Genomic DNA, 43,823 nt, shown 5'->3' with positions numbered 1-43,823 from the left:
ATTACGCTTTCCTCTTTCAGAGTCAAGCGTTTATTTTCGCTTTTCATCTGGCTGACGGGCCGGTTTGTAAGCCGTTGTGCCGTGTCAGTGGAGGCGCAGTATAGGGATTTTCTGGGAGCTGACAAGTATAAAATTCAAAAAACTTATCGTTAGCTCAACTTTTAATCATAACGCAATCGAGAGATACAATATCGCCTGGTTTTTACACAAAAACGAGCCCCGGAGGGCTCGTTTTATCTTTTTTGTGACTTACTGCACTGCCACAATATGATTGTCTTTTACTTCCAGATGAACTGCTTTCCCTGGAATCAGCTCACCTGAGAGGATTTGCTGAGCCAGCGGGTTCTCTATTTGCTGCTGGATAGCACGTTTCAATGGTCTTGCACCATATACCGGGTCGTAACCATTCTCGCTAAGCAGCTTCAACGCATCTTCAGAGATAGTGACTTCATAGCCACGCTCTTCAAGGCGTTTATACAAACGCTGCAACTGAATCTGCGCAATAGAAGCAATATGTTTCTCACCCAGCGGATGGAATACCACGACTTCATCTATACGGTTAACAAACTCTGGGCGGAAGTTCTGGCTGACAACACCAAGAATCAGATCCTTCATATGACCGTAGTCCAGCGCACCGAAGCGCTCCTGAATTAAGTCAGAGCCCAGGTTAGACGTCATAATTACAACCGTATTACGGAAGTCGACAGTTCTCCCCTGCCCGTCAGTCAAACGCCCGTCGTCCAGCACCTGCAATAAAATGTTGAACACATCCGGGTGTGCCTTCTCTACTTCATCCAAAAGAATGACAGAGTAAGGGCGACGACGAACCGCTTCAGTCAGGTAGCCACCTTCTTCATAACCGACGTAGCCTGGAGGTGCACCGACTAAACGAGATACGGAGTGTTTTTCCATAAACTCGGACATATCGATACGCACCATTGCGTCATCGCTATCAAACATAAAGTTTGCCAGCGTTTTGCACAGCTCAGTTTTACCCACGCCCGTTGGCCCAAGGAATAAGAACGAACCAATTGGGCGATTCGGGTCAGACAAACCGGCACGGCTACGGCGAATTGCGTTTGAAACGGCTTCAACAGCTTCATTCTGCCCGATAACACGGGTATGAAGTTGTTGTTCCATACGCAGCAGTTTCTCGCGTTCACCTTCAAGCATGCGAGCCACAGGAATCCCCGTCCAACGCGCCAGCACTTCCGCAATTTCTGCATCAGTAACTTTGTTACGCAGCAGACGCATGGTTTTCCCTTCACTCTGACTTGCCGCTGCAAGCTGTTTCTCAAGCTCCGGTATTTTCCCGTATTGCAGCTCAGACATTCGCGCCAGGTCGCCTGCACGGCGCGCCTGCTCAATGGCGATTTTTGCCTGCTCTAACTCAGCCTTAATCGTCTGCGTACCAGAAAGTGACGCTTTTTCAGCTTTCCACTCTTCTTCCAGCACTGAATATTCACGCTCTTTCTGCCCTAATTCGTCTTCAAGCATACTCAAACGTTTCTGGCTGGCTTCGTCAGACTCTTTCTTCAATGCCTGCTGTTCCAGTTTGAGCTGGATGATACGGCGGTCAAGACGGTCGAGCTCTTCTGGTTTCGAGTCAATCTGCATACGGATGCTGGAAGCCGCTTCGTCAATCAAGTCGATGGCTTTATCCGGCAACTGACGATCGGCAATGTAGCGATGCGACAGCATTGCCGCCGCCACAATAGCCGGGTCAGTAATCTGTACATGGTGATGCAGTTCGTAACGCTCTTTCAGCCCACGCAAAATAGCGATAGTGTCTTCGACAGAAGGCTCGGCAACGAACACTTTCTGGAAGCGACGCTCAAGCGCGGCATCCTTTTCTATATACTGGCGATATTCATCCAGCGTTGTCGCCCCGACGCAGTGCAGTTCACCTCGAGCCAAGGCTGGCTTGAGCATGTTACCCGCATCCATAGCGCCATCCGCTTTACCCGCGCCAACCATGGTGTGCAATTCATCGATAAACAGAATGACATTACCTTCCTGCTTAGAAAGATCATTCAGTACACCTTTAAGACGCTCTTCAAATTCACCACGATATTTCGCACCGGCTACCAGCGAACCCATATCCAGCGCTAATACCCGACGGCCTTTTAGCCCCTCAGGCACTTCACCATTAATGATACGCTGCGCCAAACCTTCAACAATGGCCGTTTTACCAACGCCTGGTTCACCAATAAGTACGGGATTGTTTTTGGTACGGCGCTGCAATACCTGAATAGTGCGACGAATTTCTTCATCACGACCGATAACGGGATCAAGCTTGCCCTGTTCCGCACGCTCGGTCAGATCGACAGTATATTTTTTCAATGCCTGACGTTGATCTTCGGCACCCTGGTCGTTCACGTTTTCGCCTCCACGCATTTGCTCAATTGCTGCTGTCACATTTGCCGTGGTAGCACCCGCTGATTTCAGTAAATCAGTTAATGTTCCGCGAGATTCAAGTGCTGCCAGAACAAATAACTCTGACGAAATGAAGTTGTCATTTCGTTTTTGCGCCAGTTTGTCACATAGATTCAATACACGAACTAAATCCTGCGAAGGCTGAACATCACCGCCCGTGCCTTCAACTTGTGGTAAACGGCTTAAAGCTTGCTCAATATCGGTACGCAACTTGCCAGCGTTGACGCCAGCTAAAGTCAGTAAAGGACGTACGGATCCACCTTCCTGATTGAGCAGTGCGCTCATCAAGTGAAGAGGTTCGATAAATTGGTTGTCGTGCCCGAGAGCTAAGGATTGGGCATCGGCGAGAGCAAGCTGGAATTTATTAGTAAGACGATCCAGACGCATAACTCCTCCCATATACAGGTCAAATTTGCTACTGGAGATTAAATGAGGTCATCCCTCAATTATTCAAGGTTAATGACCTGAAATATTTGAAGCGTTAATTACCCGCACTGGATCGTCTTGATTCAATAGGTTATATCAGCCAAATGAAACTTGCCATACGGCCTGTGGTTCTGTCGCGTCGATATGAGAAAAAATCACCCGCTTCGCTGTAGGTACAACGATCGCCGCCATAAACATGGTTAATGCCTACTGCAGACAAACGCTGACGAGCCAGGGTGTAGATGTCAGCAATGTATTTTTCCCCTGACGGGCGAAAAGCACTATCAGCATGAATGTCTTTAGCCATAAACGCTTCACGCACTTCAGGGCCAACTTCAAATGCATTAGGACCAATAGCCGGGCCAAGCCACGCCATAATGTTTTCTGGCGCATCTTTAAAACAAGCCACAGTTTCTTCAATAACGCCTTCGCACAAGCCACGCCATCCAGCATGAGCAGCCGCAACTTCGGTTCCAGCCTTATTACAGAATAGCACTGGCAGACAATCTGCTGTCATTACCGCACAAACCGTACCCGCTGTTGCGCTATAAGAAGCGTCTGCACGTTTTGACAAATAAGGTTCGCCAGTAAGTTTTAACACGTCTGTACCGTGCACTTGCTCTAGCCAAACCGGTTTTGAAGGCAAGCCGGCAGTGCTATAAAACATGCGACGGTTTTCTTCGACATCATCCAGGTTATCACCGCAGTGAGCCCCCAGATTAAGCGAGTCGTAAGGCGGTTGACTTACACCGCCAATACGTGTCGAACTGCACGCGGCAACCCCTTCAGGAAGCGGCCAATGCGGGACGATCAGTTTGCTCATAGCCAGTCCAGTTGATCCTTATGGATTTCCGTATCAGCACGCAGCGCTTCAATCAGCTCAACCATATCCTGAGGGATTGGCGCATGCCATTCCATCAACATACCGCTGATTGGATGATGAAGACGCAACATGGTTGCATGCAGAGCCTGGCGGTCAAACTTACGCAGCACGCTGACAAACTCTTCTGACGCACCTTTTGGTGGACGCGGGCGGCCACCGTACAGCTGATCGCCAACCAATGGATGAGTGATATGCGCCATGTGAACACGAATCTGGTGAGTACGGCCCGTTTCCAGACGCAGACGCAGACGCGTATGCACACGGAAATGTTCCATGATTCGATAATGCGTCACCGCAGGTTTCCCCATCGGATGCACAGCCATATGAGTACGCTTAGTCGAATGTCGACTGATAGGTTCTTCAACCGTGCCACCTGCCGTCATATGACCAATGGCAACCGCTTCATATTCACGCGTGATTTCACGTAATTGCAAAGCCTCAACCAGGTGAGTTTGCGCAGGAACGGTTTTCGCCACGACCATCAAACCCGTCGTGTCTTTATCCAGACGATGCACAATGCCCGCACGTGGAACATCAACAATCGGCGGATAGTAATGCAGAAGCGCATTCAGTACGGTCCCGTCAGGATTACCCGCACCAGGATGCACAACGAAATCACGCGGCTTGTTAATCACCAAAATATCGTCATCTTCATAAACGATATTGAGCGGGATATCTTGTGGTTCCCAGCGCACATCCTCTTCGATTTCAGCATTGATAGTGACAGCTTCGCCACCCAATACTTTTTCTTTCGGTTTGTCGCTAATATTGCCATTGACCAGCACGCGCCGGTCAAGAATCCATTCTTTTATACGCGAACGTGAATAATCAGGGAACAATTCGGCCAAAGCTTGATCTAAGCGTTGACCGAGTTGCGATTCGGATACTGTTGCGTTGAGTTGTACTAGTTGTGCCATAGACAGCTTCTTCGTTAACGTTGGGTTTTACGGCAATGCCGTTTAATATAGTGTGCTATTGTAGCTGGTCTTTATCGGGAGCTGGTATTGAGAGCCTCCCGGATAACATTCTGAGGAAAGTCAAAACGTCATGACGCGTATGAAATATCTGGTGGCAGCAGCCACGTTGAGCCTGGCTTTGGCTGGTTGCTCCAGTTCCAAGGATGAGGTTCCTGATAGTCCACCTTCCGAGATTTATGCGACTGCCCAACAAAAGTTGCAGGACGGTAACTTTAAAGCGGCGATAACGCAACTGGAAGCGCTGGATAACCGTTATCCGTTCGGGCCATACTCGCAGCAAGTGCAGTTAGATCTTATTTACGCTTACTACAAGAATGCTGACTTGCCACTGGCTCAGGCAGCTATTGACCGCTTTATGCGCCTAAATCCTACCCATCCAAACATCGACTACGTACTTTACATGCGCGGTCTGACGGACATGGCACTGGATGATAGCGCATTACAAGGGTTCTTTGGCGTAGATCGTTCAGACCGAGATCCTGCACACGCGCGTGATGCTTTCAAAGATTTCTCTAAGCTGGTTCGAGGTTACCCGAACAGCCAGTATGTCACCGATGCCAGCAAGCGCCTGGTGTTCCTGAAAGATCGTTTAGCGAAATATGAGCTTTCCGTCGCGCAATACTACACTAAACGCGGCGCGTGGGTTGCAGTAGTTAACCGTGTTGAAGGAATGCTGCGTGATTTCCCTGATACCCAGGCTACACGTGATGGTCTGAAGTTGATGGAAAATGCCTACCGTGAAATGCAAATGCCGGCTCAAGCCGAAAAAGTTGCAAAAATTATCGCGGCCAACGGCAATACCAACTGATTACCCGAGATGAAAAACAAAATGGCAGCCAACTGGCTGCCATTTTTATTGCCTGAAAACACAAAACTGAAACGGTTTAGCGTCAGGTCATCCAATCAAATATGGACGCTATTCTTAAGTTCCACAAGCTTTAAAAACAGAGATCCTGTCCTGCCTCACAAAAAGGGTTTACTGACAAAAAGTGACAAAATAGTGTGATTCACATCACACATTTTGACATTCAGAAAGGTATGCTGGAGTTACCAAGACGGGAAAGACAAGAGGTAACTTTATGACAATGAACATTACCAGCAAGCAAATGGAAATCACCCCAGCTATTCGTCAGCACGTCGCAGACCGTCTCACTAAACTGGACAAGTGGCAAACTCATCTAATTAACCCACACATTGTTTTGTCCAAAGAACCGAAAGGTTTCGTGGCTGATGCCACCATTAATACGCCAAACGGCCAGCTCGTAGCGAGCGCCAAACACGATGATATGTATACGGCTATCAACGATTTGATTAACAAACTGGAGCGGCAGTTGAATAAAGTGCAACACAAAGGTGAAGCGCGTCGCACAGCAGGCTCAGTGAAAGACGTTGCTATCGCGGAAATTGAAGAAGAGTAAATTTTAGCTTTATCAATCACACCAACGCGCCTCCGGGCGCGTTTTTTATTGACAGAGCGAAAACAGAGCGAGTACCTTACTTGTCTGACTTATCAGGAACCAACCATGAAATTAATTCCGTTTTTCTTCGCATTCTTTTTTACCTTCCCCTGAATGGGAGGCAATTCGTCGTGTGATAAAGAATGCGAAGACGAACAAACAGGCCTCCCCAAGCGGGAGGCCTTTTTTATGGACTTCGAAAAGGTAGCGTTATGAGTGAGACAAACCCGTTGCTGGCACTGCGCGATAAAATCAGCGCCCTGGATGTAAAATTGCTGGCATTGCTGGCAGAGCGTCGCTTGCTGGCTGTTGAAGTCGGAAAAGCCAAGCTCGCGACTCACCGCCCGGTTCGAGATATCGACCGCGAGCGTGATTTGCTGGAGCGTCTGATTACTTTGGGTAAAACACATAATCTGGACGCCCATTACATTACGCGCTTGTTCCAACTCATCATTGAAGATTCAGTTCTGACGCAGCAAACACTTTTACAGCAGCATCTTAATAAAACCAATCCGCAGTCAGCGAGAATCGCGTTTTTAGGCCCGAAGGGTTCGTACTCACACCTGGCTGCACGTCAGTATGCTGCTCGCCACTTTGAGCAATTCATTGAAAGTGGCTGTGCCAAATTCCAGGATATCTTTAACCAGGTTGAAACGGGCCAGGCTGACTACGCCGTAGTTCCGCTTGAAAACACCAGTTCCGGTGCGATAAACGATGTCTACGATTTGTTGCAGCATACGAGCTTGTCCATCGTTGCCGAAATGACCGTACCAATCGATCACTGTGTGTTGGTCAAGGGTACAACAACTTTAGACTCTATCCATACCGTATACAGCCATCCACAGCCTTTCCAGCAATGCAGCCAATTCATTAACCGGTATCCAAACTGGAAAATCGAATATTGCGAAAGTACCTCGGCGGCAATGGAAAAAGTGGCGCAGGCAAACTCACCGCATGTCGCGGCGCTGGGTAGCGAGGCTGGTGGGGCGTTATATGGTTTGCAAGTTCTGGAACGTAATCTGGCAAACCAGACGCAAAACATCACCCGTTTCATCGTTCTCGCTCGCAAATCGGTCGAAGTCACCGACCAGGTCCCAGCCAAAACAACACTACTCATGGCGACAGGTCAGCAAGCCGGTGCGTTGGTTGAAGCCCTTCTGGTGTTGCGTAATCACAATTTGATCATGACAAAACTGGAGTCTCGACCAATTAACGGCAACCCGTGGGAAGAGATGTTTTATCTGGATGTTCAGGCAAACCTGAACGATGAAGCAATGCGCAAAGCACTTCGCGAACTCGGTGAAATTACCCGTTCTATGAAAGTGCTTGGCTGTTATCCAAGTGAGAATGTAGTGCCTGTTGATCCGGCTTAAAATTGGCAGTAAGCCAGCTCGAAGCTGGCTTACTCATTCACTTTAAATTTCAGTTTCGGCATTCCTGCAACGGCGACTTTAAGCGTAAAAATCGCGCCTGACAGTGGCCTTTCTGCAACTTCGACGTTATCCATATTTTCTCGCGTCGTCGTGATGAACAACGTTTTCATATCATCGCCACCGAAGCACACCATCGTTGGACAGCGCACCGGCAATTGATATTCTTCCAGCACATCGCCATCAGGCGATAATCGCGCGATACGGTAGCCATCAAACAATGCCGTCCAGTAGCAACCTTCTTCGTCAATCGCCGCACCATCAGGTATTCCCAGCCCCGGTTCAAAGCGTTTAAACACTTCACGCTTGCCAGGCTCACCTTGCTTGTCTAACGGAGTTCGGTAAATCACACGGTTCGGCGTGTCTGATGTAAACATCCATTTTTTATCTGCACTAAACGCCAGACCATTGGCACCATGGATATCATGCTGAATGACATGCGGTGTCAGGTCGTTATCCACGCGGCACAGCAAGGCTCCGTTGTAATCACCAGGCCCCCAAAATGTTCCAGCATAAAAACGCCCATCCCTGTCAGTTCCACCATCATTAAAACGAGCTAATGTCGGGTTATTGGGGTTATCACAGACTTTGCGAGTAATAAGCCCGGTGCGATTGGTCAGATAAATTCCACTTCGCAGCGCGACAATAAAACCACCCGTTTCGCACAATGCAAAACAGCCAACCTCTTCGGAAAACTGAATCACATCATGCTTTTTGCTGGCGATGTTATAGCGATGAATTTCGTTTTCGAGAATATCCGTCCAGTAAAGGCAATTTTCTTGAGCATTCCAGGTTGGGCATTCAGGTAAGTGACCGGTGTAATTGAACAGAACTTGCGGCTGAGCCATTTTTCTATCCTTAATTGCCAATAAAAAAAGCCATTAGGTTTCCCTGATGGCTTTAGATTATAAGACTATTTCACGACTACGGTCGGCTATCATTCGCCTGGCGTAACAAAGTTCGGCTTTCACTCTGGAAGCGCTGCGCGTAGTCGCCGAACCAGTGTTCAACTTTACGGAAGCTATCGATGAACGCTTGCTTATCACCATGTTCAAGCAGGCCAATAGCCTCCCCAAACCTTTTGTAATAACGCTTAATCAGCTCCAGATTGCTTTCTGACGACATAATAATATCAGCGTAAAGTTGCGGATCTTGTGCAAACAAGCGACCTACCATCGCCAACTCCAGGCGATAAATCGGTGATGAAAGCGCGAGTAGCTGCTCTAACTGAACATTTTCCTCTGCCAGATGCAGACCATATGCAAAGGTTGCAAAGTGGCGCAGCGCCTGAATAAACGCCATGTTCTGATCGTGTTCAACGGCTGTAGAACGGTGCAAACGCGCGCCCCAAACCTGAATTTGCTCAAGGAACCACTGATACGCTTCTGGCTGGCGACCGTCGCAATACACCACGACCTGCTTCGCAAGGCTTCCACTATCTGGCCCAAACATTGGATGCAAGCCAAGAACCGGCCCCTGGTGAGCTGCCAACATAGCTTGTAGAGGGCCATTCTTCACCGACGCCAGATCAACCAGAATACAGTCATCAGGTAAGCGCGGTAACTGAGCGATTACTTGTTCAGTGATGTGAATCGGCACGCTAACAATGACCATGCCAGCATCAGCCATCAATTCTGCTGCGTTAGCCCAGTCTTCTTTTTCAAGAATACGCACCTGATAACCAGACAGTGTGAGCATCTTTTCAAACAAGCGCCCCATTTGGCCACCGCCACCGACGATAACTACCGGGCGAAGTGCAGGAAACAGGGTTTTAAAGCCTTTGTCATTCTCGCTTGAGTATGACTCACGCATAACCCGACGCAGTACGTCTTCAATCAGATCCGGTGGAACGCCCAGCGTTTCGGCTTCTTTGCGACGTGAAGCCAACATTGCTGCTTCACGTTCCGGGACATAAATCGGTAAACCATACTGGCTTTTGACTTCGCCAACTTCCGCTACCAGTTCAAGGCGGCGTGCCAGTAGCCCCAGCAACGCCTTATCCACTTCGTCAATTTGATCGCGCAACGCGGTCAATTCAGCCACCATAGTAAAACCTCTTATGCCTTACGCGCCGCAAGCGTACCGTTCAGATCTTGATGAATCTCACGCAGTAAAGTCTCGGTAGTTTCCCAGTCGATGCAAGCATCGGTGACAGAAACGCCGTACTTCATTTCACTGCGTGGCTGCTCTGAAGATTGATTACCTTCGTGGATATTACTTTCAATCATCAGGCCAATAATCGAACGATTACCATCTTTAATTTGGGCGACGGCTGATTCAGCCACGCCCGGCTGACGGCGGTAGTCTTTATTTGAGTTGCCATGGCTGCAATCTATCATCAAGGCTGGGCGGAGTCCTGCCTGTTCCATCTCTTTTTCACACTGCGCAACGTCTGCCGGGCTGTAGTTTGGTGCTTTTCCGCCACGTAAAATCACATGACCATCTGGGTTACCCTGAGTTTGCAGCAAGCAGACCTGGCCTGCCTGGTTGATACCAACGAAACGATGCGGCATAGATGCGGCACGCATCGCATTAATCGCCGTACCCAGGCTGCCATCAGTACCATTTTTAAAACCAACTGGCATAGACAAACCAGATGCCATTTCACGGTGGGTCTGGGATTCAGTAGTACGGGCACCAATTGCGGACCAGCTAAACAGATCACCCAGGTATTGTGGGCTATTCGGATCAAGCGCTTCCGTCGCCAGCGGCAGACCCATGCTGACCAATTCAACCAGCAAATGACGAGCAATTTTCAAACCAGCTTCAACATCAAACGAGCCATCCATGTGTGGATCGTTGATTAGCCCTTTCCAGCCAACGGTGGTACGTGGCTTTTCAAAATAGACGCGCATCACGAGGTACAGACTATCGCTAACTTGTTCAGACAAAATTTTAAAACGACGAGCATATTCAATCGCGGTATCAGGGTCGTGGATCGAGCAAGGTCCACAGACTACCAACAGACGAGGATCGCGCCCTGCGATAATGTCGGAAATCGTCTGACGGGAGTGTTCGATCTGCGCTTCTTGAGAGGCAGTAAGCGGGAATTCCGCTTTCAGTTGATCCGGAGTGATTAATACCTGTTCGTCAGAAATATGAACGTTGTTCAGCGCGTCTTTTTGCATGATGGCTTTCCTGTTAGCTCGTTTGCGATAGTCGTTTCCTCAGTGAGGATGGCACTACCTTACCAGCTTTAGTAAAGATTGCAATCCAAAATACGTAAACAATACATTACACCAATCAAATAATTGCCGCTTAAAGCACACTTAACATCACTTATTGTAAACTAAATTATACACGACTGCATAAGCACGCTATTTATCTGCTCAAGCATGCAGTCTGTGAAAATAGCGTAATGCAAAGCCATAAGCGCTCTATGCTCAGTTAATACAGTTTGAAATGGATATCCTCACTATGCGCTGTTTAGCCTTGATTCCAATCTTATTGCTGTCTGCTTGTTATGTTGACCCATACACCCATGCCCCAACTCCGGCCCCCACCGACTGGTATCAGGCTGGCTGGGATGATGCGATGTCTGGACAACCCATAAGAAGTAATCCCGTCATTGCGCATTTGCATAACGATGAAAATGTCGATCGAGAAGAATGGTTAAAAGGATATGCAGATGGCCAGCAACGGATTTGTGATCCCAATTTCTTAACCGTTCAGGGGCAAAATGGGAAATCATTTCCTGCCAGTTGTGAAACCTTACCTGATGTTACGGAGCGTCGCGCGGTATGGGAAAAGGCCAGCCGAGAAGGATTGCAGCAATCGCTCATGCGTTAAATAAAAAAGGGCTGCCAGATGGCAGCCCTTGATATGGATGTCGCGTTAGCGAAATCTTACTTGGTAAGACGCTCTTTGATACGAGCAGATTTACCAGTACGCTCACGCAGGTAGTACAGTTTAGCTTTACGAACGGCACCACGACGTTTAACAGTAATGCTGTCGATTACTGGGGAGTGAGTCTGGAATACACGCTCAACACCTTCGCCGTTGGAAATTTTACGAACAGTGAATGCAGAGTGCAGACCGCGGTTACGGATAGCGATAACCACGCCCTCAAATGCCTGCAGACGTTTTTTAGAACCTTCAACGACCCATACTTTCACTTCCACGGAATCACCCGGACGGAATGAAGGTACATCCTGTTTCATCTGTTCTTGTTCAATTTGCTTAATAATGTTGCTCATAATTTTGTCTCTTATCCTGGGTAAACTGATAATCGGGGGCTTACGCCATCCCATCATGTTTATGTTGCTGTATTTGCGTGTTCACGTTGGAACTCCGCCAGCAACCTTGCTTGCTCTTCAGTCAGAGCCAGGTTTTCCAGAAGTTCAGGTCTTCTAAGCCAGGTACGGCCCAGCGACTGCTTCAGGCGCCACCGGCGAATCTGCGCATGGTTTCCCGACAGCAAAACTGGCGGAACCTCCATGCCTTCTAACACTTCAGGACGGGTATAGTGTGGGCAGTCCAACAATCCATCGACAAACGAATCTTCGATTGCAGATGACTGATGCCCCAGAACTCCCGGAATAAACCGTGAAACTGAGTCAATCAGCACCATTGCTGGTAATTCACCACCGCTGAGAACGTAATCGCCGATTGACCATTCTTCATCAATTTCGGTTTGGATAACGCGCTCATCTATCCCTTCGTACCGACCACAAACCAGAATTAACTTCTCATTTGTTGCCAGTTCGCTGACGCCTTCTTGATCAAGCTTGCGTCCCTGAGGTGAAAGATAGATAACCTTAGCACCTTCCCCCGCCGCTGCTTTCGCTGCGTGGATGGCTTCCCGCAAAGGATTTACCATCATGAGCATACCCGGTCCGCCGCCGTAAGGACGATCGTCCACGGTACGGTGTCGGTCATAAGTGAAGTCACGCGGACTCCAGCTCTGGATGCTCAGCAGGCCATTTTTTACTGCCCGGCCAGTTACCCCGAAGTCGGTAATTGCACGGAACATCTCTGGAAACAGGCTAACTACACCAATAAACACAAGCCAATCCCCATTACGCCGTCTTTTACCGTTAATCCGGAGGTTTTAAAAACCAGGATCCCAATCTACTTCAATGGTTTGAGTAGCGAGATCGACTTTCTTGATAACCTGCCCATCGAGGAACGGAACCAGCCGCTCCTTGATGCCGAACGCATCTTTCAGGTTTGCCTTAATGACCAGAACGTCATTTGAGCCGGTTTCCATCATGTCGATGACTTTACCGAGCTGATATCCTTCAGTAGTGACAACCTGGCAACCCATAAGGTCTTTCCAGTAGTAGTCACCCTCTTCGAGATGAGGCAATTGCGTTGAATCGACGACAATTTCGCAATTGGTCAGAAGATTCGCTGCATCCCGATCGTCAATACCTTTCAGCTTGATGACCAGATCCTGATTGTGGTGCTTCCAGCTTTCCAGCTGTACTTGCTGCCACTGACCCGCCTTCTGGATAAACCAGGGCTGATAGTCAAAAATGCTATCGGCGTCTTCGGTGGAGGAAAACACTCTGAGCCAACCACGGATCCCATAGCAGGAGCCCATTTTGCCCAATACTATTGGGTTAACAGGAGCCTTTGCAGCGATTTGATTGCTCATCATGACCACCGTGACAGATTAAGCTGCTTTTTTTGCTGCTTTGATCAGCGCAGATACGCGATCAGAAACGGTTGCGCCTTGGCCAACCCAATGCTCGATGCGATCCAGATCCAGGCGAGTTGCCTCGTCTTTTTCACCAGCGATAGGGTTGAAGAAACCAACGCGCTCAATGAAGCGACCGTTACGTGCATTACGGCTGTCAGTAACAACAACCTGGTAGAACGGACGCTTTTTAGCGCCGTGACGTGCTAAACGAATAGTTACCATAACATCCTCTTTAGTGAATAAAACACCAGGCCCCATCGAGGGATGGAGCCTGGTGTCATATTAAAAGCCCGAAAATTGTACTCATTCCTGAGCGGAAATCAATTTTTGTTTTACAAGCAAAACAAAAATTACAGAAATTAACGGCCTGGGAAACCTGGCGGCATCATACCTTTCATGCCGCGCATCATTTTCGCCATTCCGCCTTTCTTCATCTTTTTCATCATGCGCTGCATGTCGTCGAACTGCTTAAGCAGACGGTTGACGTCCTGCACCTGCATACCCGCACCCATCGCGATACGACGTTTACGTGAACCTTTGATAATCTCTGGCTGCGCGCGCTCTTTGAGCGTCATGGAATTAATAATGGCTTCCATACGCACCAGGACTTTGTCATCCATTTGCGACTTAACGTTATCTGGCAATTGCCCCATACCCGGCAATTTGCTCATCATGCTCGCCATGCCGCCCATGTTTTTCATTTGCTTAAGCTGGTCAAGGAAATCGTTGAGATCAAACCCATCGCCTTTCTTCAGCTTGTTAGCCAGCTTCTCTGCCTGAGCACGGTCAACTTTGCTCTCAATATCTTCGATAAGTGAGAGAACATCGCCCATCCCCAGAATACGCGAAGCAATACGATCCGGGTGGAACGGCTCCAGCGCTTCAGTCTTTTCACCGACACCGAGGAATTTAATCGGCTTGCCAGTGATATGACGAATAGAAAGCGCTGCACCACCACGCGCATCACCGTCGACTTTCGTCAGCACGACGCCCGTCAGTGGTAATGCTTCGTTGAAAGCTTTTGCGGTATTCGCCGCATCCTGGCCCGTCATGGCGTCAACAACAAACAGCGTTTCAACTGGGTTAATCGCAGCATGAACCTGCTTGATTTCGTCCATCATTGCTTCGTCAACGTGCAAACGACCGGCGGTATCCACCAGCAGCACGTCAAAGAATTTCAGCTTCGCTTCTTTCAGCGCCGCAGTAACGATATCGACCGGCTTTTGACCCACATCAGACGGGAAGAAATCGACACCGACTTGTTCAGCCAGCGTTTCCAACTGTTTGATCGCCGCCGGGCGATAAACGTCGGCAGACACCACCAGCACTTTCTTCTTGTGCTTCTCACGCAGGAACTTACCTAATTTACCTACGCTTGTGGTTTTACCCGCACCTTGCAAACCTGCCATCAGCACAACGGCTGGCGGCTGTGCAGCAAGATTCAGGCTGGCATTCTCTTCGCCCATCGCAGCAACCAATTCGGCGCGAACGATTTTGACAAACTCCTGGCCTGGGGTCAGACTTTTGTTAACTTCATGACCAACCGCTTTTTCTTTTACGCGGCTGATAAAGTCACGCACCACCGGCAGCGCAACGTCCGCTTCCAGCAATGCCATGCGCACTTCGCGCAATGTTTCTTTCACATTCTCTTCAGTCAGCCGCCCGCGGCCGCTGATATTGCGCAGTGTGCGCGACAGACGGTCAGTTAAATTATCAAACATTGTCTTTTGCCTAACGTGGTAACTTAGGGCCGCAGCTTGCGACACAAAACAGAATTTAGCGGATTATACCCTAAATCGTTCAAGTTGTGGGTAGGCGGCAAGGGAGCTTATCCTCAGGAGCTTACTAAAGTAAGTGACTGGGGTAAGTGAGTGCAGCCAACCCCCCCATAACTTGAAGTATGACGGGTATATAACATGAAGCCGCCTTCGGTGTGATGTAACGGTTAGAGTTGGAGCAGGCGGCAGGTAACGTTATACTGTTTTTTTTCATCTCTGGCTAATTGACCGACACTTTATATGCCTGTTTTCGCAATCCTTGCGCTTGTAGCCTATTCCAGCAGCCTCGCGCTGATCATCCCAAGCCTGCTGACAAAAAACAGCGGATGGCGCCGTTTCGCTATTATATCGGCCATTATCGCGCTTGTATGCCACGGTCTGGCGCTTGAAGCTCGTATTTTTGCCGCCGACGGCGGTCAAAACCTGAGCCTGCTCAACGTCGGCTCATTAGTCAGTTTGATGATCTGCACCGTGATGACGATTGTGGCATCGCGAAATCGCGGCTGGCTGCTGTTACCGATTGTTTACGCTTTCGCCTTAATCAATCTGGCGCTGGCAACCTTTATGCCCAACGAGTTCATCACGCATCTGGAAACAACTCCGGGGATGATGGTGCATATCGGTTTGTCGCTCTTTGCCTATGCCACGCTGATTATTGCCGCACTTTACGCGCTGCAACTGGCCTGGATTGACTATCAGCTCAAAAATAAAAAACTCGCCTTCCGTGCTGAAATGCCGCCGTTGATGAGCATTGAGCGCAAAATGTTTCACATCACTCAAGTCGGCGTAGTACTGCTGACGTTAACCCTTTGCACCGGCCTGTTTTATCTGAAAAATCTTTTCAGCCTGGAAAATGTCGACAAAGCGGTCTTGTCGATTCTCGCATGGTTTGTCTACATCGTTTTACTGTGGGGACACTATCATGAGGGGTGGCGCGGCCGCCGTGTGGTGTGGTTTAACGTCGCGGGTGCAGCGATTCTGACCCTCGCCTATTTTGGTAGCCGCGTCCTGCAACAATTCGTCGGCTAATGTTGTCTTTATAAAGGAAATCCTTTTGGAACAGATCTCAACGACTACGTTGATTGTCACATTGATCATCATGGTAGTCGTTTCAGCGTACTTCTCCGGCTCTGAAACCGGCATGATGACGCTTAACCGTTACAAGCTGCGCCACCTCGCCAAACAGGGCAACCGCGCCGCTAAACGGGTCGAAAAACTGCTTCGCAAACCAGACCGCCTGATAAGTCTGGTCCTCATCGGTAATAACCTGGTCAATATTCTGGCCTCAGCCATCGGCACCATCGTCGGCATGCGTTTGTACGGTGATGCGGGTGTTGCCATCGCCACCGGTATCCTCACTTTCGTGGTACTGGTGTTCGCTGAAGTGCTGCCAAAAACCATTGCCGCGCTGTATCCGGAAAAGGTTGCCTTCCCGAGCAGCTTCCTGCTCGGCCCGTTGCAAATACTGATGATGCCCCTGGTGTGGTTACTGAACATCATCACGCGTATGTTGATGCGTCTGATGGGTATCAAAAACGTCAGCACCGTGAGTAGCGCGTTAAACAAAGACGAATTGCGTACCCTGGTGCATGAGTCACACACGAAAATTTCCCGCCGCAACCAGGATATGTTGCTCTCGGTTCTGGATCTCGAAAAAATGAGCGTCGACGACATCATGGTGCCGAGAAATGAAATCGTCGGTATCGATATCAATGACGACTGGAAATCTATCGTCCGCCAACTCACCCACTCGCCGCATGGCCGCATTGTGTTGTATCGCGATACTCTGGACAATGCCATGAGTATGCTGCGCGTGCGTGAAGCCTATCGCTTGATGACCGAAAAGCAAGAGTTCACCAAAGAAACGCTGCTTCGTGCCGCTGATGAAATTTACTTCGTGCCGGAAGGAACGCCGCTTAGCGTTCAACTGGTAAAATTCCAGCGTAACAAGAAGAAAGTCGGCCTGGTCGTAGATGAATACGGTGATATTCAAGGGCTGGTAACGGTGGAAGATATTCTTGAAGAGATTGTCGGTGACTTCACGACATCGATGTCTCCAACACTGGCTGAAGAAGTGATGCCACAAAACGATGGCTCAGTGATTATTGAAGGCAGCGCCAACGTGCGCGAAATCAACAAAGCTTTCAACTGGACATTGCCAGAAGACGAAGCCCGTACCGTAAACGGTATGCTGCTTGAAGAACTGCAAGAGATCCCAGCTATCGATACGCGAGTGCGTCTAAGCCACTACGACATTGATATTCTCGATGTACAAGACAACATGATTAAGCAAGTGCGCGTCACCCCTGTCACTCCGCTTCGCGAGAGTGTTCAAGAGTAAATCGCCTTTCTAGCAGGCACAAAAAAGCCAGCCGCAAAGGCTGGCTTTTTATTTCAAGCGATTAAAACAAATTACGCTTTTGCTTTAGCCACAGAAACCATCGCTGCACGCAGTGTGCGACCATTCAGGGTGTAACCCTTTTGCATCACCATCAGCACGTGGTTTGGCGCCACATCTTCAGACTCAACCATGGCAATGGCCTGGTGCACATCCGGGTTGAACGGCACGTTAGTTTCGCCAACCACTTCCACACCAAATTTACGCACCACATCCAGCATCGATTTCTGAGTTAATTCGATGCCTTCAATCATGGCGGCTAAATCGGTGTTGGACTTGTCTACCACTTCCAAAGCACGGTCAAGGCTGTCGATAACCGGCAGCAGCTCGTTGACAAATTTGTCCAGAGCAAACTTGTGCGCTTTCTCAATATCAAGCTCAGTACGGCGACGGAGGTTTTCCATATCCGCTTTATTGCGTAACGCCAGTTCACGCTCGCGCTGCTGAATTTCTTCCAGTTGCGCAGTCAAATCGGCAATTTTTTCATCGCGCGGATCAACCACTTCGGCACCCTCTACGGCCTCGACTTCTTCGTGGCTTTCCATTGCAATTTCGTCCGAGACTTGCTCGTCTGGTGTTTTCTGATCTTTACTACTCATGAATTTCTCCGCGTTTTTAGCATTCATCTCGCTGGTTCGCTTATTATGGGGATCAGTTTCCGGGATTCAAGGGAACGTGACATATTGTCATAAACGACTGCATCACTGCGCATAAGGACCATCAGCATAATGAACAAACATTTCAACTGCATTGGTATCGTCGGGCACCCACGTCACCCTACAGCCCTAACCACGCATGAAATGCTGTATCGCTGGCTCTGCACCAAAGGCTACGACGTTATTGTCGAGCAGCAAATTGCCCAAGAACTTAACCTCAAAAACGTAAAAACCGGTACCCTGGCGGAAATAGGCCAACAGGCCGATCTCGCGGTGGTGGTCGGTGGTGACGGCAATATGCTAGGCGCTGCCCGCGTTCTTGCTCGTTATGATATCAAAGTCATCGGCATCAACCGCGGTAATCTCGGTTTTCTTACCGACCTTGACCCAGACAACGCGCAGCAACAACTCGCCGATGTGCTCGAAGGGCACTACATTGCCGAGCGCCGTTTCTTGCTCGAAGCCCAGGTTTGCCAGCAAGATACGCCGACTCGCCTGAGTACCGCGATTAACGAGGTGGTGCTGCACCCCGGCAAAGTCGCGCACATGATTGAATTCGAAGTCTATATCGATGAAATTTTTGCGTTCTCGCAACGTTCCGATGGGCTGATTATTTCAACACCAACGGGTTCTACCGCCTATTCCCTCTCGGCTGGCGGCCCCATTCTTACCCCATCGCTTGATGCCATTACGCTGGTGCCAATGTTCCCGCACACGCTTTCTGCACGCCCATTGGTCATCAACAGCAGCAGCACAATACGCCTGCGTTTTTCACATATGCGTAGCGACCTGGAAATCAGTTGTGATAGCCAAATAGCGCTACCTATTCAGGAAGGCGAAGACGTGCTGATCCGCCGTTGTGACTATCATCTCAATCTCATTCACCCCAAAGATTACAGCTATTTCAATACATTGAGCTCTAAACTCGGCTGGTCGAAAAAATTGTTCTAAAAAGTGCCCCAGGCTCTTTACTGTATATAAAACCAGTTTATACTGTATGAAAACACAGTCATGTCTTTTCATACAGGAAAGCAATTATGCTGGCACAACTCACCATCAGTAACTTCGCTATCGTTCGTGAACTGGAAATTGATTTTCACCACGGTATGACCGCCATTACCGGTGAGACAGGGGCCGGTAAATCTATCGCGATTGATGCCTTAGGTCTGTGTCTCGGTGGCCGTGCTGAAGCCGACATGGTGCGTCAGGGTGCCAGCCGGGCTGACCTCTGCGCCCGCTTCTCCCTGAAAGACACGCCTGCCGCCCTGCGCTGGCTGGAAGAAAATCAACTTGATGACGGACGTGAATGTTTACTGCGTCGCGTCATTAGCAGCGATGGCCGTTCACGAGGCTTCATCAACGGCACGGCGGTTCCTCTTTCTCAGTTGCGTGACCTCGGCCAGATGCTGATTCAAATTCACGGCCAGCATGCCCACCAGCTTTTGTTAAAACCAGAACATCAAAAATACCTGCTTGACGGTTATGCGGGTGAATCTGCACTTCTCGCCAAAATGGCAACAAGCTACCGCGAATGGCATCAAAGCTGCCGAACTCTTGCGCAGCATCAGCAACAGGCTCAAGAACGTGCCGCGCGTACTGAATTGCTTCAGTACCAACTGAAAGAGCTCAATGAATTTTCTCCAATTGCGGGCGAGTTTGAACAAATTGATGAAGAGTACAAACGGCTGGCAAACAGCGGGCAACTGATCTCTGTTAGCCAGCAAGCACTGGCGATCCTCGCGGATGGTGAAGACAACAACCTGCAAAGCCAGCTGTATAGCGCACGTCATTTAATGGAAGAACTGGCCGGGATGGATAGCAAACTGTCTGGTGTGTTAACGATGCTGGAAGAGGCAACTATTCAAGTTTCTGAAGCCAGCGATGAACTGCGCCATTATTGCGACCGTCTGGATCTTGACCCTAACCGTTTGTATGAACTGGAACAACGTATCTCCAGGCAAATATCACTGGCGCGTAAACATCATATTTCGCCGGAAGAACTGCCATTGTTCCATCAACAGCTGCTCGAAGAGCTGCAACAGCTTGATGAGCAGGCCAGCTCCCAGGATGAACTGATGCAGGCAGTGGCTGTCCATCACCAGCAAGCGCTGAACATTGCGCAAGAATTGCATCAGCGTCGTGCACATTATGCGGCGGAACTTTGCGAGTTGATTACCGCAAGCATGCATTCGTTATCAATGCCTCACGGCAAGCTAGCTATTGACGTCGAATTTAATGAAAACCATCTGACCGCTGAAGGTGCAGACCGTATTGATTTCCGCGTCAGTACCAACCCAGGCCAACCCTTGCAGCCGCTGGCAAAAGTGGCCTCCGGCGGCGAGCTTTCACGTATTGCACTGGCGATTCAGGTCATCACCGCACGTAAAATGGAAACCCCGGCTCTCATCTTCGATGAAGTGGATGTCGGGATCAGCGGCCCAACAGCGGCGGTGGTCGGCAAATTATTACGTCAGTTAGGCGAGTCCACTCAGGTTATGTGTGTCACGCACCTGCCACAGGTCGCAGGTTGTGGGCATCATCACTTCTTTGTCAGCAAAGAAACCGATGGCGAAATGACAGAAACACATATGCAACCGCTGGATAAACGCTCACGCCTGCAAGAATTGGCTCGTTTGCTTGGTGGCAGCGAAGTCACACGCAACACATTAGCCAACGCAAAAGAGTTGCTGGCGGCTTAACGGCAACGATTTGATATACACAACCCGGTAGTTGTTGTGCGTGCTGTTCAAAAAACAACCACTCAGCTAGCATATTGTTAATTGAACAGGTTTTAAGCCAACTTTTTTGCTGTACCAGGGTCAGAGTTAAGCGCCTTAATGTTTTAAACTGCGTAAAGGTTTATTATCATCGGCATATTATGAATGAGCCATGTGCTGCTCGGGCCCGAAAAGGAATCAAATCACTATGCGCTGTAAAACGCTGACTGCTGCCGCAGCGGTTCTTCTTATGCTGACCGCAGGCTGTTCCACTCTGGAGCGAGTGGTTTACCGCCCCGACATTAACCAGGGGAACTACCTGACACAAAACGACGTGTCAAAGATTCGTACTGGCATGACTCAACAGCAAGTTGCGTATGCTCTGGGTACGCCAATGATGACTGATCCATTTGGTACAAGTACCTGGTTCTATGTCTTCCGTCAGCAACCAGGCCATGAGAAAGTGACTCAGCAAACGCTGACGCTGACTTTCAACAGCAGCGGTGTGTTGACCAACATCGACAACAAGCCGAAGCTGGTAAACGAATAACCAATAAAAAAGGTGCCGATATGGGCACCTCAGATTGCTGACAAGGTCACTAAACAGGTGTTGTAGGGTGGATAAGCGATAGCGTCATCCACCATTTTCGCCAGTTTTGTCATCAGTCTCAGGTGCCTGATTGGCACCTTTTTTTGGCTACTTCTGAGCGGATTTCTCAGCTCGCTGGCGTCGAAGCTCTTTCGGGTCAGCAATCAGAGGCCGATAAATTTCTACCCGATCCCCCTCATTAACCGTATCGGTCAATTTCACCGGGCGGCTAAAAATCCCTACCTTATTCTTCGCAAGATCAATATCCGTGCGCAGTTCAAGAATACCTGACGCGTAAATCACCTGCTCAACAGTCGCACCTTCTGCAACTCTAACCTTGAGCAAGTACTGCTTTTCAGGCAATGCGTAAACGACTTCAACAGCGATATCAGGCGACACTGTAGACCTCTTTGGCTCGTACGGTAAACGCCTGAACCATATTCCCGGCCAACTCTTTGAAGATACGGCCAAACGCCAGCTCGATAAGCTTATTGGTAAACTCAAAATCGAGCTGGAACTCAATACGGCAAGCTTCTGCACTCAGCGGCGTAAACTTCCAGCCGCCCATCAATGACTTGAATGGCCCATCGACCAGATGCATCAAAATACTTTGATTATCGGTAAGGGAGTTACGCGTGGTAAACGTTTTGCTGATCCCCGCTTTGGAAACATCTACCGCCGCCGTCATCTGATTATGCGACGCGTCAAGAATCCGGCTGCCAGTGCAACCCGGTAAAAAATCAGGGTAGGATTTCACATCGTTAACTAATTGATACATCTGCTCCGCGCTGTAAGGCACTAGCGCAGTACGGGTAATCTGAGGCATAGCATTTCCTGAGAGTCACAAAACGGGCAAATAATAACATTTATCACTCTGCAAAGAAAAACTCTTAGCCCAGAGCCGTGCTAAGATATGCCTTCATCCTCGCAGCGAAGCGGGGTGTATTTGAACTCCTGGATTACTTATACTGAGCAGCACTATGACAAAGAAAAAAGCATACAAACCAGGTTCAGCCACCATTGCGCAAAACAAACGCGCCCGCCATGAATACTTTATCGAAGATGAGTTTGAAGCGGGACTCGTGCTGCAAGGCTGGGAAGTAAAATCTCTGCGTGCCGGGAAGGCCAACATCGGTGACAGCTACGTCATACTGGTAGATGGCGAAGCATTTTTGTTTGGCGCCAACTTTACTCCGTTAAACGTGGCCTCAAGCCATGTGGTCTGCGACCCAACACGTACCCGTAAACTCCTGCTTAACCAACGTGAGCTTGATAACCTTTACGGGCGTATTAACCGTGATGGTTACACCGTTGTCGCCCTGTCGATGTACTGGAAAAATGCCTGGTGCAAAGTGAAAATCGGCGTGGCGAAAGGTAAGAAGCAGCACGACAAGCGCAACGATTTAAAAGACAAAGAGTGGGCGGTAGATAAAGCACGTATTATGAAGCACGCGGGTCGTTAATACGGTTTTAAAAAACAGTATTAGTCCTTCTTCCGGGGGGCTAATACTGAGAAGTTATCTTCCCCCTACCCTAAATATTATTTATTACCAAAACCAAATTTATTAATCTGCATAACTCATTCCATCAAGTCATCTTCTATAAAATATAATCCCCCAATTGATTAAAACTGTGCTAGTCGACTGACAAGCGGAAAGGATAAATTATCCTTTATATTCACCGCGTGAATACATACTAACAAAAGTTAAATTTTTAGTGTCCACCCTGGCTTCACCGCAGTAAGGCAGATGATTATCACGACGGTTTTTTGTTAACACTGAATTAAGTTTAAAGTGAACCAATCGATAATAACTTAAATAAAACCGCCATCAATCACAAAACAAAGCAAATAAATATCAATGCATTACCAATAAAAATACCACTTTATAGTCATAACTAAAACTCATGGAATGCGCACATAACTCCTGAAAAAAACTTACGCTCCTCTCTTATGCACTTCATTTGCGCTTTTATCCAATCCTGTCTATATCTTCAATACCCCCTTATGAAAATGATAAGAAAGTATGAATCTTATATTCATATAAATTAATGCTTCAGTAACCAACAAATTTTCATCAATAACATTAGCCATCATTATTTTGATGCCTGGATTCGTTCGTCTTAAATTTTATAAATAGTTGAGATCGTTTTAACACTTTATTCAGGGGAATGATTTGCGTGCGCAAGCGCGACTGAAGACTACACCCACGTTCACACAGAATGGAGTGATAACAATGCGTTCAATATCAATCATCTCAAAGCTGACTGGCGTAACGAATAAAGTAGAAGCGTCTGAAATTACGCTGAACTCCCCTTCCATTGTTGAACTCAAAGCTGAACGCTCTGATATCGCCAGTATCGTGCGCTCCAGCCACGATATGATCATTACCCTGCACGATGGCGAAGTGATTACCGTAAAAAACTTTTACGCCTTCGCCGACCAGGGTGGCAACCAATTAGTGCTCGAAGACGACCAGGGCGCATTGTGGTGGGTACAAGATACCGACTCCGCATTTCACTTCGAGCATATCAATAATATTGATGAGCTGATGGCGGCTACAGGTGCAGAATCACATGATGGGGGAGCCATTTGGCCGTGGATTTTGGGTGGCGTCGCCGTCGCTGGCGGTATTGCTCTGGCCGCCGGTGGTGGCGGAGGTGGAGGCGGCGGAGGTGACGATAATAACTCGAACAACGGTGGCGGCAATCCCAACTCGCCGAACCAGCCCTCTAACGGTAATGACACCACGCCGCCCGCAGCCCCAACAAATCTGAGCGTCTCGGCAGATGGTAAAACCATAACCGGAAACGCAGAAGCTGGCAGCACCGTGACAATTACCGATGCCAACGGCCAGGTGATCGGAACCGGCACTGCCGACAGTAATGGCAATTTTTCGATTCCGCTCACAAATCCGCAAATTAGTGGCGAAGAGTTAACGGCACATGCCACCGACCCCGCCGGGAATACTGGCCCTGATAGCAGCGTGACCGCGCCTAATATTCCGTTACCGGACGCACCGACACTCACCAACGTGGTGGATGACGTCACTCCGGGATTCGGCACCATTGCCAATAATAGCCCTACTACGCCAACCAATGACAACACCCCAACACTTCTGGGCGCGGGTCAGCCAGGAACCACCGTTCATATTTATGACAATGGAACCGAAATTGGCACCGCAGTGGTTGATGCCAACGGAGGCTGGAACTTTACCCCCGCCAACGCGTTAACCGATGGTTCTCACAGTTTTACCGTCACTACCATTAATGCCAAAGGTGAAAGTGCGCATTCGGATACCTATACCGTCACTATCGACACGGTTGCCCCTGACGCGCCTGAATTAGAGCAGTTGCAGGATAATGTCGGCAAGCTGACCGGCATTATCAGCAGCGGTACCTACACCGATGAAACCAGACCGGGATTAAACGGAACCGGCGAAGTGGGCGACACCGTTACCATTTATGATAACGGCATCCAGGTTGGGCAAGCCACCGTTGGCGAAGACGGAAAATGGAGCTTTACCCCTGACCAACCGCTGGCCGACGGTAGCCACCAAATCATCGTGGTACAAACCGATGCTGCGGGGAACGTCAGTTCCGCCACCACCAGCCCAATATTTATTGTCGACCATACGCCACCTGCCGCTGCCGTCATTGAGAATGTCAGCCTCGACGGCACCACCGTTTCTGGCACCGCCGAACCCGGAACCACCATTACCATCACGGCTGCCGATGGGTCTGAACTCGGCCATGCCGATGTCGACAGCGACGGTAATTTTACTGTTGGGATCACCCCTGCGCAGACTCACGGTGAAACGCTGACAGCACACATTGAGGATCAAGCCGGTAACGTTGGCCCGGATACACCGTTTACGGCATCGACCTCCCAGTACCCAACCGTGCCAGTGCTGGATTCTGTGGACGACAATGCCGGCGCCACTATGGGTCTTCTAAGCAACGGCCAGGCCACCGACGACACCACACCAACCCTGAGCGGCACGGCTGAAGCGGGAAGTACCGTTAAAATCTTCAGCAACGGTTTGCTGCTTGATAGCGTTGTCGCTGACGGCACCGGCCACTGGACCTATACCCCATCCGCGCTGGCAGACGGTCCGCAAGAATTCACCTTTACCGCCACCAACCTGTACGGCACTAGCGGCACCTCGGCAGTCTTTACCGTCAATGTCGATACCACCCCGCCCGCAGCACCGGGTGATTTACTGGTTTCACAAGACGGCCTGCATGTCACCGGCAGCGCGGAAGCGGGCAGTGAAATCATCGTCACCGACAGTAGCGGCAACGTTCTGGGAACGGGCGTCACAGGCGCTGACGGGAGGTTTGATATTTCACCGTTAACCTCAGCACAAACCAACGGCGAACCCTTACTGGTTTCAGCGACAGACAGCGCAGACAACAAAAGTGACAACAGCACCGTCTTTGCACAAGACAGCACCCCTCCTGGGGCACCGACCAATGTGGACATCAACGATGAGGGGTCAGTGGTGACCGGTGACGCCGAGCCAGGCAGCACGGTTAATGTCACTGACAGCGACGGCACCCCACTGGGGACTGGAACAGCAGGTTCAGACGGTAGTTTTAGTATTCCGATATTCCCGCCGCAAACGGCTGGCGAAAAACTGGAAGTTTCTGCGACAGATAACGCTGGAAACACCGGGCCAGAAACACCGATTACTGCACCTGACACCACCGCGCCGGATGCTCCGGTGATTAGCGCCGTGGTGGATGATGTCCCCCTTTACACGATCGATCATCTCAGCGACGGGCAAACCACCAACGACGATAAGCCACAACTCAAAGGCACCGCCGAAGCTGGCGCAACGGTGAAAATTTATGACAACGCTACGCTGTTAAATAGCGTCACTGCCGATGAGCACGGAAACTGGAGTTATACCCCAACCACCGCACTCGCACAGGGCCTGCATAACCTGACCGTCACCGCCACCGATGCCAAAGGCAACGTCAGCCCTGAAGCGGCATTTTCGCTCACCGTTGATTCCATTGCTCCGCAAGCGCCAACCATTACGCTGGTCAGCGATGACTTCGCCCCCGTCAGCGGTTCGGTGCCAAACAATGGTTTCACCAACGACAGGACGCCAACGATCAGCGGTACCGGCGAACCCGGATCTGTCGTCACTTTGTTCGATGGCGCCAGCGCGCTGACCACCTTTACGGTCGGTGTATCAGGTACCTGGAGTTACACACCGTCAACGTTGATCGACAGCACCCACCGCTTCACGGTGAGCGCCACAGACACGGCGGGCAACACCACCGCGCCTTCCGCCGAATATGTCATCACCATCGACATTACCGTTCCGTCTGCACCCACCATTGACGGCGCAATGGATAATGTCGGAACGGTTACCGCAACGCTTGCCAACAACTCGGCGACCGACGATATCCTGCCGCAATTTAATGGCTCCGGCCCGGCTGGCAGCACCGTGACGCTGTACGATGGCCCTACCGCTATCGGCTCTATCGTGGTGGGCGGCGATGGTAAATGGAGCATTATCCCGACACAACCACTGAGCGAAGGGCCACATACCATAACGGCTGTGGCGACCGATGCCGCAGGCAACGCCAGCCCAGCCGCCAGTTTTAACCTGACGGTCGATACCACACCGCCTGTTGCGCCATCCATTACCAACGCGCAAGGGGAAGTGGGCGGAATCCCTGCGACAGTCACCAACGGTGGCAGCACGCAAAACGGCACGCCAACCCTTACCGGTTCCGGCGAAGTCGGGGCGACAATCAAAATTTATGATAATGGCGGCAGCACACCGATTGGTTCGGTGACGGTTCCCGCTGGCGGCATATGGACATTTACCCCTTCTCCGGCGCTCGCTGAAGGCTCTCACTCGCTGACTGCCGTGGCGATCGATCCCGCGGGTAACGTTGGCTTACCTTCCGCAGGCTTTACGCTGAACGTCGACTCAACACCACCAGCCGCACCAGGCACACCAACGGTCACCGATGATCATGCTCCGGTGGTTGGCACCGTCAGCAATGGTGGCAGCACCAACGACACCACGCCAACCTTCTCCGGCACTGGCGGCACAGCTGGCGATAAAATTGAAGTGTTCAACGGCAGCACAAAACTCGGCGAAACCACGGTACGGGCAGACGGCAGCTGGAGCTTTACTCCGACCACGCCGCTGACTGAACAGATTTACAACGTGACCGTCAAAGAAACGGATGCGGCAGGGAACGTCAGCCCGCCTTCTGCGGCTATTACCTTTACGGTCGACACCACCGCTTCTGCTGCACCGGTTATCGTCAATGCCGACGATAACGTAGGTGCGGTACAACAACCGCTGTTCAACAACGCGGTCACCGATGACAACACCCCAACCTTCCACGGCACCGGTGCGAATGGCGACATCATCACGCTGTACAACGGCACCACGGTGCTGGGTAGCACAACGGTTGTTGGCACAAACTGGACTATCACCCTAACGAGCCCACTGCCGAACGGCGCACTGGAGATTACCGCCACCGCAACCGATGCAGCGGGCAACCTCAGCCCATTGTCAGCAATCTTTAATCTGACTGTCGATAACACGCCGCTCACCGCTCCGGTCGTGACGGAGATTGCCGATGACGTGGGTGTGATTACCACTTCGCTGGTCAATGGCAGCTATACCGACGATACCTCCCCAGTCTTCAGCGGTACAGGTAAACCAGGTAGCACCATTACTGTTTTAGATAACGGTACACCGGTGGTGACTTCCCCCCCTATTGTTACTGTTGCTCCGGATGGTACATGGAGCTTCACGACAACACTCCCGACGGGTGTAAGCGACCACACATTCACCTTTAGTGCCAGCGATGCCACAGGAAATACCGCCGTATCACCAAATCCAATTACGTTGCATGTTGATACGCTGCCACCTGATGCTCCGCTGGTAAGTTCAGCAGATCCGAATGGCACACTGGTAAACGGGACGGCGGAACCCGGCAGCACGGTGATTATCAGGGATGCCAATACCCATGCAGTATTGGGCAGAGGCCTGGCTGATTCCACAACCGGAACCTTCTCCGTCACAATTTCGCCTGCGCAAACCACCGCTGAAGAACTGGAGGCAATTGCTCAGGATGCCGCTGGCAATCAGAGTGGCCCGACTGGCTTCATTGCCGCAGATACGAATGTTCCGCATCCGCCGACAATTGAAGTTTTGGATGACGTAGCGCCGGTCACTGGCAGAGTCGACAGCGGTGCCAGCACCAACGATAACCTGCCAACACTTAGCGGCGTGGCTGAAGACGGTGCCATGATCACCCTCTATATTGACGGCATTGCCCAGACTCCGTTCGCGGCGGGAACCGGGGGAGCCTGGAGTTACCAGTTCACTACACCGCTGACAGATGGCCCGCATACTTTTGCCGTCAGCCAGAGTGTTGGCGGTGTGTCCAGCGGCCAGACGCCGAATTTCAACATTACCGTTGATACCGTGCTACCCACAGCTCCCGCTATCACCTCCGTCACCGACGATATCGCTCCGGTAACGGGCATCATCACCAGCGGGCAGGCCACGAACGATCAGCGCCCTACCTTTACCGGCACTGGCGAAGTGGGTTCGACGATCACGATTCTTGATGGCACCACGACACTCGGCACCGCAACCGTCACCACTGGCGGTACCTGGACATTCACGCCACCAACCAATCTGGCTGAGGGTCCGCACACCATCACCGTCACCGCAACCGATGCTGTCGGAAACGTCAGCGCTCCACCTGCCAGTTTCTCGCTGATTGTTGATACCAGCGTCGCGGCGGCACCGGTTATTACGTCAGTGGTTGACGACACCAGCACGCCAGGCCCGGTGGTTTCCGGCCAGCCGACTAACGACAACACGCCAACCTTCAACGGCACCGCCGACCCGAACTCGACGCTAACCATCAGCGAAAACGGCACGGTTATCGGCACCGTTCCGGTTAATGGCGCGGGGAACTGGACGTTCACGCCAGCCACGCCGCTGGCCGATGGCAGCCACAATCTGACGCTTGTCACTACCGATGCGGCAGGCAACGTCAGCCCGCCAGCCATCTTTACTGCGGTGGTGGATACCGCTGCTCCTGTAGTGCCAGCCATAACTTTGGTGGTCGATGACCAGACTCAACCGGTGACTAACCTGACCAACGGCCAGCTCACCAGAGACACGCAGCCAACCCTCAGCGGCACCAGTGAAGCCAATGCCACGATCAATGTTTATTCTGGCGACACGCTTCTTGGCACAACAACAGCCACAGGCACCGGTACATGGTCATTCACGCCGGACGCCGGTCATCAGTTACTCCAGGGCAACAATACCCTGACGGTCAAAGCCACCGACGCCGCCGGGAATATCAGTAACTCGTCAGCAGCCTTCAGCGTAGTTGTGGATTCTGTCGCCCCAACCGCGCCAGCCATTTTGACCGTCACCGACAACACCGCGCCAAACATTGGGCCAATCACCAGCGGCCAGCCAACCAACGAAACGCGCCCTGCTATCACCGGTTCCGGCGAAGTCGGTTCGACGATCACGGTGTATGACGGTATAACCCCGCTGGGTACGGCAACCGTGGGGGCTGGCGGCACATGGAGCTTTACACCACCTTCAGCACTGCCAGGCGGTTCGCACAACCTGACCGTTACCGCTACCGATCCGGCAGGTAACGTCAGCGCACCATCCGCAGCGTTTAACGTGGTGATCGACACCACAGCGCCTGTTGCGCCAGCGATTACCACCGTCGCGGACGATGCAGGGACAGTCACCGATAATTTAACCAACGGGCAAGTGACGGACGATACCCGTCCACAAATCAACGGCACGGTAGAAGCCGGATCGACCGTCAATATCTACGACAACGGCACGTTGATTGGCACCGCAATCGTCACTGGTGGTACATGGACCTTCACACCACCACCGCTCACCAACGGCAATCACGCGTTTACGGTGACCGCGACGGACTCCGCGGGCAACGTCAGCCCGGCTTCAGGGGCGTTCAATATTGTCGTGGATACCGCCGTCCCTACCGCACCGATCGTCATCCAGGCAACTGATGATGTCGGCCCTGTGACTGGCGCGCTGGTGAATGGGCAGTCGACCAACGACAACCAACCGTTACTGAGCGGCACCGCAGAAGCCAACTCCACGGTTAAGGTTTACGACGATGGCATCCTGCTCGGCACCACCACCGCCAGCGCGGAAGGGATCTGGAGCCTGGCCCCCCCTAATCCGCTACCCGATCGCACCCATGTTTTCACCGCCACCTCAACCGATGCGGCGGGCAACGTCGGGGCGATTTCGGGAAGCTTTACACTGACTATCGACACGGTGCTGCCAATCACGCCCGTGCTCACCTCCGTGGTGGACGACGTGGCTGGGTTTAACGGCTCACTCAGCAACGGACAAATCACCAACGACGCACGCCCAACGCTGAACGGCACCGGCGAACCAGGCAGCACCCTCGCTATCTTTGATGGAGCGATACAAATTGGCACGGTGACCGTTCCGGCAAGTGGCACCTGGACATTTACCCCAGCCACACCGCTGGCTACCGGCGCGCATACCTTCACCCTCACCGCCACCGACGCGGCGGGTAACGTCACCACCCCAACTCCGGGCTTTACCATCACGGTGGATACCAGCGCGCCAAACGCGCCGCTTATCACCACGGTTGTTGACGATGTCGGCACCGTGACCGGCCCGGTTGCCAACAACCAGACCACCAACGACACGCTGCCAACGCTTAACGGCACAGCCGAAGCAGGTGCTACGGTGGCGATTTACGACAACGGCAACCTGGTCACCAGCGTCACTGCCGACGGTAGCGGCAACTGGACTTACCCACTGACCACCGCGCTGACCGAAGGCAACCACACCTTCACCGTGACGGCCACCGATCTGGCAGGCAATACCAGCGCCAACTCGCTGCCAGCGGTGATTATTGTCGATACCACGCCGCCTGCCGCACCAACGGGCATGGTGGTCAACGCCACCGGGACAATCGTCACCGGGAATGCCGAAGCGGGCAGCACCGTCACCATATCCAGCGGCGGAACGGTTCTCGGCAGCGCTACGGCGGACGGTAACGGTAAGTTCAGCGTGACGATAACGCCCGCGCAAACTAACGGCGAATCCCTACAAGCTGCGGCGACGGATAGCGCGGGTAACCTGGGTGCATCGGCTGGATTTGCTGCGCCAAACACTGCATTACCAGGCGTGCCGGTGATTACCACCGTGTTGGATAATTTCGCTCCCGTTACCGGAACGGTTAACAACGGGCAAAGCACCAACGATGCCACGCCGACCATTAACGGCACGGCAGACATCGGTGCAACCGTCAGTATCTACAACAATGGCGTGTTGATGGGCAGCGTGGTGGCGACGGACGGCACCTGGAGTTACACGCCATCTGCGCTCACCGAAGGTTCACACGCCTTCACCGCTACCGCCACCAACCCGAATGGCACCGGCAGCCCGTCAACGGCGCTCACCGTGATCGTTGATACCATCGCCCCACTGACACCAACCGCGACCATCAGTGCAGACGGCACCACCATCAGCGGTTCGGCGGAAGCCAACAGCACGGTGAACATTACCTTGCCGAGCGGCACCGTTATCACCACCACCGCTAACGGCAGCGGAAGCTACACCCTGACACTGCCAACGCGCGAAATTGGCGGCGAGCAGTTATCCGTCACCGCCACCGATGCGGCAGGCAACACCTCGCCATCGGTCACTGCAACCGCACCGACTCTGCCACTGGCCGCCGATGACAACGTGGTCAACCTGGCGCTGACCAGCAGCGCCGTCGTTTCACCGCCAGAGCATTACAGCGATTACGGCGTGCTGTTGGTCGGGGTGCTGGGCGACACAGTACAGGTGCTCGGCAACGATACCGCGCAAGTAGGCTTTACGGTTAACGCGGGTGGCACTGCCAATATCACGATTGATGCCGCCGCTACAGGTGTGGTACTGACACTGCTCAACACGATGGAAGTGGTGATTCAGCAATTTGTCGGCGGAGCCTGGACTACGGTAATCGATTCGCGACTGCCACAGTTTGCCAACCTGCTAACGCTGGGTGCCAGCGGCGTAACACTGAATGTCACCGGGCTGGAAGAAGGCACTTATCGGGTGCTGAGCTACAACACCAGCCTGCTGGCGACCGGCTCTTTCACCAGCCTTGATGTCAGTATTGAGCAAATCAGTGGCGGGACAGTCAGCGGGGAAACGACCCATCCGGGGAACGTGATCACCGATATTGATCCGAACAGCGGCCAGGACACCGCGCCGACAGGCACTGTTGTGACATCGGTGACCAACTCGCAGGGTGTCACCACCCAGATTGGCGCAGGCGGCGCGGATATCGCAGGTGAATACGGCACGCTGCATATCAACCAGGACGGAAGTTACACCTACACCCTGACGGACACCTCTGCCTCGGTACTGGGTAGCACAGAAAACTTCACTTACATCATCACCCATAATGGCGTCAGTGATTCGGCGCAGTTGGTGGTGACACTCGGCAACCCAACGCCTGCCAGCACAGTGACCGCCACCGATAACACGGCGGCGCTGACCTACAACACCGATGTGGAAGCGGTAGACCACGGGGCTTCACAGCAAAGTGGTTTCTCAGTGCTGAGCGTCGGTGTGGGAAATGTGCTGAGCCTCAGCGCGTTAGCCAATATGGCGAACCCGATACTCTTTGATGTCGATGAAGGTTCAACGCGCACCATGACGTTGCAGGCGAGCGTTGGCGGGGTCGCATTACTCTCCACCTTCGATCTCTATGTCTACAAGTTCAACGATGTGACTCAGCAGTATGAGCAATATCGGGTGGTCAATACCTGGCTTACCGCACCATTGCTGGGCGGCACCTCATCGCAATTAACCCTGACGCTGCCAGGTGGCGAGTATCTGTTCTTGCTCAAAAATGCCAGCGGTGTGGCGGCGCTAACCGGCTATACGCTGAATATTCTGCAAGACCATACTTATGCGGTGGAGAGCGTCACAGCCAGTACCAGCGGCAATGTGATGAATGATGATATTCATCCGGTAGATAGCCACATTACTCAGGTGAATGGCGTCGCCATTGCGGGAACAGGCACCACCACCATTATTGGTGAATACGGCACGCTGACCATTGATGCGGCAGGTAACTACACCTACAAACTGAACAGCGGCCTGGGCGCGGACAGCATCAAAACGCCTGACAGCTTTGTTTACACCATCACCGCACCAAACGGTGATACCGACACCGCCTCGCTGAATGTCACTGCCACGCCGCATACCGTGGATGCGTTTGATGACAGCAGCACTGTGATGGCGGTGAACACCGCGCAAAATACGGCGGTTTATTCGGATACCAGCGTGGGGTCGGCATCGTGGACAACCCTGGTAATCCCGTCATCAGGAAGCGGCAACGGGACTTTTGCGGTTGGCGCTAACGAAGTTCTGCATAACCCAGTTTTACATTTTACGGTGCAATCATTGCTTTCTTTGGGTGGCTTGAACGTTGACTGGAACATCACTAACAGCTCAGGCACCGTGGTAAGAAACGGTTCATTCAGCGGTGGCATATTGTTAGGCGGCGTGGCGAATATTGATTTGGCAGGGCTGGATCTGCAATCGGGTACCTACACGTTAAATTACACTGGGCGAGTCGGTGTTCTTGGTGCCGGACAAATCACCATCACGCCAACTATCACCGGTACCACCATTGATCTGGACAGCTATTCAACGCTTGCCGGTAACACGGTTCACGGCAATATCTACGACGGTACGGAAGCCTCAGGCGCTGCCGATCAGCTCGGTACCGTTCACACCCTGCTGAGTATTACCGGCTTCAACGGCACGACGACCACGCTTGATCCGCTAACCAGTAGCAATTCAACCGCCACGATTCAGGGGCATTACGGAACGCTGGTGATGGGGATTGATGGTGCGTACACCTACACCCTCAATAGCGGGCTTTCTCCGGCGTCGATGACCACCAAAGAGACCTTCACCTACACGCTAAATGACCAGAACGGCCATAGTGACAGCGCCACGTTAACCATCAATATGAGCCCGCAATTCGTCAGCACCGCGCAAAGCGATGTGATTACCGGCTCGGCTTATGGCGACACGCTGATTTATCACCTGTTAACCAGCGCAAGTGCGACCGGCGGCAACAGTGCCGATACCTGGCACAACTTCTCGGCGGCACAAGGCGACACGATCAACGTTCACGACCTGCTGACCGGCTGGAATGGGCAGGCCGCCACACTGGGCAATTACCTCAACGTCACCACCAGCGGCAATAACACCGTTATTTCCATTGATCGCGACGGCACAGGCGGCACCTACAACTCAACCACGCTCGTTACCCTGGAGAACACGCACGTCACGCTCGATGAACTGGTACAGCAGCACCACATTATTACCTAAAAAAGTGGTGGATGACGCTAGCGCTTACCCCCGACATGTAGGTCGGATAAGCGCAGCGTCATCCGACAAAAATCAGACAAAATCAGGCAAGCAATAGCAACACTAATTAGAACGTAGTGACTTTTAAAAGGGACAAACTATGGGAAAATTACAGCCGTTTGCACTGTGGCTGGCATGCAGCCTATGTGTAGCCCAAACGCATGCCGAAGAGACGCCACAGTTCATCACCACTGAGGGGCTTGCTCAACAACACGAACTGCCAAACCTTGACGGCTCGTCATCCCTGCCGCTCAACGCGCCTGCGCCCGGAACGCTCACGCTCAACGACGCCGTTAACCGCGCGGTAAACTGGCACCCGAGCATTCACGAAGCCATCGGCAAACTTTACGGCCAGTCCGAACAGGTCAACGTCGCGAAATCCAAATACTATCCGCAAATCAGCGCGGGCATGAATAACGGCTACAGCAACGGCTACACCGACAGCGGTTTCAGCCCGTCGCTGGTGCTTTCCATCTCACAAATGCTCTACGACTTCGGCAAAGTCTCAAGCCAGGTACGCGCCGAAAGCGCAGGCGTGGCGCAAGAACAGGCCAACGTGCTGGTGAGTATTGATAACGTCGGCCACGACACCGCCGTTTCCCTGGTTCAGGCGCAGATGTGGCAACAAATGGTCGATATCGCCAAAGATCAGCTCGAAGCGCTGAGCGCGATTGGCCGTTTGACCGAACAGCGCAACAACGAAGGTGCCACGTCGATGTCCGATGTGGTGCAAACCAACGCCCGTATTGAATCCGCCCGCTCGCAACTGATTCAATACCAGGCCAACCTCGACAGCGCACAGGCCACATTAATGAGCTGGCTGGGCTGGAATAGCCTCAACGGTATTAGCAACGACTTCCCGGACAAACTCAGCAAGAGCTGCGACGTTGCCAAACCGGATGACCGCTTAGTGCCTGCCGTTCTCGCCTCCTGGGCGCAGGCCAGCGTCGCGCAGGCGAATCTGGATTACGCCAACGCGCAGATGACGCCAACCATTTCACTGGAACCGCAGGTTCAGCACTATCTCAACGACAAATATGCCAGCCACGAAGTGCTGGATCGCACGCAATACTCGGCGTTTATCAAAGTTGAAATGCCGATTTATCAGGGGGGGGGATTAACCGCCCGCCGCAACGCCGCAAGCCATGCTGTTGAAGCCGCGCAATCCGGCGTTCAGCGCACACGCCTGGATATTCGCCAGAAGTTAATGGAATCGCGCAGCCAGGCGCTTGGCCTGATGGGGGCCATTCAAGTCCTGCAACGCCAGGAAGAGTTAAGCGCACAAACGCGCGAACTGTATCAACAGCAATATCTCGGCCTGGGTTCGCGCCCGCTGCTGGATGTGCTTAACGCCGAACAGGAAGTTTTCCAGGCACGCTTCGCTCGACAACAAACCCTGAGCCAACTTCATCAATTGCAGCTCAACTGCCTGTATAACAGCGGCCGGTTGCGCAACGCATTTGGCCTGGAGCATCGCACCATCCAGTCACTGGAGATCCAGCCATGAGCAAAATCCCCCCTGCTGTTGATGAACGGCTGACTGAACAGTCACTGAGCCACTGGGCGCAAGCCATTAGCCACGTTGCCGCCCATTACCGCGTGGTCTGTTCGCCAGGCACCATTCAGGCCAACGCCCCGTGGTTTAAAGACAAAGGCATGCTTGCGGCTCTCACACAGTTATCGCGCCAGGCGGGGCTTTCTTTTCACCTGCTGAACGTGCCGGAACTGGCGATTGCCCAATGGCGGCTGCCGATAGTGGTGGATTTAAAAAACGGCCAACTGGCGGTTATCGAGCATTTTGACGGCGCAGATACCGTGGATATTTGCCTTATCGATGGCGAACACCAGACCAACCGCGTGGCACTCAGCGAACTGCTGCCGGACATCCGTTTTATTGCCGCGCTGCGCCCGCTTTCGGCCCTGAAAGACAGCCGCGTTGATGCGTATATTTCGCGCTTTAGCCCGGACTGGTTAAAAGAGCTGGTGATGCAGGATCTCCGGCCATACGGCCCGGTGATGCTGGCGGCGTTCCTCGTTAACGTGTTGTCGCTTGCCGGGATTATTTTCTCGATGCAGGTCTACGATCGGGTGATTCCGGCGCAATCCTACCCGACGCTGTATGTGCTGGCGTCCGGCGTATTACTGGCGGTGGTGTTTGGCTTCCTGCTGCGCGTGGCGCGTGGCCATATTATGGATGTACTCGGCAAACGGGCCGATATGCGGGTTTCCGACCGCGTGTTTAGCCATGCACTACGCCTGCGTAACAGTGCGGTTCCCCGCTCCACCGGCAGCTTTATTTCGCAGCTTCGCGAGCTGGAGCAAATCCGCGAGATGGTCACCTCATCAACCATCTCAACCCTCGTCGATTTACCGTTCTTCTTTATGTTTATCATCGTGCTGGCGATCATCGCGCCGCAACTGGCATGGATTGCACCCGTCGCCGCCATCCTGATGGTGCTGCCTGGTATTTTGCTGCAAAAGAAGCTGGCGATGCTGGCGAACCAGTCGGCGCACGAAGCCACTTTGCGCAATGCGGTGCTGGTTGAAAGTGTGCAAGGGCTGGAAGACATCAAACTGATGCAGGCAGAAAACCGCTTCCTGCAACAATGGAACAGCTACATCCGCATTACCGCGGAATCCGGCCTGCGGACTCGCCAGATTTCGCAAGGGTTGATCAGCTGGGGGATCACCATTCAAAGCCTGGTTTACGCGGCGGTAATCCTGTTTGGCGCACCGCTGGTGATTGAAGGCGATATGACCACCGGCGCGATGGTGGCCGCGTCAATGCTGGCGTCACGCATGATTGCGCCGATGGCAAACCTGTGCGGCGTGCTGGCGCGCTGGCAACAAGTGAAAGCGGCGAAACAAGGGTTGGACAGCATTATGCAGTTGCCAGTCGAAACCCAACGCGATGAAAGCCTGGTGCATCAGGATATTTTCCACGGCCACTATCTGTTTGAAAACGCACAGTTCCGCTACCACAGCGACGACCAACGCATTCCGCTACGCATCTCACATTTAGAGATCCTGCCTGGTGAAAGAATCGCGGTGCTGGGGCGCAACGGCGCGGGCAAATCCACGTTGCTTCAGGCCTTAGCGGGCGGCATCGATTTGATGAGTGGCGATGCGCGGCTCGACAACCTGAGCATGACGCAAATCGACATGGCTGATTTGCGGCGCAACATTGGCTTCCTGAGCCAGAACGCGCGGCTGTTTTACGGCACATTACGTGAAAACCTGACGCTGGGCGCACCGCACGCCAGCGATGAAGAAATCTTCGAAGTACTGGAAATCAGCGGCGCGGGCAATTTTGTCAAGCACCTGGCCAAAGGCCTCGACCACAGCATTATGGAAGGTGGCACCGGGCTGTCTGGCGGGCAACGCCAGTCCATCTTGCTGGCGCGTATGCTGCTGCGCTCACCGAACATCGTACTGCTCGACGAACCCACCGCCTCTCTTGATGACCACACCGAACGCGAATTTATTCAGCGCCTCGGGCTTTGGCTTGGCAACCGCACCTTGATTGTCGCTACCCATCGGGTGCCGATGCTGGAGCTGGTGGAGCGGGTGCTGGTTCTGAAGGAAGGACAACTGGTGATGGACGCACCGAAAGCCCAGGCGCTGAGTAACAGCCGCGCCGCAGCACAGGCAAACGGAAGGGAGTGGAAAAATGAAAACCAGTCAGCATGATGCCGCAATGGACGACCCGGATATCCAGCGTGAAAACGAGTTTTCCGGCGCGAGCCGCATTATCACTCTTAGCGTTTTACTGTTTATTTTGCTCGGCGTGTGGGCATGGTTTGGCACGCTTGATGAGGTTTCGACCGGCACCGGAAAAGTGGTTCCCAGCTCGCGCGAGCAAATCCTTCAGTCGCTCGACGGCGGCATCGTCACCCAGTTGCTGGTGCACGAAGGCGACAAAGTTGAAGCCGGGCAAATCGTTGCCCAACTCGACCCCACGCGTTCGCAATCGAACGTCGGCGAAAGTGCCGCACGTTACCGCGCATCACTGGCATCCAGCGTGCGGTTGAATGCAGAAGTGAACGACCTGCCGCTGGTCTTCCCCGACTCGCTAAAAGCCTGGCCGGAGCTAACCGCATCCGAAACCCGGCTATATAAAAGCCGCCGCGCACAACTTAACGACTCGGCTGCGGATATTAAAGACGCGCTGGTTTCGGTCAATCAAGAGCTGGGCATAACCCAACGCCTGGCAAAAAGCGGTGCCGCCAGTAACGTGGAAGTGCTGCGCTTGCAGCGGCAAAAAAGCGACCTGCAACTCAAAATCACCGACCTGCGTTCACAATATTACGTACAAGCCCGCGAGGAGCTTTCCAAAGCGAACGCCGAAGTGGATATGCTTTCAGCGGTTATCAAAGGCCGTGAAGATTCGGTATCGCGCATGACGGTACGTTCGCCGATGCGCGGCATCGTCAAAAATATCCAGGTAACGACCATTGGTGGCGTGATCCCGCCAAACGGCGAAATGATGGAAATCGTGCCGCTCGATGACCACTTGCTGATTGAGGCGCGCCTCTCACCGCGTGACATCGCGTTTATCCACCCAGGCCAGCGTGCGCTGGTGAAAGTCACTGCCTACGATTACGCCATTTACGGCGGGCTGGAGGGCATCGTTGAAACCATCTCGCCGGACACCATTCAGGACAAAGTGAAACCAGAAATCGTCTATTACCGGGTGTTTATCCGCACCCAACAGGACTACCTGGTGAACAAAGCCGGACACCATTTTTCAATTTCGCCAGGTATGGTCGCCACCGTCGACATTAAAACCGGGCAAAAAACCATTGTCGACTACCTGATTAAACCGTTTAACCGCGCCCGTGAAGCGCTACGTGAACGTTAACAAACTCAAGGGGTAGTAAGTGACGCTACAACTCTGTTATACTTACAAAACACTTGTGGGGCTGATTCTGGATTCGACGGGATTCGCGAAACCCAAGGTGCATGCCGAGGGGCGGTTTGCCTCGTAAAAAGCCGCAAAAAAATAGTCGCAAACGACGAAAACTACGCACTAGCAGCTTAATACCCTGCTTAGAGCCTTCTCTCCCTAGCTTCCGCTCTTAAGACGGGGATCAAGAGAAGTCAAACCCAAAAGAGATCGTGTGTAAACCTTGCCTGGGGTTGAAGCACTAAAACTAATCAGGATAGTTTGGTAATGGCGTGTCTATCCGCAGTTGCCCGGCGAATGTAAAGATATGACTAAGCATGTAGTACCGACGGCGTAGTAATTTCGGACGGGGGTTCAACTCCCCCCAGCTCCACCAAAATTCTCCCTCAACGATTACCAGAGTCGTCCGAGGAAGTCCTAGAAGCCCGCACGGCGTAAGCCCTGCGGGCTTTTTTGTATCTGTTATTTGTCCGTAACCATCCGAGATGATCCGCCTGAATCCAGAGAGAATTGGTACACGTTTAGGTACACGCTATACTGTAGGCCTAAAAACGTGTACCAATTATGGAAGGAATCCAGCTATGGCGCGGCTAACCCGCCCTCTCACTAACAATGAAATACTCAAAGCAAAACCTCGTGAGAAAGACTTCACCCTTCATGATGGTGACGGTCTTTTCCTGCTCGTAAAAATCTCGGGTAAAAAGTTATGGCGTTTTCGCTACCAGAGACCCGGAACTAGCAGCCGTACCAATTTGAGCTTAGGCTCTTACCCTGCCCTATCTCTCGCAGTCGCACGCCAGATGCGCGACCAAAATCTCACCTTGCTTGCCCAAGGAATAGACCCACAACAACAACAAGAGCAAGCAACTGAGCAGCGCAAAATTGAGCTGGACAGTATTTTCTCAGTTGTCGCTGCAAATTGGTTCCAGCTCAAAAGCAAAAGCGTCACGGAGGATTATGCGAAAGATATTTGGCGTTCTCTTGATAAAGACGTATTCCCTGCAATTGGGGAGATCCCTGTTCAGGAAATCAAAGCCAGAACGTTAGTTGAAGCGCTGGAACCCATCAAAGCACGTGGAGCACTAGAAACAGTTCGCCGCCTGGTACAGCGCGTTAATGAAATAATGATTTATGCAGTTAACACTGGTTTGATTGATTCAAACCCAGCATCCGGTGTTGGTATGGCTTTTGAGAGACCTAAAAAGCAAAACATGCCAACATTGCGACCAGAAGAACTGCCAAAGCTGATGCGCTCGCTAGTAATGTCTAACCTTTCAGTTTCGACTCGTTGCCTAATCGAATGGCAACTCCTGACTCTTGTGCGCCCTTCTGAGGCATCCGGCACTCGATGGGAAGAAATCGATCTCGATGCCAAGCTTTGGACAATTCCAGCAGAACGGATGAAGGGTAAGCGTGAGCACATTGTTCCTTTATCTCCTCAGGCGTTAGATATTCTGGAGGTAATGAAGGCTATCAGCGCTCATCGAGAACATGTGTTCCCAAGTAGAAATGATCCAAAGCAACCAATGAATAGCCAGACAGCTAACGCTGCTATAAAGCGCATCGGATATGGAGGTAGGCTAGTTGCACATGGGTTACGTTCTATAGCTAGTACCGCGATGAATGAAGCTGAATTGAACCCTGATGTCATTGAAGCAGCACTGGCTCATAGCGATAAAAATGAAGTTAGAAAAGCTTATAACCGTTCAACATATTTAACCCAACGTGTTGAGTTAATGGATTGGTGGGGGAGAAAAGTTAAGTCTTAGAGACTGGGACAGTAGTCCCAGCTCCATTTAGCTTAATTAAAAAAACAATGAATCATCACCATATAATGCCAATTTATTGTAAGCAACATAATGGTCATCTAAATTTTTCCCAACAACTAAACAAAGTTGCTTATCTTGTCTACCTATCGACTCGTTAGCACAGCCATCAGAGAAATTCATTGCTTCTTTTTGGTTCTGATTACAATATACAAAATAACAAAAACCATATTTGGCAAAGATACCTGAGGAATAAATAACTGAATTTATATGACCTGGAACTCTCCAGTTCTTTCTTACATTTCTTTTTGTTTCATTAATCATTTTACAAATAACCAACTGCTCATTTGGATGTATTTTATTTAGTAATAATGATAGTTCTAACCATCTATATGTTTTTCTAACTTCCAACTGTGCAAGTATATCCATAAATATTTTTGTAGTTTTAGGCTTAGGCTTATCTATTTGGATACCATTGTCTAATGAAATATAATAATCATCAATTTTCTGAGACATAGCTGTTAAAATAAGATTGGTTTTTTCATCTGATTCCTCCAAACAAAAAAGAGTATCCAAGTAAGTTCCAAGTAAATCTAACTCATCTCCAAAATAATTATACTCCTCCTCTATCCTTTGACGTGAATCTATATAATGCAATATAAATGCAGGTTTTTCTAAGATATCAATAATAGTTTCAAAATCGGCCAGGCACATTGATGGGCATGATTCTAAATCTTCTGGGAACCATCCAGTCTCTTTTATTTTTTGCATATTTGATTGCATGGCTCCAAAAGTTTCCAAGGAAACAGAAACACGAAAAATTCTTTTTATCTTCCTAAGTCCATCTCCTAACTGCTTTGTAAGATCATCTTCAATCTCACTATTTTCATTTAAATAAATTAACCTATTCTTCAATCTTTGTGACTGTAAGCATGGACTGACAATCAACTCATTTATATGTTTTTTAAGACGATCTGGTGCACCACGTAAGGCTGGCTTAGATATTTTACCGGACTTAGCTTCAAAAATAATAGCAAACGAATCTATAAGTGTTAAAACATCCGTTTCATAGACTTGGCCATCTAACGACCATTTAAGACCATTGAAAATCACAGCCTCATTAAACTTGGAAGTTATGATTTCATTAATTTTACTTTCAAGATACAATCCTTTTCTATCTGACAATGCCAAGCCAGAAAAAGAAGAAACCAACTCGTCGAATATAGGGATTATGAAACTAAAAAATACTTGTGGAATAAAACAATAAAACTCAGACTCACTTATTTTAATCAAAGGCTTATGCCAAACTGGATTATCGAGGATTAAGTGCTCCTTATTATAGCCCTCCAACCCTCCTCTCTCGAGAGAGAACTGTTTCTGTATGCTTTTCACTTCATCAATAGAAAGACCTGTATCAGTAGATATTCTTGCATCATTGAAAAAAAACAAACCCTCATCATAAGTCATACATTTAATCAGCAAAGAATCCAATAAAGATTCTTTATTGGCCGCAAAAATATCGACTCCCATAAGCTCTATGAATTCATCTTCATTAATTTTATTTAATACAATATCACGCAAAGCAACTTCATTTAGCTTGTAATAACCATGCAACTTTAAAATACTATCGTTAATATTATTTTCAATAGACCGCATCAGATATTCAAAAAATACAATAGAACTCGTCACGCTGAAACCATAGTTTTCTTTTAATTTTTCATCAAAATGGCTATAAAGTTCTAATGATATTTTTTTTACTTGAGAGTAATACCCCCAGTTTCGTACTGCTGTAGTCTGCCCCTGAATCAAACTACGCATTAAGAAAGCACTTTTTTCCTCATCACTTTCGAGATCCAACCCACCATCAAACCTCGATAGCATATTTGTAGAAAATATATAATCCAAACTATTTTTAACTTCACTAAAATTTTCACTGGTTGTTTTCGCTTTTGAGTCAAGAGCATCATGAGGAAGTGTCAAGAAAAGAGCCTGAACATATTCAATATAAAATTGAGGGATTTCAATTTGACTATCTTTAATAGACACTCCATTTTTTTCATCAACAGGAGACAACGAACTTGTTACAAACCCTGATAATAAATGCAATGGATTTAATTCTTTAATTAACTCTACAAGTTCAACCTTTAATGCTGGTAATTTTTCCTTTGCTTCTGAAAAAGATGCACCAACTAATTCTTTTATTTTATCTTGGCTCATGTTTTTAAAAGGACTTTCAATTTCAGTTAAATCATTGGAGCCATTAATTTTAAAAGGCTTATTAC

Annotated in this window: 30 protein-coding genes, 1 other RNA gene, 1 pseudogene and 1 other annotated feature; of the genes and pseudogenes, 17 read left to right on the top strand and 15 right to left on the bottom strand. The window is 50.9% G+C overall.

Translation table 11 applies throughout. The features are described from left to right. Positions 1-249 precede the first annotated feature (249 nt). The 3 genes from clpB to rluD all read right to left on the bottom strand — a co-directional run bounded on the left by clpB (position 250) and on the right by rluD (position 4,662). A complete protein-coding gene (clpB, locus tag MES37_RS09490) occupies positions 250-2,823 on the bottom strand; it encodes an ATP-dependent chaperone ClpB (protein WP_237931181.1) in 2,574 nt (857 codons plus the stop codon). Positions 2,824-2,953: 130 nt separating this feature from the next. Continuing rightward, positions 2,954-3,685, bottom strand: coding sequence for a purine nucleoside phosphorylase YfiH (gene yfiH / locus MES37_RS09485; protein ID WP_232887397.1), 732 nt, complete (start codon positions 3,683-3,685; stop codon positions 2,954-2,956). After that, positions 3,682-4,662, bottom strand: a complete 981-nt coding sequence (rluD, locus tag MES37_RS09480) for a 23S rRNA pseudouridine(1911/1915/1917) synthase RluD (protein WP_121815079.1) — start codon at positions 4,660-4,662, stop codon at positions 3,682-3,684. The genes yfiH and rluD overlap by 4 nt, the downstream gene beginning before the upstream one ends. 130 nt (positions 4,663-4,792) lie before the next feature. Between rluD and bamD the strand changes: the two genes are divergently transcribed. The 4 genes from bamD to pheA all read left to right on the top strand — a co-directional run bounded on the left by bamD (position 4,793) and on the right by pheA (position 7,552). Beyond that, a complete protein-coding gene (gene bamD, locus MES37_RS09475) occupies positions 4,793-5,530 on the top strand; it encodes an outer membrane protein assembly factor BamD (protein ID WP_064544319.1) in 738 nt (245 codons plus the stop codon). 271 nt (positions 5,531-5,801) lie between these two features. Then, positions 5,802-6,140 (top strand): ribosome-associated translation inhibitor RaiA, encoded by a 339-nt coding sequence (gene raiA, locus MES37_RS09470; protein ID WP_034457302.1) that lies wholly within the window; start codon positions 5,802-5,804, stop codon positions 6,138-6,140. Between the two features lie 104 nt (positions 6,141-6,244). After that, positions 6,245-6,370, top strand: a sequence feature (Phe leader region). Further along, positions 6,246-6,293: a pheA operon leader peptide PheL gene (gene pheL / locus MES37_RS09465; protein WP_101706155.1), complete on the top strand. Its 48-nt coding sequence runs from the start codon at positions 6,246-6,248 to the stop codon at positions 6,291-6,293. (Overlaps the previous feature by 48 nt.) Positions 6,371-6,391: 21 nt before the next feature. Beyond that, positions 6,392-7,552, top strand: a complete 1,161-nt coding sequence (gene pheA / locus MES37_RS09460) for a bifunctional chorismate mutase/prephenate dehydratase (RefSeq protein ID WP_237931180.1) — start codon at positions 6,392-6,394, stop codon at positions 7,550-7,552. 29 nt (positions 7,553-7,581) lie between these two features. On the opposite strand, the gene MES37_RS09455 is transcribed toward pheA, so the two are convergent. The 3 genes from MES37_RS09455 to aroF all read right to left on the bottom strand — a co-directional run bounded on the left by MES37_RS09455 (position 7,582) and on the right by aroF (position 10,737). Then, positions 7,582-8,457, bottom strand: a complete 876-nt coding sequence (locus tag MES37_RS09455; RefSeq protein WP_232887395.1) for an SMP-30/gluconolactonase/LRE family protein — start codon at positions 8,455-8,457, stop codon at positions 7,582-7,584. A 76-nt stretch (positions 8,458-8,533) separates the two neighbouring features. After that, on the bottom strand, positions 8,534-9,655 hold the full coding sequence (tyrA, locus tag MES37_RS09450) for a bifunctional chorismate mutase/prephenate dehydrogenase (RefSeq protein WP_121815075.1): 1,122 nt from the start codon (positions 9,653-9,655) through the stop codon (positions 8,534-8,536). An 11-nt stretch (positions 9,656-9,666) separates the two neighbouring features. Further along, a complete protein-coding gene (gene aroF, locus MES37_RS09445; RefSeq protein WP_064544312.1) occupies positions 9,667-10,737 on the bottom strand; it encodes a 3-deoxy-7-phosphoheptulonate synthase AroF in 1,071 nt (356 codons plus the stop codon). 274 nt (positions 10,738-11,011) lie between these two features. On the opposite strand from aroF, the gene MES37_RS09440 reads away from it, so the two are divergent. Beyond that, on the top strand, positions 11,012-11,398 hold the full coding sequence (locus MES37_RS09440; RefSeq protein WP_237931179.1) for a DUF2799 domain-containing protein: 387 nt from the start codon (positions 11,012-11,014) through the stop codon (positions 11,396-11,398). A gap of 56 nt (positions 11,399-11,454) precedes the next feature. Here MES37_RS09440 and rplS read toward each other — a convergent pair whose 3' ends face one another. The 5 genes and pseudogenes from rplS to ffh form a co-directional block, all read right to left on the bottom strand. Further along, positions 11,455-11,805: a 50S ribosomal protein L19 gene (gene rplS, locus MES37_RS09435; protein ID WP_034457314.1), complete on the bottom strand. Its 351-nt coding sequence runs from the start codon at positions 11,803-11,805 to the stop codon at positions 11,455-11,457. A gap of 40 nt (positions 11,806-11,845) precedes the next feature. Then, a pseudogene (trmD, locus tag MES37_RS09430) lies at positions 11,846-12,614 on the bottom strand (tRNA (guanosine(37)-N1)-methyltransferase TrmD). A 45-nt stretch (positions 12,615-12,659) separates the two neighbouring features. Beyond that, on the bottom strand, positions 12,660-13,208 hold the full coding sequence (rimM, locus tag MES37_RS09425; RefSeq protein WP_064544306.1) for a ribosome maturation factor RimM: 549 nt from the start codon (positions 13,206-13,208) through the stop codon (positions 12,660-12,662). A gap of 18 nt (positions 13,209-13,226) precedes the next feature. Further along, positions 13,227-13,475 carry a 30S ribosomal protein S16 gene (rpsP, locus tag MES37_RS09420; protein WP_034457320.1) on the bottom strand — a complete coding sequence of 83 codons (249 nt, stop codon included), beginning with the start codon at positions 13,473-13,475 and terminating at the stop codon, positions 13,227-13,229. Positions 13,476-13,612: 137 nt separating this feature from the next. After that, complete coding sequence (ffh, locus tag MES37_RS09415; RefSeq protein WP_064544303.1) at positions 13,613-14,974, bottom strand: signal recognition particle protein; 1,362 nt, start codon at positions 14,972-14,974, stop codon at positions 13,613-13,615. 297 nt (positions 14,975-15,271) lie between these two features. Here ffh and MES37_RS09410 point away from each other — a divergent pair, with 297 nt between their 5' ends. Beyond that, the gene (locus MES37_RS09410; RefSeq protein WP_064544299.1) at positions 15,272-16,060 is read left to right on the top strand and encodes a cytochrome C assembly family protein; all 789 of its coding nucleotides are present in this window, start codon (positions 15,272-15,274) and stop codon (positions 16,058-16,060) included. A 25-nt stretch (positions 16,061-16,085) separates the two neighbouring features. Next, positions 16,086-17,372 carry an HlyC/CorC family transporter gene (locus MES37_RS09405; protein WP_064544296.1) on the top strand — a complete coding sequence of 429 codons (1,287 nt, stop codon included), beginning with the start codon at positions 16,086-16,088 and terminating at the stop codon, positions 17,370-17,372. Positions 17,373-17,443: 71 nt separating this feature from the next. Here the strand turns inward: MES37_RS09405 and grpE are convergent, their stop codons facing one another. Beyond that, the gene (gene grpE / locus MES37_RS09400) at positions 17,444-18,028 is read right to left on the bottom strand and encodes a nucleotide exchange factor GrpE (RefSeq protein WP_064544330.1); all 585 of its coding nucleotides are present in this window, start codon (positions 18,026-18,028) and stop codon (positions 17,444-17,446) included. A 129-nt stretch (positions 18,029-18,157) separates the two neighbouring features. Here grpE and nadK point away from each other — a divergent pair, with 129 nt between their 5' ends. From nadK to bamE, 3 genes are all read left to right on the top strand, one after another. After that, entirely contained in the window at positions 18,158-19,036 is an 879-nt protein-coding gene (gene nadK / locus MES37_RS09395; RefSeq protein ID WP_064544292.1) for an NAD(+) kinase, read from the top strand. Between the two features lie 86 nt (positions 19,037-19,122). Continuing rightward, positions 19,123-20,784, top strand: coding sequence for a DNA repair protein RecN (recN, locus tag MES37_RS09390; protein ID WP_064544288.1), 1,662 nt, complete (start codon positions 19,123-19,125; stop codon positions 20,782-20,784). A gap of 226 nt (positions 20,785-21,010) precedes the next feature. Further along, complete coding sequence (gene bamE / locus MES37_RS09385; RefSeq protein WP_064544285.1) at positions 21,011-21,352, top strand: outer membrane protein assembly factor BamE; 342 nt, start codon at positions 21,011-21,013, stop codon at positions 21,350-21,352. A 147-nt stretch (positions 21,353-21,499) separates the two neighbouring features. On the opposite strand, the gene MES37_RS09380 is transcribed toward bamE, so the two are convergent. Next, positions 21,500-21,790: an RnfH family protein gene (locus MES37_RS09380; protein WP_064544282.1), complete on the bottom strand. Its 291-nt coding sequence runs from the start codon at positions 21,788-21,790 to the stop codon at positions 21,500-21,502. Further along, positions 21,780-22,217 (bottom strand): type II toxin-antitoxin system RatA family toxin, encoded by a 438-nt coding sequence (locus MES37_RS09375; protein WP_064544279.1) that lies wholly within the window; start codon positions 22,215-22,217, stop codon positions 21,780-21,782. The genes MES37_RS09380 and MES37_RS09375 overlap by 11 nt, the downstream gene beginning before the upstream one ends. A 154-nt stretch (positions 22,218-22,371) precedes the next feature. On the opposite strand from MES37_RS09375, the gene smpB reads away from it, so the two are divergent. From smpB to MES37_RS09340, 7 genes are all read left to right on the top strand, one after another. Further along, the gene (gene smpB, locus MES37_RS09370) at positions 22,372-22,854 is read left to right on the top strand and encodes an SsrA-binding protein SmpB (protein WP_064544275.1); all 483 of its coding nucleotides are present in this window, start codon (positions 22,372-22,374) and stop codon (positions 22,852-22,854) included. Between the two features lie 771 nt (positions 22,855-23,625). Continuing rightward, a complete protein-coding gene (locus tag MES37_RS09365; RefSeq protein WP_237931177.1) occupies positions 23,626-34,830 on the top strand; it encodes a BapA/Bap/LapF family large adhesin in 11,205 nt (3,734 codons plus the stop codon). 139 nt (positions 34,831-34,969) lie between these two features. Beyond that, the gene (locus tag MES37_RS09360; protein ID WP_237931176.1) at positions 34,970-36,376 is read left to right on the top strand and encodes a TolC family outer membrane protein; all 1,407 of its coding nucleotides are present in this window, start codon (positions 34,970-34,972) and stop codon (positions 36,374-36,376) included. Then, positions 36,373-38,559: a type I secretion system permease/ATPase gene (locus tag MES37_RS09355; RefSeq protein WP_237931172.1), complete on the top strand. Its 2,187-nt coding sequence runs from the start codon at positions 36,373-36,375 to the stop codon at positions 38,557-38,559. The genes MES37_RS09360 and MES37_RS09355 overlap by 4 nt, the downstream gene beginning before the upstream one ends. A 7-nt stretch (positions 38,560-38,566) precedes the next feature. Then, complete coding sequence (locus MES37_RS09350; protein ID WP_133522939.1) at positions 38,567-39,730, top strand: HlyD family type I secretion periplasmic adaptor subunit; 1,164 nt, start codon at positions 38,567-38,569, stop codon at positions 39,728-39,730. Positions 39,731-39,787: 57 nt separating this feature from the next. After that, positions 39,788-40,151: a transfer-messenger RNA gene (gene ssrA / locus MES37_RS09345) on the top strand. A 205-nt stretch (positions 40,152-40,356) separates the two neighbouring features. Further along, entirely contained in the window at positions 40,357-41,544 is a 1,188-nt protein-coding gene (locus MES37_RS09340) for an integrase domain-containing protein (RefSeq protein WP_237931170.1), read from the top strand. 36 nt (positions 41,545-41,580) lie between these two features. On the opposite strand, the gene MES37_RS09335 is transcribed toward MES37_RS09340, so the two are convergent. After that, a partial coding sequence (locus MES37_RS09335; RefSeq protein WP_237931169.1) for a hypothetical protein occupies positions 41,581-43,823 on the bottom strand: 2,243 nt, incomplete at its 5' end.

It is taken from the genome of Buttiauxella sp. S19-1 (genome assembly GCF_022134725.1).
Classification (GTDB): domain Bacteria; phylum Pseudomonadota; class Gammaproteobacteria; order Enterobacterales; family Enterobacteriaceae; genus Buttiauxella; species Buttiauxella ferragutiae.
The sequence above is the reverse complement of the archived record's forward strand: the minus strand, read 5'-3'. Positions and strand labels throughout refer to the sequence as shown.

Bases quoted from the DNA above. Each gene is read 5' to 3' on its own strand.
- MES37_RS09455 (WP_232887395.1), bottom strand. From the start codon at position 8,457: ATGGCTCAGCCGCAAGTTCTGTTCAATTACACCGGTCACTTACCTGAA.
- clpB (WP_237931181.1), bottom strand. From the start codon at position 2,823: ATGCGTCTGGATCGTCTTACTAATAAATTCCAGCTTGCTCTCGCCGAT.
- MES37_RS09355 (WP_237931172.1), top strand. From the start codon at position 36,373: ATGAGCAAAATCCCCCCTGCTGTTGATGAACGGCTGACTGAACAGTCA.
- smpB (WP_064544275.1), top strand. From the start codon at position 22,372: ATGACAAAGAAAAAAGCATACAAACCAGGTTCAGCCACCATTGCGCAA.
- MES37_RS09440 (WP_237931179.1), top strand. From the start codon at position 11,012: ATGGATATCCTCACTATGCGCTGTTTAGCCTTGATTCCAATCTTATTG.
- MES37_RS09410 (WP_064544299.1), top strand. From the start codon at position 15,272: ATGCCTGTTTTCGCAATCCTTGCGCTTGTAGCCTATTCCAGCAGCCTC.
- nadK (WP_064544292.1), top strand. From the start codon at position 18,158: ATGAACAAACATTTCAACTGCATTGGTATCGTCGGGCACCCACGTCAC.
- yfiH (WP_232887397.1), bottom strand. From the start codon at position 3,685: ATGAGCAAACTGATCGTCCCGCATTGGCCGCTTCCTGAAGGGGTTGCC.
- tyrA (WP_121815075.1), bottom strand. From the start codon at position 9,655: ATGGTGGCTGAATTGACCGCGTTGCGCGATCAAATTGACGAAGTGGAT.
- bamE (WP_064544285.1), top strand. From the start codon at position 21,011: ATGCGCTGTAAAACGCTGACTGCTGCCGCAGCGGTTCTTCTTATGCTG.
- grpE (WP_064544330.1), bottom strand. From the start codon at position 18,028: ATGAGTAGTAAAGATCAGAAAACACCAGACGAGCAAGTCTCGGACGAA.
- MES37_RS09365 (WP_237931177.1), top strand. From the start codon at position 23,626: ATGCGTTCAATATCAATCATCTCAAAGCTGACTGGCGTAACGAATAAA.
- MES37_RS09375 (WP_064544279.1), bottom strand. From the start codon at position 22,217: ATGCCTCAGATTACCCGTACTGCGCTAGTGCCTTACAGCGCGGAGCAG.
- rluD (WP_121815079.1), bottom strand. From the start codon at position 4,662: ATGGCACAACTAGTACAACTCAACGCAACAGTATCCGAATCGCAACTC.
- aroF (WP_064544312.1), bottom strand. From the start codon at position 10,737: ATGCAAAAAGACGCGCTGAACAACGTTCATATTTCTGACGAACAGGTA.
- bamD (WP_064544319.1), top strand. From the start codon at position 4,793: ATGACGCGTATGAAATATCTGGTGGCAGCAGCCACGTTGAGCCTGGCT.
- pheA (WP_237931180.1), top strand. From the start codon at position 6,392: ATGAGTGAGACAAACCCGTTGCTGGCACTGCGCGATAAAATCAGCGCC.
- rimM (WP_064544306.1), bottom strand. From the start codon at position 13,208: ATGAGCAATCAAATCGCTGCAAAGGCTCCTGTTAACCCAATAGTATTG.
- rplS (WP_034457314.1), bottom strand. From the start codon at position 11,805: ATGAGCAACATTATTAAGCAAATTGAACAAGAACAGATGAAACAGGAT.
- ffh (WP_064544303.1), bottom strand. From the start codon at position 14,974: ATGTTTGATAATTTAACTGACCGTCTGTCGCGCACACTGCGCAATATC.
- MES37_RS09340 (WP_237931170.1), top strand. From the start codon at position 40,357: ATGGCGCGGCTAACCCGCCCTCTCACTAACAATGAAATACTCAAAGCA.
- raiA (WP_034457302.1), top strand. From the start codon at position 5,802: ATGACAATGAACATTACCAGCAAGCAAATGGAAATCACCCCAGCTATT.
- MES37_RS09360 (WP_237931176.1), top strand. From the start codon at position 34,970: ATGGGAAAATTACAGCCGTTTGCACTGTGGCTGGCATGCAGCCTATGT.
- recN (WP_064544288.1), top strand. From the start codon at position 19,123: ATGCTGGCACAACTCACCATCAGTAACTTCGCTATCGTTCGTGAACTG.
- rpsP (WP_034457320.1), bottom strand. From the start codon at position 13,475: ATGGTAACTATTCGTTTAGCACGTCACGGCGCTAAAAAGCGTCCGTTC.
- MES37_RS09350 (WP_133522939.1), top strand. From the start codon at position 38,567: ATGGACGACCCGGATATCCAGCGTGAAAACGAGTTTTCCGGCGCGAGC.